Here is a 56,304-nt window from a genome sequence, read left to right as displayed (position 1 = left end):
CTGTCGGTCAGCTACTTTGCCCTGGTGCGGTTCCAGGATGCTGAATTGCTGGCAGACGGAGTGGAGGGCATTGCCTGGTATCCCGCCGACCAAATTCCCTCTTTAGCCTTTGACCACGAAGAGATTTGCCGCTATGCCCGCCGTCGCCTCTGCGCCAAGTTGGAGTACAGCCCGATTGCCTTTGACATTTTGCCCGCCACCTTCACGCTAGGGGAGGTCTATCAGCTCTACGGCACCGTTTTGGGCGAGGGGTTCTCCGACTACTCCAATTTTCGCGCCCGCCTACTGAAACTGGGTATCTTGCAAGATACCGGCCAGAAAAGTTCCCAAGGCACAGGCAGACCGGCAACCCTCTACCGTTTTGATGCGGCTGCTTTCGAGAAAATCCGTCATAAGCCAATGGTATTTGTCTAAGGGATCCCAGCTCACCAATGCTAATCCGGCCAGTCCAGCCAGATCGTTAACGTTCTCCCCACGGCTAAAGCCGGGGGATTTTTTCCATCGCTCCACGCTCCTCGCGCTTCGTTGCAATGGGCTACACGAGGGCCTATATCCTCGTGGGGGACGCCATCTCCTCAACTACTGAGATGCCAAAACACCCCAGATACTTCTACTTCACCTTTAACGCTGCAGCCTTCCATAAGCGGGTGGAGCGAGTCTCCCGTCCTGTCATGAGACGGTGACTTATCCCCAGGCATGAATGCCGGGGCCTGCGACGCCGAGTTTTCGGTCAGCAGCAGCCAGAGAGCTGTGCTAAGATTAGAGACCATGATAGGTATTGTTTCAGGAGTTCTCCAAGCATGTCTGCAGCAATAGATATCGCTGATGCTACCTTTGAGGCAGAGGTGCTGCGCAGCGATATTCCGGTTTTGGTCGATTTTTGGGCACCTTGGTGTGGCCCCTGCCGGATGGTGGCTCCTGTGGTTCAGGAGATAGCTGAGCAGTATGTTGGCAAAGTTAAGGTTGTAAAAATCAACACCGACGAGAACCCTCAAACTGCCAGCCAGTACGGTATTCGCAGCATTCCCACCCTGATGTTGTTCAAGGGCGGCCAGAAAGTGGATGTGGTGGTTGGCGCCGTACCCAAGGCAACTCTAACCACGATTTTGGAAAAGCACTTCGACACACCTGCCGAAGCCTGAGGACAGCCCTGAGGCCAGGAGCCTGGATGTTTCAGAATGTAACTTTTGGGTTCTGGATTAGAACCCAGCTGCCATTTTGTGCCGAGAACTGATTAAAGTAATCCCAGAGAACTTTAGGATCCCAGCTTGACCGATTCTGTTTCTTCCCTTCTGCGAGAGGTTTTTTCCAACGCTGAGACTCGCCTAAAGCAGTTGGAGCATCACCCCAACCGGACAGCCTGGCTGCGTATTTTGCAGTCGCTGCAGCGCATGGGATCCCTAGAGCTGAGCCGTTTGGATGCCAAGATCTTGGCGGCCACTCTTGAGGATCTGGAGCAGGGGTTTGCCGCCTTCCAAAACTACGCTCATCAACGCAAGATCACCGTTTTCGGGTCGGCACGGCTAGGGCCAGAAAGTCCCGAATATCGCCAGGCCCAGTTGTTCGCCCACTGCATCAGTCAACGGGGGTTCATGGTGATGACGGGGGGCGGCAGCGGCATCATGGAAGCCGGCAATCGAGGGGCAGGGCTGGAGAACTCTTTTGGGCTCAACATCCAGCTTCCCTTCGAGCAAATGGCCAATCCCGTCATTGCTGCCAGCGATCGGGTCATCAACTTCAAGTATTTCTTTTCCCGCAAGCTCTTTTTTGTTAAAGAAACTGACGCGCTGGTGCTTTTTCCCGGCGGTTTCGGCACTCAGGATGAAGCCTTTGAATGCCTAACCCTAATGCAAACCGGAAAAACCAAGCTCATGCCCTTGGTGCTGGTAGACAGAACAGGTGGCTGCTACTGGAAAGAATGGGACGAATACGTGCGGGAGCACCTGCTTGGTCGCGGCCTGATCAGCCCAGAGGATCTCTTTCTCTACACCCTAACCGACGATGTGGGAGATGCCTGTCAGCAGATTGTCGATTTTTATCGCGTCTTTCACAGCAATCGCTACGTGCGAGAGCTCCTGGTTTTGCGCTTGAACACCAAACTTTCACCGGAAGCCCTAGAGATTTTAAACGAAGAGTTTGCCGACATTCTCGATTCGGGCCGGATCGAGCAAACTGGGGCTTTGCCGGAGGAAGCCGAGGAAGATATTGCCCATCTGCCACGGCTGGTGATGCACTTCAACCAGCGCAACTTCGGACGGCTGTGGCAAATGGTGCGCCGGATCAACAAGCTTCACCTGGAACAGCCGGATCCTCTGCAAATGCGCCCTGAACAAAAGTAGATGTATCAGCGCTCTCAGAACCATCCAAGAACCAGCAGCCAATTGTTTTGGTGGTGCTCCCAATGGGCCGGTTGTTTGTCAAAATCTGCGGCATCACCCGTCAGGATCAGGCGGAGGCCATCGCCGCGCTGGGGGTGAGTGCCCTTGGGTTTATTGCGGTGCCCAATACACCCCGCTATTTGCCCCTCTCGGAAATGGCCCGTTGGGTGGGATCCCTGCCCGACCACGTGGAAAAAGTAGGGGTCTTTCTGGATCAGGATCCCCGCGCCATCGCCTCCTGGGTGGAAACGGTGGGCCTCACGGCTGTCCAGTTGCATGGCCAAGAATCCCCGCAGGATTGTCAGCAATTGGGGAAATGGCTTCCCGGGATCCGCCGCATCAAGGCCCTGCGCGTCCGCCAGCCGCAAGATCTGGAAGTAGCCCATCTCTACCGAGACTGTGTGGAGGTGCTGCTTTTGGATGCCTATCACCCCCAACAGGCGGGTGGAACGGGGCGAACTCTGAATTGGTCAGAACTTGCCCACCGCTCCCTGCCCTTGCCTTGGCTACTGGCTGGTGGGCTGAACCCGGACAATGTTCTGCAGGCGCTCAGCCACCTGCAGCCAAGCGGCATCGACCTCTCCAGTGGTGTGGAACGTCGGCCAGGCGATAAAGACATCGACAAAGTCCGGCACCTGCTGCAGCAGCTTGGCTCCCAAGGGTGGGAGATTGCTCCTACTCTGCCGCCGATAACGCCAAGCGCAACGGGATGATCATTTGGCTGGGTTCCTACTGCAGCGACTGAATATCCAACCCCGGCTCGAACATCAGCTCTTTCACTTCCCCAAATCGGCCCATCACTCCAAGCTCCCGGTCGTTGAAGGTCACCAGCACGCCGCCTGCATTGCCGGTACGCAACACGATTGACTGCTCCGCTTCCCAATTCAACTCGGCCCCTGGCTGTAAGGTGGCCTCAAAAACCGTTTGCCCATCGGCGATGACCCGCAACCAGGAAGGGCGCTCCACAACGCGAATATCCAGACGCACCGGCTTGCGCCCCGCCCCCCCTGAGTGAGCTTCCAAGACCTCGGGGAAGACGCCCTGAATGCGCGTCCATTGGTCGAGGGTGGGAAACAGTTGGCGGGCCGTGGGCTGAGCTGCCGACAGAGTGGGATCCGGGGAGTTGGCAGCAGGCGGTTGCTGGCCGGATCCCTCCCGACTGACCGTTGACAGGCTCACCAGCCAACGCCCAAAGGGATTGCCTGTGCCTTCCAAAAGAGCCGACAATCCCCCCACCGTCAGCACAATCAGCACCACATAAGCGGCCCAAAGGTGGAGAGGACGCAGGGCAAAGGCAGGTTGCTGGCCGACAACAGCAAGAGGAGCTGGCGCGCGGGGGGTTTTGGCCGATAAAAGCGGAGAGGCACGCCGAGAGAGGGTTTCGCCATCCAACCCCAAATAGTCGGCATAGCGCTTGAGAAACCCTTGCACATACACCGGTTCCGGTAACCGACTCAAGTCAGCTTCCTCCAGCGCCTGCAGATATTGGCAGCGAATGAAGGTATCGTTAGCTACTTCTGTCAACGTCAGTCCCCGTGCCTCCCGTGTTTGCCGCAACAGGGATCCCAGGGCTTCTAAAGAGTGTGCTGGCTCTTGCATCATTTGGCCACCTGCGGAAGAAAGGAGGCTATTGTGAGAGTTTGCACTCAGTTAGAGACTCTGACGAGCTAATCGCGTGAGCGGGCCGGAGGCCTTAGAGGGCGCTTCCCAAGCGAGGATGAGCTGCTATGCCCGGTGAGAGGGGCCAGCAAAGCTCGGATCTCATGCGGATCCAACTGGCGGAACTGGCCTGCTTTCAGGTTGCCCAAGCCCAGTGGGCCAATGGCTTCCCGATGTAAGCTGAGCACCGGATGCCCAAGACGCTCCGCCACCCGCCGAATTTGCCGGTTGCGTCCCTCAAACAACACCACCCTCAGCCAGGAGCAATTGGGATGCTCCCTTTGCCGGAAATCCGGGGCAGGACAAAACTCCACCTCCGCCGGCAGAGTGGTGTACCCCTCTAAGTCTACTCCGTCTCGCCAATGTTGCAGAGTGGCCTGACTCGGATGCCCTTGTACCTGTACCCGGTAGGTTTTGGGCAGATGATAGCGCGGATGGGTCAGCTTCAAGGTCAAGTCGCCATCATTGGTGAGCAGCAAAGCGCCACTGCTGTCCGCATCCAGCCGGCCCACCGGGTAGAGGCGGGTTTGCCGTTTCCAAGATGGGGGGAGCAGATCCAGCACCGTCTTGCGTCCCCAAGGATCTGCACAGGTTGACAAAACCCCCACTGGCTTGTGCAGGAGCAAAACATAGCGCGCCGGATCCTTGGCCAAAGGGATCACTTGCCCATTCACCTCGATGCAATCCCGCTCTGGGTCGGCTTTGGAGCCCAGCTCAGTGACCACCTTCCCATTGACCCGAACGCGCCCGGCCAGGATCCAGGCTTCCACCTGGCGACGCGAGGCCAATCCCTGCTGAGCCAAGAGCTTCTGTAGCCGTTGGGGTTCTGCCATGGGGATTTGAACAGCAAAAGCAGCAACCGAAGCTGGGGGTGCTAGGCGGCAGAGCCTGGGGCCTCCGGCCCGCTTACGTGAACGGGGTTGGAGAGCCGGTCGGACAAATCAGCAGAATTGGAGGGCAACAGCAGCATCTCCGACTGAGACTCTGAGTTTCCTCCTAGAGAATAGCTGAGGCCACAGTCGAACTCTTCTGCCAGCCGACAGACTTCCTTGAGATCTCCCACCGACCAAATGCTCCAACTGCTGCGAATTTGGTTATCCACCCACACTTCCACGCGGTTGCCTTCGATGTGAAGGATGCGCTTGGGCTGGGCTTCTGAAGGGCAGCCTGCAGGCTCGGCCAAGACCTCCGGCCCGCTTACGCGAAGGGAAGATTTTTGCCTCAAGGCCCCCAGAGCTGCCATGAGCTGCGGCAGAGCCAGCAAAAGGTGCTGAGTGGCCTGTTGGGGTTGCCCTTTCAAGCAGGAAACCAGAGCTTCGGCAACACTCTGGTTGAGGGCCTGCAGAGCTTGGAGTGGAGTAGCACCCCCTAAAGAGGGATCCGGTTGCAGTGGGCTTTGAACATCCATGAAAAGGCAGGAAAGGCATGGACAGCAACCTTACAGCCCTTTCGCAGGTTGACCACAACAACGCTGCTGCCCTTTGGAGCAGAGCGCTCTGGTTTGCGCAAGTGTGCCGCAGACATGGAGTCCTGTACGGATAGACGATCGGGGGAAGGGCTGTATAGCTCCCTTAAGCCTAACAAATCCAAAAACTTCAGGGCCCGCTTACGCGACACGAACGGTAAAAAATCTTTCTTTCATGTTGTCCGCATTGCTGCAAAGCAAAGGCCTCTCTATCTGGTCTGCTTAGCCATCGGTGCAATTATTCACCGCCCGATGGGTTTTCTTCGCCCTCGGCGGTGTTCTCTAGCGGTTCCTCAACCCCAGGCTGGGCCTTGGCCTCAAAGGTCGGTCTCAGTTGGTTGAGCAGGGCCAAAACGCGGGATCCCCGCTCCAAAGAGCGATCCTGCAAAAACACCACCGTTGGCACCCGTCGCAGGCTGAGGCGCTGGCCGATTTCCCGCCGCACAAAGGGTGTGGCCGCTGCTAGCCCTTCCATAGCTCGGTGTTGAGCTGTCTCATCCCCATAAATGCTGACGAAGATGCGGGCGTTTTGCAGGTCATTGGAAACCTCGACATCCACAATGCTGACCATCCCTGCCCCAACCCGGTCATCTTTGATCTCCGAGAGCAGGATTTGGCTGACCTCTCGTTTGATCAGCTCTGCTACCCGTGCCACCCGTCGCGCTGTCGCCATTTTTGGATACCTAGGCTAACATCATCCGCAAGCCTGCTCTGGCTGGTGTGGAGCTCAGCCCTTGCCGGCTCGATCCCAAGAACAGTAGCCAATGCTACGAGCATCTCTTCCTTCCACCTTTATCCTGAGTCCATGTCCATCTTGCCTTGAGTATGAATACCTAAAGCCATCGATGGATGGATGGAGACGTGATGATCAAGACGCCAGAGGCGCTGCGGCGCTCCATTGAGCAGTTTATGCTGAATGTGACGGAGCCGCTTGACCCGTTGCTTTCCCTGAAGCTGACTCAGCTGGTGGTGATGTTGGGGGATACAGCTTACGCGATGGGATACAGCGATGGCCAGCAAAAGCCAGAGGAGCGCTGCCGCTATTGTCCCAGTCGGGTGTTCGACAGTCTAGAGCTTTGATAGGGTTCTTCAAGGTTCTTTAGAATGTAGCTTCTGGCCGCCCCGGCTCCCAGCCTTGGGGGGAGTGAGTTGAAAGGGGCGGTGGCAACCGGCCAAGATGGGATCCCATTGCTTGGCAGCCTATGACTTCCCCCGTTTTGCTTTGGCATCGTCGCGATCTGCGGCTAGGGGACAACACAGCTCTTCATGAGGCAGCCCAGCGCAGCTCTCAGGTGGTGCCTGTCTTCATTTTCGACCCGCAGATGCTGAGACGGTCGGACATGGCCCCAGCTAGGGTGGCCTTTTTGCTTCAGGCTCTGCAAGAGCTCCAAGAGCGCTACGCCCAGATGGGGATCCCACTGATCTGGCGGCTGGGGGATCCCTCGGTGGAGTTGCGGTGCTTGGCCACAGACCTGGGAGCCAGGGCCGTGTTTTGGAATGCCGATGGGGAGCCGTTCGCCCTACAGCAAGAGAGTCGAGTGCAGGCCAGTTTGGCCGCAGCCGGGATCCAGTCCTTCTCCTACCAAGATATGCTGCTGCACGGGCCGGGGGAAGTGTTGACCCAGGCGGGGGAGCCCTATTCGGTCTTCACTCCCTTCTGGCGCAGGTGGGCGAGCTTGCCCAAGCGGGATCCCTACCCAACCCCCGAGGGTCTGCAGCCGGTGTCGGGACTAAAAGCGCAGCCTCTACCGACTTTGGCAGATTTGGGCTTTGTCTGCGACCAGCGGATCCCAGCAGCGGGGGAAGCAGCGGCTCAAGCCCTTTTGGAAGACTTTTGTCAGGGTTTGCGCATTTTGGACTACGAGCGAGCCCGCAACTTCCCGGCTGAGCCGGGCACTTCTCTACTGAGCCCCCACTTGTGCTGGGGAACGATCGGCATTCGCCAGGTGTGGCAAGCCACGCGGGAGGTGGAAGCCGAGGTGCGCAGCCAAGAGGCCGAAAGCAGCTTGCAAACTTGGCGGCAGGAGCTGTGCTGGCGAGAGTTTTACAAGCATGTCTTGGCCCACTGGCCCCACGTGGAAACCGGAGCCTATCGACGAGCCTTTGATGCACTGGAGTGGGACAATCGGCAGGACTGGTTTCAGGCTTGGTGTGCGGGGCAGACGGGATACCCCATTGTGGATGCGGCCATGCGCCAACTGAACGAAACCGGCTGGATGCACAACCGCTGCCGCATGATTGTAGCCAGCTTTTTAACCAAGGATCTGCTCATCGATTGGCGCTGGGGAGAACGCTACTTTATGCAAAAGCTGGTGGATGGGGATCTGGCGGCCAATAACGGCGGTTGGCAGTGGAGCGCCGGTGTGGGAACGGATCCCAAGCCCCTGCGCATTTTCAACCCGGCCAACCAAGCGGCCCGCTATGACCCGGAAGGAGAGTACATCCGCCGCTATCTGCCGGAGCTGGCAGGGCTGGATACGCCTGCTCTGCTGTGGGTGGGGGATGACCCCAAGGGATCCTGGGCTTTGCGGGAACGGCGAAGCTGTGGCTATCCGGATCCCATCGTGGATCACAAGGTGCAGCAGCAGGAGTTCAAACGGCGCTACCAGGCGGTGCAGCAGGCCTACTCTAGGTCTGTTCGAGACGGTCTCCCCCCTCCTTCCTAGTCCTCTGTGCCGCTGCCCCCTCTCTCGACGACGGCAGACAAAAGGCAAGACAGGTGCCATTTGAAATGACCACAAAGCAGGTCTGTGTAGTTGTAGTCAATTCAGTTGACAATGAGACGGTGTTAAAGGCAAGATGACGTGGGGGTAGACCTCAGGAGGAAGCTTCATGACCTATAGCTTAGACCTGAGAGAGAGAGTCGTAGGGTATGTCCAGGAAGGGGGCAGCCCCACTGCAGCTGCACAGATGTACAAAGTCAGTCGTGCAACGGTTTATCGCTGGCTGAACCGAGAAGACCTGAGGCCGACAAAAGTCAAGACTCGGAAGCGAAAGATAGACTTGGTCGCTCTGCAGCAAGACGTAGAACAGTACCCAGAAGCTCGACTGAAGGATAGAGCCCAGAGGTTTGGCGTCCATCCCAGCGCTATTTACTATGCTCTTAGGAAGATGAAAACAACGCGAAAAAAAAGAGTTAAGGCACCGAGAGCGGGATTGGCAAGAGAGAATCCAAGAGAGAATCAACGACTCTAGGGTCTTGAGGGAGTTGGTTCAGAAGTATGGAAGTGAGAGTTTAGCTTACAATGGGCTCTGCACCGCTGACGCGAATGATGAGAGAATGACGAGACAGGGTTTGGGGAGATACGCACCTGTTTTATGCTTGGCCAAAGAGAGGGGAGAAAGTTTATGGGAAGAGAGAGAGCCGAGTAGCCGGTAGGAAGAAGGAGAGAGGGGGTTTGATAGCCCCGACGCTTTTTCAAGTAGCTCGAATGCGGAAGAATTTGAGGGACACTAAATGCCGAGTTTGGAGAGGACATCTGTATTGACTCTGGGCAATGGGCCGATTCAAAGGCCTAGGGCCTGCTCGGCGAACGGAAGGGAAGGATAAAGGATTTGATGAAAGCGGCAGGGCAGGAGGTGGTTTTTTGCTGAGGCCCTCGCCAGACTTGAATGAGATTGAGGGTGACTTTAGTGCTCTCAAGAGGGCAAGGATGCATGCTGATAGAGGAACTTCTGTGGATGAAGTGATAAGGCCTGCGGTCCGCTGTTGCAGACGGAACTGTTGTACTGGCTAGCGTCTCATTGTTATTTGGATTGACTATGGCGGCTATTCCAGCAGCAGCGAGAGGAGGGCTAGGGATCTTCAGGGCAGTTGCAGCACCTGAACGGGCGAACCAGCAGGGATCTGGGTTGTTCCTACTGGCAGCACAGCCAAGGCATTACAGCCGGCCAGACTGATGAGATTGCCGGAATTGAGGTTGGCGGCGGGCTGAAATTGGATCCCCTCAGGCCTGACCTGCAGCCGTCCCCAGAGATAGTGTTCCCGCTGACCGTCGGCATGCAGATCCACCGGGCTGAAGGCGGAGAGGATCTGCCAGTAGGGGGGCAGGGATCCGCCCATTTTTCGCAGGGCCGGGTGCAAAAAGCGCCAGAAGGTCACCAGGGCAGAGGCAGGGTTGCCCGGCAGGCCAAAGTAGAGCTTGGGGGGGCCGTGGGGATTGGGAAAACGAGCCACCGTCAGGGGTTTGCCCGGCTTGATGGCCACGCTGCGGATGAAAATCTCGCCTCCCAACTCCTCCAGCACCTTTTCCACCAGGTCAAAATCCCCCACCGATACCCCTCCGGAAGAGATCACCCCATCGGCGGAGGCCAGGGCCTGCTGGACGACCTGCCGCAACACCTGGAGCCGATCCGGCACGATGCCCAACTGGATCGGGATCCCACCCGCTGCCTTGACCAGAGCCGCCAGGCCGTACTGGTTGGAATCCACGACCTGCCCCGGCCCCGGCACCTGCTGGATGGGCACTAGCTCATCCCCTGTCGAGAACAGGGCTACCCGGGGCTGACGAAACACCGGCACCATCGCCTGTCGGATGGCGGCCAAAACGGCTAGCTCCGCTCCGCCCAAAGCCTGCCCTGCCGGCAGGAGGGGATCCCCCTGGCGGGCAAAGTCTCCCTGAGGCCGGACAAATTGGCCCCGCTGCGGACGCTGCAAGAGGCGAACGGTTCCTGGCGAAGGTTGCTGCGTGTATTCCTGCATCACCACGGTGTCCGCACCGCTGGGCAAGAGGGAGCCGGTGTAGAGACGCACCGCTTGTCCAGGCTGGAGCTCTCGGGTGGGTGCCTTTCCGGCGGGGAGAGTCTCAATCACCTGCAGCTCACAAGGGATCCCCGCTTGCACATCTTCATGGCGCACGGCATAGCCATCCATACTGGAGGTGGGATGGGCCGGAAAATCCTGGGGGCTATACACAGTTTGGCTGAGAACGCGGCCTTGGGCGGATCCCAGCTCCACCCACTCTGGGCCCAGCGGCTGAACCGCCTGCAAAATCAGGGCTTCTGCTTCCGCCACCGGCAGCATCACGGCTTTTAAACTCCCTTCTCCAACACCTTTCTTCAGCATCCAGAAGTCGGTTCCGCCAAGGCCATTAAATTACAACTTAAACTGCGAACAGCAGCCATGAATTCCGACCTTGGCATGAGAGGTGTATGACCAGGATCCCACCAAGCTCCAGAGCTGGCAAGAAGTCGCAGCAAGTTGCCCATTGGGAGCTGCAGCTCTTTCGAATTCGGGATCCCGGTCTTGCTGGGGAGATGGGGATCCCGGCAGCGTTGCAGCCGGCCACAGGCTATCTGGCTGCTGTGACTGCGGAAGCTGGATACTGGTCGCGTAGCGGGCGTAGCCTTAGGACGACTGAGCCACCGGATAGCTCGAGTGCAGCAAGCGAGGTGTCTATGTTAAATGCCGCCGTCATCCTCACGATCTTCCTTGGCTTCTGGGGAGTCGTGGTTAAGCGCAACCTCATTATGAAGATCCTGTCTATGGATGTCATGAGCACCGGGGTCATCGCCTTCTTCGTGATCTGGGCAGCCCGGAGCGGTGTGTTCACCCCCATCTACAAACCCTGGCGCGAGCTGGACTATGCCGACCCGGTGCCTCAGGGGATCATCCTCACGGCCATCGTCATCGGCCTGTCGGTACAAGCCTTGATGTTGGTGGGGGTGATGAAGCTGTCCCGCAATCATCCCACCCTCGAAGTCGAGAGCATCGAACAGGCAGTCGCGTCAGGGGCGCAGAGCACTTCTACCGATGACTGAGCTGACGCTGGTGTGGGTGGCATTGCCCTTTCTGCTGGCCTTCACAACCTACTTGATGCCGGCCCTGACCCGTCCCAGCTTGGTGGGGATGGCCGCGCTGACGGTGGCCTATGCGGTGCAGCAGGGGGGCTTGCCCGGCACAACCGCCACGCCCTTGGAGCTGCAGCTTTTGGATCACTTCGGGGTGACGCTGCGGATCGATGCCAATGGAGCAGCGATGCTCTTGGCCCACGGCCTGGTCACGCTAGGAGTGGCCCTGTATTTGGATAGACGCTTTGCGGGCAGCCGCTTTCTGGCCATGCAGTTGCTGATCGTCCACGGTAGCGCCAATGCTGTCGTCATCAGTGCCGACCTGATCAGCGTCTACGTTTCCCTGGAGGTGCTCAGCATCGGCGTGTTTTTGCTGCTGACCTATGGGCGGCGGGCTGAGGGCCAACCCACAGTGGAAGAAAATGCTCCGCACCGCGATCGCCAGCTCTGGGTGGGGCTGCGCTACCTTTTCATGAGCAATGTGGCCATGCTCTTCTACCTGATGGGCGCAATCCTGGTCTATGTGCGCACGGGATCCCTGGCGATGAGCAGTTTAACTATGGCCGACCCCACGGCCTTGGCGCTGATTGCTGTGGGTCTTTTGGCCAAGGGGGCGATCTTCGTTGCCGGCCTGTGGCTGCCCCTCACCTACGTTACCGCGGATCCCGTTGTTGCGGCGGTGCTCAGCGGTTTTACGACCAAAGCAGGAGCCATGGCTTTGGTGCGCTGCAGCGAGGCTTCGCCGGTCTTGGCCCAGGGGTTGCCCTACTTGAGCGCTGGTTCAGCCGTTTTCGGGATCCTACTGGCCCTGATGGCGAGCACGCCCCAGCACCTTCTCGCCTGGAGCTCGGTATCGCAGATGGGATTTGTGATTGCTGCCCCTCAGTGGGCGGGTTTGTATGGCCTTGCCCATGGGTTGGCGAAGCCCCTGTTGTTTGTTGGAACGAGCGTGAGCCATCGCTGGCGGTGGCCCATGTTGCTCTTGGGGTCGGCTTCCCTGGCGGGAGTGCCCGGCAGCTTGGGGTATGCAGCCAAGGCCCTCAGCTTATCTGCTCTGGATCCCTGGCACGAGTGGCTGCTGGTGGGGGTTACCGTCGGCACCACTTGTTTAGGCGTGCGAGTGCTGCGGGCACCTGTTTCTCGAATGAAGGGGGCAACCACCTCTGCAACTCCTTGGCAAGATAAAGTGGCACTGGTGCTTTGGGGTGGGGGCTTGCTCTGGGGCTGGCTACCGGCGGCCTATGGCGCTGACAATCTTCTCAAAGCCCTGCTGAGCCTAGGCGTTGGGATCCCCCTAGGCTGGTTTTGGGAGCGGATCCCTTTGAAGGGAGGGTCGGTGAACGAAGGGCTGGAAGCAGTGGTGGGCGGCTTGAGCATAGTGTTGGTGCTGGTTTGGGCTCTGTTAGCTGTGGGGAACTATGGGACGCTACCCTGAGTTGGGTCTATTGGAGATCGGCCTGCGCCTCTTGATTTGGTTTCTGCTGACGGGCAATCTGAGCTGGGACAATGTGGCCATCGGGGTGGCGGCAACGTTGCTGCTGCCGCGCCAGGCTTCCGCACCGGTGCAATGGCGGGATTGGGGGCGAGTGCTCCAGGAAATTCTTCTCGCCATCCCAAGAGCCTACTGGGAAGCCTTCGAGATGATCCTCAAGCCCCACACTGTTGAGGAAGTTGTATACAAACAAACCCTGCCCAACCGTTCAGCAGGGCTGGTGTTTCTGGATATCTTTTTAATTACCTTCACGCCCAAAACCATCGTGCTCAATTGCAATGCCCAAGGCACTTATGAAGTCCATGTGCTCAAGCCGCGGGAGGACGTGTGAACCTACTGCTGTTTCTCCTGACCCTAACGCTGTGCTTGCCCCTGTATGCCGCTTGGCTGAAGGAAGATATTTGGCAGACGATGCTCGCCTTTGCCAGCTTGGCCACAAAGACGGCCATCCTGATTTTGGTGGTGTCGGTGGTGCGGGATGATTGGATGATCGGGATTGTGGGGGTTTTGATTTTGTCGGTGGGCAATGCGGCCTTAATGCTCTTGGCTCATGTACTGAAACGGCTGGAAATGCTTTAGAAAGGCCCTGGGGGTAGGTATGGAAGTCTGGGTGGAAGGTCTGAGCTATCTGTTGTTTGGGATTGGTGTGCTGTTTTGGTTGTGGGGAACGGCGCCGCTCCTTGGGGATCGCTCGATTTTATTTAAGCTGCACGGCCTTTCGGTGTCGGACACCCTGGGCTCTATGAGCATCATGCTGGGGCTGCTGTTGCGGATCCCACGGGAATGGCCCCTGTTGGTGTTGGCACTGATCTCCCTGGCTATTTGGAATACCATTCTGGGCTATGTGCTGGCGTTTTGCTCGCAGCGCAAGTCCCTGTAGGAGACCAGGATGGAAGAGACCCTGTTGCTGGTGATGGCGTTGCTTCTGCCCCTGACGGCGAGCCTGGTGGTGACCCAGACCAATCCCTATCACGCCCTGGTGATGCGAGGGATCCTGGGGACGATTGCCGCCCTGATCTATGCGCTGTTTGGGGCGGCGGATGTGGCCCTGACCGAGGCACTGGTGGGCACCATGCTTTCTATTACCCTCTACGCCATTGCGGTGCGCTCTTCGCTGAGCATGCGCCTGGGCGTTCTCGAAGGCAGCCCTGTGCTGGAGGCCAGTACCTCAGCAGCACGGCAGTTGTTACAGCAGATGCGCCAAGGGCTACAGCGGTACCACATGCGCTTGGAGTTGACCGCCTATGGGAGTTCAGAGGCGTTGGTGGCTGCTCTTCGCAGCCGGGAGGTACACACCATTGCCCTTGAGCCCGGTGGAGAAGCAGCAGAGTATCGCCTGGTTACACGCGTGCCCCGCCTGCAGGCCATTTTGGCGCAGCAAGCTCTGGCCGCTGAGGTGATGGCGACATGAAGTGGGTGTACGGGATAGCGGTGTTGCTGGCAGCCCTACAGCTCATCGTGGGCGAGGTGGGATCCGTGTCCCCCAATCCCACAGCGGGCGTGGCCTTAGTCGAGGCAGTGGAGATTCTGGCCAGCGAAAGCGGTGTGCCCAACACGGTGACGGGTCTCATTCTGCGCAACCGCCTCTACGATACGGTCTTTGAAGTGGTGGTGTTTTCCACGGCAATTTTGGGCGCCCAATATCTGCTGGCGGATGAGCAGCCGACGGCCAATGTAGCTCAATTTACCGATATTCCCTCGATTGTGTTGGCGCGAGTGGGAGCCACCATTTCGGCTTTGATCGCGGTGGAGCTGGCCATTCGAGGGCACCTGACGCCGGGCGGAGGCTTTGCTGCCGGGGTGGCGGGGGGGACGGCCATTGGCTTGGTGGCGATCACCGCCTCTTCCACCTGGATGGAGGCCATCTACAAACGGTGGCGGGCTGCGATGTGGGAGAAGCTGTCGGTGGTGACGTTTATCGGGGTGGCTGTGATGGCTCTGGCCGGCTGGGAATTGCCCAGAGGGGAGTTGGGAGCTCTGTTTAGCGGCGGCTGGATCCCGATTCTCAATATTCTGGTGGCGATCAAGGTGGCGCTGGGATCCTGGGCGGCAGTTTTGATCTTTATTCGCTACCGCGGCTTGTTATGAGGGTCTAAATGGGTTAATGAGAGGTACCCCTGTCCCGGCAAAATCACGGACATTGCGAGTAACCAGGGTAAGTCCGTAAACCAAGGCTGTAGCAGCCAGTTGTTTGTCAATCGCATTTTGAGAGTAAACTACCCGACACCCGCGCTACGCGCAGAGTGCGGGCTTTATCCCAATCCCTAGCGGCCCCAGAGGACAGCTAAGTTTCGGAATTTCAGGCGAGTTTACAGTCGCCCCAAGGAGAGAGATTACTTGAGCAGCGTTATAGTCAGCATCCCCTTCCCACCCACAATGTCCACACTTGAACGACTTGCCATTGCGGTAGGATTTACCCCGCTCAGGGTGGATGTGCAGGCATTTGTGGCAGATCTGACTGGTGTAGGCAGGCGGCACCAGCACCACAGGCACTCCAGCGATGGCAGCCTTGTAGGCTACAAACATCCTGAGCTGGTAGAACGCCCAGTTGTTAGTCCTGCGCCGCTCGGCCTTACTTCGAGACTTCTGATTCAAGCAATCTCTGATGCCTGTTAAGTCTTCAAAAGCCAGTGCCGCACCAATAGCCTGGGCATCCCTGACCAAGGTTTTGCTGATGTTATGGTTCAGCCATGTCTGGTAGCGCCGTTCTCTCCCAGAGAGCCTTCTCAGCAGCCTCCTAGAGCTGCGAGTGCGTTTGGATTGAACCTTGGCGCGTACACGGCTGAACCGGTCACGGACGGCCTGGATGTGCTCTCCACTCCAAGAGCGTCCGTTGCTAGCGGTGGCGATATCCCGCCTGCCCAAGTCAACTCCGATTACCTTTGGAGTTTTGCCAGTCGGGGGAGTATCCAGCTCAACAGCAATGTTGATGTAGTAGTCCCCTTGCTTGGTCTTAGACAGAGTAGCGCTGGTGGGCGTTTGCCCCCGCAGCAAAGCGATTTGATAACCGCCAATCTTGAGCTTGAGCCAAACCCGTCCGCTCATCAGGGTCACGCCCACGGCTTGGTCGGACTCTCGGTACCTAAAAGTACGCGCGTCCAAAGTCAGACTGGTGGGGCGGAACTTGTGGACTTGCTTCACCGCCTTGGCATTGCTAATCACCCGACGGAGCGCCTGACAGACGTGGTTGGCTTTCAGCCCCGTTGCTGCCCTTACCGGCCGATAGACCAAGTGATGCAGCTTGGCGGTGTTCCAGCAGTTCTTTTGTTTGGCGGTGTCGAGGATCTGGTTGCAAGCATTCGCAAAGCCCTGCAAAGTGCGGTCAATTTCTTGACGCAACTCTTGTGGGACTATCAGCTTGCAACGTACCGATATAGTCTGGCTCATGGGCTTATTGTAGTTTATCCAGGCTTTTGACCGGCAAACCTATATGGAGGCGGGCTTACCTCCCGACACCAAGCCTGCGGCTATGGTGCGGGTCTCCAGCCCGAAAATTTGGTGATCGGCATAGTCATCGACAACCGTTTGCAGCCACCTCTCCAGAAGGTTGGCTTGCAGATGATCGCCGCGATGGCGCATGAGTTCAACGCCTCGGCGGAGTTCGCCCAGCGTGATCACGCTGATGTAGATGCGGGCCTCTTGCTCAATGGCAATTTGAAGAAATTCTTGAACCCCGGAGTTGGCTTGACTGTGTTTGCGCAGCTCACTGATGACGTTAGTGTCAAGCAAATACGTCATGGGCAGTGTTATCTTGCACCCGCTCAAAGTCTGAATCGTTGCCAACGTTAGGTATCGATCTGAGCACTTCGGCAAAGGACTGTTTCGCAGGCTGGAGTAAGACTTGCTCTAGGATTTTGCGGTGTTCGGCCTCTGCACTAACGCCGTGACGACTAGCCCTTTGTTTGAGAGCTTTGACAATGGCTTCGTCAACATTGCGAACAATTAACGTGGCCATAGAGCGTTTCCTCGATCGGCAGATCCCTGGGCGGCTTTGCTGCGACGATAGCATTGATATCATCTAAAGTTCAAGTTTTCCCGTCTATTGATACTGATGAAGAAGCTGCCCTTTTGCGGGTTGCCCCAGAGAACTCCTGCCTGCCAGGGATCCAAGCTCTGCCTGCTGTGCATAGCCTTTGAAAGCGCAACACTCAAAAAAGAGGGATCCCGATGAGCAACTTGACCTGCAGGTGACCTCTACAATAGAAGGCTGACCCTGCCACCTCTGGGATCCCTATGCCGCGCCGCACCGATATCCACAAAATCTTGCTCATTGGAGCGGGGCCGATCGTCATTGGCCAAGCCTGTGAGTTCGACTACTCGGGCACCCAAGCCTGCAAAGCCCTGCGGGAAGAGGGCTATGAGGTCGTTTTGGTCAACTCTAACCCCGCCACCATCATGACGGATCCCAGTATGGCGGAGCGCACCTACATCGAGCCGGTGACGGCGGACTTTGTGGCCAAAATCATCGAGCGGGAACGCCCCGACGCTCTGCTGCCCACCATGGGCGGCCAGACGGCCCTCAACGTGGCGGTGCAACTGGCCCAGCAAGGGATCCTGGAGCAGTACGGGGTGGAGTTGATTGGGGCCAAGCGGGAGGCCATTGAAAAAGCCGAAGACCGGGATCTCTTCAAGCAAGCCATGCAGCGGATTGGCTTGGCCGTGCCCCGCTCTGGCCTGGCCCACACCCTGGAAGAAGCCAAGCAGATTGCCCAGGAGATCGGCTATCCCCTCATCATCCGCCCGGCCTATACCCTGGGGGGCACCGGTGGTGGGGTGGCTTACAACCAGGAGGAGTTTGAAGAGATCTGCGCTGCCGGCTTGGAGGCCAGCCCCGTTTCCCAAATCTTGGTGGAAGAATCGGTCATCGGCTGGAAGGAGTTTGAGCTGGAGGTGATGCGGGATCTGGCGGATAACGTGGTGATCATCTGCTCCATAGAAAACATCGACCCGATGGGGGTGCACACTGGCGACTCCATCACCGTGGCCCCGGCCCAAACCCTCACCGACAAGGAATACCAGCGGCTGCGGGACTATGCCATCGCCATCATGCGCGAAATTGGCGTAGAGACCGGGGGATCCAACGTGCAATTTGCCGTCAACCCTGCCAACGGCGAGGTGCGGGTGATCGAGATGAACCCGCGGGTCTCCCGCTCTTCTGCTTTGGCCAGCAAGGCCACCGGCTTTCCCATCGCCAAAATTGCCGCCAAACTGGCAGTGGGCTACACGCTGCCGGAGATCCCCAACGACATCACCCGCAAAACTCCGGCCAGCTTCGAGCCCACCATCGACTATGTGGTCACCAAGATCCCTCGCTTTGCTTTTGAAAAATTCCCCGGCGCAGAGCCGGTTCTCACCACCCAGATGAAATCGGTGGGGGAGGCGATGGCCATTGGCCGCACTTTTCAAGAATCCATCCAGAAGGCATTGCGTTCCCTGGAAATCGACCGTCCCGGCTTTGGCAGCGATAGGCCGGAGGTTTTCCCCAAGCCAGAGGAAGTGCGGGCCAACCTGCGCACCCCCAACCCCTTCCGCCTGCTCACCATCCGCACCGCTCTGCTCATGGGCTTTTCTGCCCAGGAGATTGCCCAACTCACCCACATCGATCCCTGGTTTATCGACAAGCTACAGGAGTTGGTGGAGGTGGAGCAAGCCCTCAAGGGGCGGGAGCTGGGATCCCTGAGTGCTGACGACTTGAGACACCTCAAGCAAATGGGCTTCAGCGACCGACAAATTGCCCACCTCACTGGATCCACGGAACATCAGGTGCGGGCCTGCCGCAAAAGCCTGGGGGTGATCCCCACCTACAAAACTGTGGATACCTGCGCTGCCGAATTTGAGGCTGCTACCCCCTACCAGTACTCTACCTACGAGAGCGAGTCGGAGATTTTCCCGGCCCGCAAAGAGAAGGTGATGATCTTGGGAGGTGGCCCCAACCGCATCGGCCAGGGGATCGAATTCGACTACTGCTGTTGTCATGCTGCCTTTGCCCTCAGCCGCCTGGGTTACGAAGCGATCATGGTCAACTCCAACCCGGAAACCGTTTCCACCGACTACGACACCGCCGATCGCCTCTATTTTGAGCCGCTCACCCATGAAGAGGTGATGAACTTGGTGGATGCTGAGCAGCCGGTGGGCCTGATCGTGCAATTTGGCGGCCAAACCCCGCTCAAGCTGGCGCAGGGGCTGGCGGCAGCCCAGGCTCCCATCTGGGGAACTTCCCCCGATTCCATCGACATTGCTGAGGATCGGGGGCGCTTCGAGCGCATCTTGCGGGAGTTGGATATTCGCCAGCCGGCCAACGGCATCGCCCGCAGCGTGGAAGAAAGCTTGGAAATTGCCCGCCGCATCGGCTATCCGGTGGTGGTGCGGCCCAGCTACGTCTTGGGGGGACGGGCTATGGAGATCGTCTATTCCGACCAAGACTTGCAGCGCTACATGCAACTGGCGGTGGCGGTGGATCCGGATCGTCCGGTGCTGGTGGATCAGTTTCTGGAAGAGGCGGTGGAGGTGGATGTGGATGCCATTGCCGACCGCACCGGCGCCGTAACCATCGGCGGCATTCTGGAGCACATCGAGCAGGCCGGGATCCACTCGGGCGATTCGGCCTGTGTATTGCCCAGCCGCACCCTCAGCCCCGAGGTGCTGCGGGTGATCCGCGAGTGGACGGTGAAGTTGGCCCAAGCCCTGAAGGTGGTGGGCCTGATCAACGTGCAATACGCCGTCCAAAAAGGTCAAGTCTATATCCTGGAGGCCAACCCGCGCGCCTCTCGCACCGTACCCTTCGTCAGCAAGGCCATCGGCCATCCGCTGGCAGACTACGCCGCTCAAGTGATGAGCGGCAAAACCCTAGCCGAGCTGGGCTTTACCCAGGAGGTGATCCCCTCCCACATTGCCGTCAAAGAAGCGGTTTTGCCCTTCCACAAGTTTCCCGGCACCGACACGCTGCTGGGGCCGGAGATGCGCTCCACCGGTGAGGTGATGGGCATTGACACGGACTTTGGCCGCGCTTACGCCAAAGCGCAACTGGCGGCGGGGCAGAATCTGCCTCTCCAGGGGACGGTGTTCATCAGCGTCAGCGACCGGGATAAACAGGCGGTCATCCCGGTAGCCCGCGAGTTTGTGGAGCTGGGCTTTCGCCTATTGGCCACCGAAGGAACCCAAAAGGTTTTGGCCGAGCACGGGATCCCGGTGGATAAAGTCCTCAAGCTGCACGAGGGGCGGCCCCACGTCATCGACGCCATCAAAAATCACCAGATTCAGCTCATTATCAACACTCCTTCCGGTGTCGAGGCGCAGCAAGATGGCCAAAAGATCCGCCGCACTGCCCTGGCTTACAAGATCCCTCTGGTGACCACCTTGGCAGGGGCCAAAGCCACCGCGGCTGCCATCCGTGCTTTGCAGTCGGGATCCCTGCAGGTGAAGTGCTTGCAGGATTTTTTCTCTGTCTAGGATTCTGGAGGAAAAAAAGCAGGTCCCGGACGGCACCTCTTTCCTAAACCTATCCTTAAGAAACGTCTGCTCAAGCTTGGCTGCCATCAACTGCCAGTGACCGACCTTCGCCGGGAAGCTCTCAAAGACCTCCAAGTTGCAACATATCGGTGCTGATTTGTATCGACAAATCCATTTTTTTCACAGTCCCGTTGCGAAAGTTAGGGATCCCTGTCGGCGTCCCTAAAACTGTCTAGCCTGAAAGAAGGAGACGCTTTTGGCGGTCGGCGCGGGAAGAGTTTTGCCCCGTTCAAGGAAGCCGACAAAGCAAAGAATGGTTTTGTCTCTTTAGGAGTTGGCCTATGAGTACTGTAGTTCGCCGCTCCTCGGCTGCGCGGCAGCTCTGGAGTTGGAATGGCTTTTGTCAATGGATAACCAGCACCGAAAACCGGCTGTACATCGGCTGGTTTGGCGTGTTGATGATCCCGACGCTGTTGGCGGCTGCCTTTTGTTTTGTAATCGCTTTTATTGCTGCTCCGCCGGTGGATGTGGATGGGATCCGCGAGCCGGTGATCGGCTCTTTGATAGGGGGGAACAATCTCATCTCGGCGGCGGTGGTGCCCACGTCGGCGGCCATCGGCTTGCACTTTTATCCCATTTGGGAAGCCGCCTCTTTGGATGAATGGCTCTACAACGGCGGCCCCTACCAACTGATCGTGCTCCATTTCCTGATCGGGGTGTGGTGCTACCTGGGCCGGCAGTGGGAGCTGAGCTATCGCTTGGGCATGCGTCCCTGGATTGCGGTGGCGTTTTCCGCTCCGGCGGCGGCGGCTACGGCAGTGCTCTTGGTCTACCCCATCGGCCAGGGCAGTTTCTCGGAAGGCTTGCCCCTGGGGATCGCCGGCACCTTCTACTTCATGCTGGCTTTCCAGGCGGAGCACAATATCCTCATGCACCCTGCTAGCTGGCTGGGGGTGGCCGGCGTCTTTGGCGGCGCTCTGCTGGCCTCCCTGCACGGCTCCCTGGTGATCTCCAGCCTAATCCGCGAGACCTCGGAAGAAGAGTCACAAAATGCCGGCTACCGCTTCGGGCAGGAGGAAGTCACCTACAACTTCCTGGCCGGGCACTACGCGTTCTTGGGGCGGCTGGGGTTCCCCGGCCTGGGCCTGAGAAACAGCCGTTCCGTCCACTTCTGGATGGCGGCCCTGCCCACAGTGGGGATTTGGGCGGCGGCAATAGGTATCGGCATAATGGCCTTTAACTTGAACGGCTTGAACTTCAACCAGTCCATCCTGGACAGCCAGGGCCGCTTCATCCCCACCTACGCCGATCTCCTCAACCGCGCCAATCTGGGGATCCAGGTGATGCACGCCCCCAACGCCCATCATTTTCCCTTGCTGCTGGCGGCTCAACCCTAAGGCAGGCTAGGGGCAGTCCAGCCGGAAAGCGCGGTGAATAGCTTGCAAGGCCGGGATCCCTCGATCCCGGCGCACTACACAGCTCACCTTGATCTCCGAGGTGGCGATCATCTCGATGTTGATTCCCGCTTCGGCCAGAGCTGCAAACAGACGGGCAGCGACGCCGGGATAGGTTTCCATCTCAGCGCCGACAATGCTGACCTTGGCAATGTCGTGATCCGCGTCAACGCCTGCCGCCTGGAGTTCTTCGGCCACCTGCCGGCAGACTGCCTCAGCAGCCATCGCTTGATCCTGAGGCACGGTAAAGGCAATGTCGGTACTGGGGATCCCGTTGTGGTAGCCCCGCTGGCTTTGGATGATGGTGTCCACGATGATCCCGGCAGCCGCCAAGCGCCCGAACAAATGGGCGGCAGTTCCCGGACGATCCGGCACTTTGCGAAGGCCCAGCCGCGATTGCTTCAAATCCAAGGCAACACCGCGTACCGGGTGGCTGTCTTGAGGGGCAGCCGGCATCTTTGCCCGATGCAAGTGGGGGATCACCTGGAACGACTCTCCCAGAGCCAAGGCGGCATCACCGGCCCGCTCCGCAGCCACCACACAGCTCACCTTGATCTCGGACATGGAGATCATCTGCAAATTGATCCCGGCCTCGGCCAGCACCTGGAACATTTGCGCCGCGATCCCAGGTCGGCCCATCATCCCCACCCCGGCAATGCTGACTTTGGCCACCGCCTCATCCACAATCACCGCTGCACACTGCAGCTCTTGGCCAATCCGCCGGGCAACGGCTGCAGCCTCGGCCACCTGCGACCGACTGACCGTAAAGGCAATGTCATTGGTGGGCTGGGGCACGGATCCCTGCGGCAAGGAGTCCGTCCCGCTGGCGTGAGCGGCTGTGAACTGGAGCGACTGCAAAATCAAATCCACATTCACCCCTGCCGCCGCGATCCCCTGAAAGAGCTGGGCGGCAATGCCAGGGCGATCCGGCACCCCCACCAACACCAACTTGGCCTGATCCCGATCCAGCTCCACCGTATCCACCGCCAGGCCCAGCTCGATACTGCTGTCGGCAGCACGAGGACGGGGGGGAGGAGAAAGAATGAGAGTGCCCTCGCATCCCGCCTGCAACGGCTCCAAGCTGGAGCGCACCCGCAGCTTCACACCGTAGTTGCGGGCAATTTCCACCGAGCGGGGATGCAGCACCTGGGCCCCCAAGCTGGCCAGCTCCAACATTTCATCACTGGTGATCTCCGGCAACAGCCTGGCCTCAGGCACCTTACGCGGATCCGTGGTGAAGATCCCCGGCACATCGGTGTAGATCTCACACAGCTCTGCTCCCAAAGCCACTGCCAAGGCCACCGCCGTGGTGTCGGATCCCCCCCGACCCAGGGTGGTGATCTCCAGCTCCGCCAGGCTAGTAATCCCCTGGAACCCGGCCACCACCACCACCTCTTCCCGCTCCAGGTGCTGCCACAGGCGGTCGGTGTGGATGTGCAAAATGCGGGCCCGGCTGTGATCCCGAGTGGTGACAATGCCCACCTGGGCTGCCGTCAGGGAAAGGGCAGGACACCCCAAGCGTTGCAGCGCCAAGGCCACCAGGGCAATGCTCACCTGCTCACCGGTGGAAAGGAGCATATCCCATTCCCGCAACTGGGCCGGTGTGGTCGGGGATCCCTGCAAGATCTGCTCCCCCAAGCCCACAAGGCGATCGGTTTCATCCCCCATCGCCGAGACCACCACCACCACCCGATGCCCTGCCTTCACCGTGTGGGCCACCCGTTGAGCCACGGCCTGGATACGCTCCACAGAGCCGACAGAGGTACCGCCGTACTTTTGAACAATTAAGCTGCGTTGCATGAGAGGAGAACGAGGTCAGGGGCGGTTTGGATCCTACCCCGGATCTAGGCCAAGCCCAGTCCATTTTGCAAAAACGGCGGTACCGGCAGCAGGATCAGCACCAGCAGCGTTAGCATCCCCAGCCCCAGCAGATCCCGGGCCTCGTCCAGTTCCGTCACATCGTTGAGGGCCGGCTCGTCAGCACTGGAAATCACAAACAGCAGCAGCGCCCAGAGCAACAGCCAAGGCTGCACCGTCAAAGCCAGCAGCAACACCAACCAGCGGGCTACCCGGCCCACATTCGCTCCCATCCGCTGTCCATACACTGCGTGGACAATGTGCCCTCCATCCAGTTGGCCCACCGGCATGAGGTTAAAGGCAATCACCACCAAGCCCAGCCAGCCGGCAAAGGCCAGCGGGTGCAGCTCGATCACCTGCCCCGGCTGCAACTGATCCCCCAGCACCATGCGGGCCAGAATTGCCAGCAGCACCGATAGGCGCGGGTCAATGCGATGAAAACTAATCGGGGTCGGCTGCCCCTCCGGCACCGTGGGAGGATCTGCAGGCGCTGAAAACACCAGCCCCAGCAACAGCATGCCCAAAGCAACAAGACTCCCTGCCAGCGGCCCAGCGGCGGCGATATCAAACAACACCTTGCGGTTGGGCACCGGCTCTTTCAACTGGATAAACGCCCCAAAAGTCCCTAGGACAAAAGGCACCGGGATGAAATAGGGCAGCGAGGTTTTGATGTGGTGGCGGCGGGCCACCCAGTAACGAGTCCACTCATGGGATCCCAAAATGGCAAGGATCCCGACCGCATAGGGCAATCCTTTCATCAGAGAGGGCAAATGCAGCAGCCGGTCAGGGCTAACCCCAGCCGCGTGGGCCCCAGCACTGAGGGTTGTCCAGAAGGTGAATAGCAACAGCCCCAAAGCCAGCAGCGGCAACTCTCGACTGTCCGCCAGGGAGCGCCGCGCCGCCGGGTTGGGCACCAAGGCAAAAAAGGGCTTACCGGCAAACCCCTCCTGCAGCACCACCAAAAAGCGTTTGCCGAAAGTGGTTTCCACGTTTTGCTGCACCCGCTCATAGGCTTCACTGGGATCCGCCCGCAAGTTGCCCCGGCAGATGATCGCCTGGGGGCGGTACTCCACATTTTGCAAATAAAAGACGTTCCAGGGGAAGCAATGGCTCAGCTTCTCCCGCGGCACTTCGGAGATGGGGGTGTGGGCAAGAGCCAGCGAGACCGGATCTGCGGCGCCGTCTTCCTCCTCTTCCTCTGGCTCAGGTTCCCCAGCCGGCGAGGGATCCGCTTCTGGAGAGGAGTTTTCCACCTCTGGCCGAGGGCCTCCGGTTGAGGGCCGAATACCCCCTCGTCTCACCAAGGTCATGCTGGTAAAGTAGGAGGTGAGAAACAGCAGCAACATCAGCAAGGGAGGCAATTCGTACTGAAACACCTGACGCCCCAGCACCCAAACCAAAGGGGGCAGCATCATCACCAGCCACAGGATCCGCCACGGCACCTTCGAAAGGCGGGCCACACTTTTTTGCAGCAGCAGGTAGGTTGCAGAACCCACCAGCGCCAACAGGATCCAATCTGCCATGAGTTCAAAAAACGGAGGAGAACACCTGATACATTTACGCTGAACACTGCTGAACATCACTGTTCAACTATGCAGCGATAGCATTCTGTTTGTTTCCAACCAGAATGGCGGTATCCCGCAAAGCTTTGAGTAGAATACCCAAAGCGCAGTTTCCGTGTCGTCTTACTACCAATTTTCTGCTTTGCTTTGGCTACCATGTTGGCAGACTCGAAAGTAAACAGAAAGATCAACTGGTAGTAATCCGTACTGAACATATTATACATTATTTTCAGTATAGTTGAGCTTATTATTGACTAGAGTCATGCTCTACCAAGCTAGCGGCAAATCCAATCCCCTCGCTACAGCTTGCAGCCGGGATCCCTGAAGAGCCAATTGAGGCTTGGCCTGCCCATAGACCGCCACCATTCCGGGGCAAACTTTTCATTCGCGCGAGCGGTGCGGAGCACTTTACTTCTTGTCAGCAGTGGGGCGAAAAAGAGGGATCCCCTTGAGGCGTGCTTATGCTGCCGGCGTCCACTGTACGGCTAACCCAGCAGCCATTCTGGCAAAAAGGTATTCCCTGTCATGCCTCGCAGGGTGAAATAAACAAATAGAAGCAACAAAAGGGATCCTAGCGTAACCATAGCCGCCGCTGTTGGACTTTTGCGATACAGGCCGACAAAAGGCTGGAGGCCAGCCCAGATCCCCCCCAGCAAAACGGTAATAAAGTAAGTGGGATAACGGGAGACATTCTCCACAAACTGGTCTTCCAGTCTTCTGGGGGGCTGCGGTTGTGGCATAAGAGGCTGGGGCTCCAACTCCTTTTTTCTCAGTGTGCCATAGGTAGCTGTCAACCATCTGGAGGCTGGCCATCTTCAGGGAACTGGCGGCAACTCAAAAAGTGTAGTCATCTCAAACTAGATTGAGACACTCCCCAAACGCTCCGCGCCGCTGCCGCGACCCCCCAGCTCATCTCTCTGGGAGAGGGGGGTTGGAGAGCAAGGCAACGGAAATGTTTTATTCCTATTCATTCAAAATGACTATAAATCTCCTCCATTGGCGCTCTTTTGGCAGCCGAGCAACCTCGGCTCCCCAGCCGCTGTGGCACCAACCGACCGGTAAGCAGCCTCTCTGCCGCTTGGCTCACAGCCTCCGCGAGGGAGAAAGTCCATCGTCCCCTCATATCAAAAAGAACATCTACTTCACGAAGAGTGGTTGGAGCGAAGGGGAGACTGCGCAGATTCAGGAAACCGAGAACCTGATATGGTAGGCGTTATCCTGCCTGATCTGCTCTTTTGCTCAGTGCAGCCTCCCCTCTTCATAGACTGATGCGAGAATTGCCCTCTGATCCTTCCAATCGTGCCGGCGTACCCTTTGGGGATCAGACCCTGGCTCTGATGCGCGTCCAGGAGGCCCTGGATCAATTGGAGGCAGCCATTCTCAGTAGCCCTCGCCTGTTTTGGTCTCGCACCCTTATTGAAGAGGAAAAGATTCTGGAGCAGTTAGACTTTATCCGCCTGAACCTGCCAATAGCCCTAGAGGAAGCGGAAGAATTGCTGCGCCAGCGGGATCGGATCTTGGCGGAGGCCAATCGCTACGCCCAAGAAATTGTGGCCGCGGCCCAACGTAGGGCTGAGCAGCTCCTCAACGAATCGGCGATTCTGCGACAGGCCCAAGCTCAAGCGGAGCAGTTATTGCAACAAGCCTATCAACATAGTGAGGAGGTGCGGCGACAGACACTGCAGGAATCGGAGCGCCTGCAGCGGGAGGCCCACCGTTACGTGGATCAGGTGTTGCAAGACTTGGAGTTGCGGTTGGTGGAGTCCTTGCGGGTGATCCGCAACGGGCGGCAAAATCTGCAGACCTAACAGAGAAGAGCCAGACTGGGGCTTGAGCGCTGCCTTCAACCTGTGCCAGGAGCATTTTTATCCGGCGTTGTGCAAGTCTTTTGGAGCGGTGGGTTAGGGATCTCCTGAGCAGGCGAGGGACGGCTCCCCTCGCTAGACTTGAGCAGAAGACGTTCCCCAGCGGCCCTTGACATCCTCTCTGCCCATCATCCTTGGCGTATCAGGCGCTTCAGGGATGCTCTATGCTGTGCGCGCTCTGCATGTTCTGCTCAGCCTGGACTACCGCGTCGAAGTGGTGGCCTCCAAAGCGGCCTATCAGGTGTGGCAGGGAGAACAAGGGGTGCTGCTGCCGACAGACCCCCGCAAGCAGGCCCACTTTTGGCGACAGCAAGCCGAGAGCAGCGGTGGATCCCTAGTTTGTCATCGCTGGCAGGATGTGGGGGCAACCATTGCCAGTGGCTCCTATCGCACGCAGGGGATGTTGGTGATCCCGTGCAGCATGGGTACAGTTGCCAAGTTGGCTGCCGGCTTGAGCTCGGATCTGCTGGAGCGGGCTGCTGATGTGCAGCTCAAGGAGGGACGACGCTTGGTGGTGGTGCCGCGGGAAACCCCCTTTAGCCTGATCCACCTGCGCAACTTGACCACTCTGGCAGAAGCGGGGGCGCGCATTGTTCCGGCCATTCCGGCTTGGTACCACCAGCCGCGTACCATCCTAGATTTGGTGGATTTTGTGGTGGTGAAGGCGTTGGATCAGTTCGGTATTGATGGCGATCTCATTCGCCGCTGGCAGGGGATGCGCCAGCATCAGATCCTCAAGCTGCCCCCTGATCTCTGAGCGGGATCCCTTTTCCCGGCGGCAGGCTGGGATTTGGCTTGGGGGTGTTCCAAGCTGGGGGGGGCCCTGTGCCGATAGCCCTCACTTGTGGCACCTTGCCGGGAATAGCTCAGATCACTTGCTGAGCTAGCCGACTCGGGGATCCCGCTGAAGGGGGGTGGGCAAGTCAGGGCAGGTCTCCAGACTGGCCGCCCATTCCCCGATGAGGGTGTTGACCCAGTGAGGCAGCTCGTCGTGGGCGCAGTGGCCTACTCCCGGCAGCTTCACCAAGGTGAGGGCAGGTTGCCAGCGCTTAAATTGGTCTGCCAAAAAACTGGGCACTGCCGGATCTTCTCGGCCCCAAAGTAGCAAGATAGGCATTTTTAGGGTGGGCAGCAGGCGTTTGGGGCTGTCGAAGCGGCGGCAGAGAATGGCCCTCAGACCGTCCAAAAACACGTGGGCTGCCCCCGGCTCAAAGGCCGGTCTCTGGAAGATCTGCACCAGCTCGTCATCCACCTGCTCATCCCGCTTGTAGACATTCTTGATCCAAGCTCGTAGCACCTCGGTTTGTCGCAGCCAGTTGAAGAGGTGGGGATAAGTGAGGGGGCACCCCAGCAACGACAGAATCCCTTCGCAGAGGGCTCGCACCAGAGCATCCCAGGGAGGGGGTAATTCTTCGGGGTGAGGCCCATCGGCACAACTGATCAAGCACAAGCCTTTCACCATTTGGGGATAGCGGGCGGCGGCAATTACCCCCACCAAGCCCCCGATGGAATGGCCCACCAGGATGCTGGGCTGCTGAATGTGAGTTTGCCAAAACTCGTGTACCTGCTCCACCCACAGATCAACGCTGTAGGCAATCTCCGGCTTGGCACTCTTGCCAAATCCCAGCAGGTCGAGGGCATAGACGGAGCGCTGGGATCCCAGAGGGACGATGTTGTGGCGCCAATGGCCCACCGAAGCCCCAAATCCGTGGATTAAAAGGGCCGGAGCTGCCGTTAAGTTGACTACACCGGCAGGGGTTTGGGCACGACTGGGAGTGTAAGTGAAATGGATGGGCCAGCCCCGCCAATGCCAGGTTTGGGGGTAGCCGTAGCGAGGCAAAGCCGACAAGGGATCCCTGTCGCTACCCGTTGGGGAAGGGGAGGGCGCATCAACAGAGGAGAAACCGGGATTGCCGACGGAATTGGCGCCGACGGGAGCAGAAGGGGAAGGATGGGAGTCGAGTCCGTGCAAGGGAGAAGTGGGTGATAACAATAGGCTCATCTCCAATTTAGGCTAGACCAATCTTAGTGGTTTCCTCGGCTCATCATTTAATAGGACGTACTTTGCCACCGGTTCTTCTATATCTTCCAGGACATGCCAGCATGACTGTGTCCATAACCCCAGACCCAATGGATGAAGCCTTCGGGATAGACCCGATTACCGCTGCCAGCTTTCGCCAGATCGATCAGGAGATCGGCCCCCACCCCTGGCAAGGGATCCCTTATGAGGTGGTGCGCCGTGCCATTCATGCCACTGCCGACTTTGAGCTGCGGGATCGCTTTTTCTTCGGCCCCAACGCCGTTGAACACGCCCTGGCAGCCCTACGGCAAAAGCAGCCTGTCATTGTCGATGTCAGGATGGTGGCAGCTGGGATCCAGTCAGGTCTGAAAGCCCAAGGGATCCCCCTCTACTGTGCTTTGGACTGGGTGGAGGAGCCCCGTTGGCCCGGTCAAACCCGCGCCGCCAATGGGATGGTGAACTTGGCACGCCGCTATCCAGAAGCCCTGTTTGTCGTTGGCAATGCCCCCACCGCGTTGCTGGCTTTGGTGGAGGAGATTCGGGCACAGCGGGTCAAGCCGGCTTTGGTGATCGGAGTGCCGGTGGGATTTGTGGCGGTGGAAGAGGCCAAGCAGGCGTTGGCGCAAACGGATGTTCCCCAGATTCGGGTGGAGGGCCGCAAAGGCGGATCCCCAGTTGCTGCTGCCATTGTCAATGCCCTTCTCTTGGCAGCTCAACGGGATCCCATCCCCAACTGACTAGAATTGAAGGGATATCTTCAGACCTTTCCCATGACCCCAGAACAAGAGGAGTGGCTGATTCGCAACCTTCAGCAACAACAAGAACAAATCCAAGAAATGCGGGCCGAGCAGCAGCGGTCGGCTGAGCGCTTTGAGGCTCAGATGGTTGAGATGCGGCAGGCCTTTGCAGCCCAAATCTCCGAGATCCGGGCTGAGCAGCAGCGATCTGCCGAGCGCTTTGAGGCCCAGATGGCCGAAATGCGAGCCGAGCAGCAGCGGTCGGCTGAGCGCTTTGAGGCTCAGATGGTTGAGATGCGGCAGGGCTTTGCAGCCCAAATCTCCGAGATCCGGGCTGAACAGCAACGATCTGCCGAGCGCTTTGAGGCTCAGATGGCCGAAATGCGGGCCGAGCAGCAACGATCTGCCGAGCGCTTTGAGGCCCAGATGGCCGAAATGCGGGCCGAGCGGCAGGCTATGGAAGCCCAACTCCAGACCGAAATCCAGGAGATCAGGGCGTTGATCCAACAGAACCAGGAGCGGATTCGACAGAACGAAGAGCGGGGAGACGAGCTGGAGGTGGCCATACAGGAGTGCCGCCGAGATATGCAGGCTGGGTTTGCCGAACTGAGGGAAGCGCAAGCCATGATGATGGAGCAATTTCGGGAGCGCGATGGCCGCCTGATCGAGGCTCAACTCAGCTTTATTCGGGAGATGCGGGAAATGCAACGGGAAGTGGCGGAGCTGCGACTGGATTTTCTCAATCACATGCGCCAATACCACCCACCTGTCGAACGTTAAATGGCTACGGCAGCACCTGGGCGGTCACCTCAGCTTGCGGTCGTAGGGGTAGCGGGGGATGGCTCTGTGGCTTCCTGGGGGATCCCCCCCCTTTCCCAAGCCAGGGTTTTGGCAGGAGCCCCTCATCTGCTCCGGCACTTTACCGATCATCCGGCCCGCAAGATCCCGCTCACCGGGCCGGTGGAAAGTTGGATCCCGCTTTTGCAGCAGGAGATGGCTCAGGGATCCCTAGTTTTGTTGGCCAGCGGGGATCCGCTTTTTTTCGGGATCGGGCGGCTGTTGACGGAGTATTTCCCAGCGGAGCGGTTGGCCTTCTATCCGCAGGTGAGCTCGGTGCAGCTGGCCCTGAACCGCCTGCAGATCCCCTGGCAAGAGGCGACCATCCTCAGCCTGCACGGGCGGGGAGTGGAGCGGTTGGAAGCCGTTCTCAAGCAGGGATCCCCTGTGATCGTGGTGCTCACCGATCCGGAGCATACACCGACCGTCTTGGCCCAGTTCATTGCCGACCTGCGGCTGCCGGTGCGTTACCAAGCCTGGGTCTGTAGTCAACTGGGATCCCCTCAAGAACAGGTCGTGCCCCTCCAAGAAGGGGAAGACGCCGTTTTCCCCAGCCCCAACGTTGTGGTGCTGCGACGAGTAGAGCCGGAGCCAGATCCCCATCGCTGGCCTTTGGTCGGGATCCCGGACGACCAGTTCTACACCTTTCCCGACCAGCCCGGCTTGATCACCAAGCAGCCCATCCGCCTGCTCACCTTAGGATCCCTGCAGCTCCCCCAGGAGGGCGTGGTGTGGGACATCGGTGCCGGCACCGGCTCGGTGGCCATCGAAATAGCCCGTCTTTCCCCCCAACTTCAGGTGTACGCCGTTGAGCGGAATGCCGCCGGCATCTGCCTGATTCGGCGCAACCGGCAACGCTTTGGACTGGAGAACCTGCAGGTGATCCCGGGGGCAGCCCCCCAAGTGTTGGCCAACTTGCCCGACCCAGATCGGGTGGTGCTGGGCGGCGGCGGCAAAGGGATCCGCGACCTGCTGCCGGTGGTGGAAGCCCGCCTGCGGCCTGGAGGGATCTTGGTGGCCAACTTCGCTACCCTAGAAACCTGCAGCGAGGCCCTGCAATGGCTGCGTTCTCGGGGCTGGCAAGTTCGAGTGGATCACGTTCAGATCTCTCGCTCTGCCGTCCTGGCCGAGGGTACCCGCTTTGCCCCCCTGAACCCGGTTTACCTGCTGCAGGGGATCCCTTCAAATTGGAAAGCCCAGTAAGCCCCCCGTTGCTCTGCTTTCCCTTCTCCCTGTGGGGGAGGGAAAGTTATCCCTCGTCCTCCTCATCGGCGGTGAACCCCGGTCGGTACAGGTAGGCGGAGGAGGGACGGTTGGTTTTCTTAATTTGGTCTTTGATGGATTCCAGGTCGATGTAGCGATCCGCCAAGTTGATCAGTTGATCGCTGGTCATGGAACGCAGGCTAACCACCTCCACTCGCGCCCCTTGGTAGCTAACGGCATTGACCGCGTAGGCCAAGTCCCCATCACCGCTCACCAGCACAGCCGTCTCATACCAGCGCACCAGCGACAGCATATCCACGGCAATTTCCACATCCAGGTTGGCTCTCTTGGATCCATCGGGCAACTGGGTTAGCTCTTTGGTAACCACGCGGTAGCCATTGCGGCGCATCCAGAGCAAAAACCCCTGCTGCTTTTCGTTGTTGCGATCGACGCCGGTGTAGAAAAAAGAGCGCAAAAGGGGCGACCGACCACTCAGAGTCTTCAGCAGGCGGGTGTAGTCGATCTCAATGCCCAGTTGCAGAGCGGCATAGAACAGATTGGATCCGTCGATGAATATGGCCACACGCCCACGGTTGTCCTGCAAGGGATCCGCAGGCTGAAAGCCGGGATCAGGATCAAGACGCAGCATTCGGGTTTTCTTCTCCAAGTTTTGACAAAAGGGCAGAAAAAAGAGGTGTTAAATGGGTTTAATCGCCAATACAGCTCTTTCCGGCAGCACTGACTACAGCTAATGCAGACGCCTCTCTTGTGCGATAGGGATCTTACTGCTTCCCAGAGTGATCTGCAGAATTCCCATGAAGTCGGAAAAAGCCGTAAAAGGCTGCCCCAAGCCTTGGGACACATGATTCACCCTAGCGCAGGAGAGACGATCCCCGGAGAAGATTTCCAAAATCCTAAAGAAAAATACCTACGAAAGGAGAGGCTTTGGGGATGGAGTGCGGGGATGGGCCGGTACCTTACCGCTTTTCGAGCCCCTTGCACAGAGGGGTGCTGTGCAGCCGCTACAAGCGGTTTTTGGCCGATGTGGAGCTGGAAAACGGGCAACAGATCATCGCCCATTGCCCCAACACAGGGCCGATGAGTGGGGTCTGTCAGGTGGGGGCACCTGTGTACCTCTCCCATCACCCAGAGCCGAAACGGAAACTGGCCTACACCTGGGAGATGATCCAGGTGGATGGAGTATGGGTGGGGATCAACACCAGCTTGCCCAATCGCCTGGTGGACTGGGGGCTGGAGCGAGGGTGGTTTCCTCAATTGGCAGGGTTTTCCCGCCGGCAACGGGAGGTGACCTGCGGCAAGAGCAAAATCGACTTTCTGCTGACAGGAGACGCTGGCTCGGCCTATCTGGAGGTGAAGAACACCACCTGGGCCAAGGGATCCCGTGCGCTGTTTCCCGATACGGTGACCACTCGCGGCCAAAAACACTTGGAAGATCTGATCCAGATCCGCCAACAGGGTCAGCGTGCCCTGCTGCTGTACTGGATCAATCGCGCCGATTGCACCGAGTTTGCCCCCGGCGAAGAACGGGATCCCCGCTATGCCCGTCTGTTTCGTGAGGCCCTGCAGGTCGGGGTAGAGATGTTGCCCTATCGGGTCGAGGTTTCGCCGACAGGGATCCGCCCCTTGGGTTTGGCCAAAATCGTTGTCTAAGCACCCCAAAAGAAGGGGCAAGCTCTCTGGAAACGGCTGGGGATCGCCTATAATTCTGTTTTCTCCAGATTCTTCCATTTTCCAGGCATTTGAGGACCATGAGCGAACCTTCCTCCCGTCCTCATCACATTGTTCTCACCTCCCATCCCTCCCCTTATGGGACGCAAGCCCAGCCGATTCGCTGGGGATCCTTGGATCCACTGCGGCGGGGGCCGGTGGTGGGTAGCCTAACCAATCTTGCCCATCGCAATGTCATCGGCACCCATGCGGGAGCCTACGCTGTTTACCGGGCATTGGCTGTGGCCAGTGGCTCTCTGCAGGCGGATCACCGCGCCGATTTAACCCATACTGCCCCGGTGGTGTCGATTGGCCCTCACCCAAGCTGGGGAGATCCAGACCGGATTGTGTCCTTGGATCCCTGGGGAGCGGTTGTGGGAGAAGTCTTTGCCCCCCTCTATGCCCAGGGCTACGATATTCGCCCTACTATTGCCATTACTCAGGCCCACATCCACATGCCAGAACTGCAGGAGGCGGTCAACAAAGGGCGGTTGCGGGTGGATGGCCGGATCCTCAAAGACAACGGCAGCCTGGTGGTCACCAAAGCCGCAATCGAGCCGGTCTGGTACCTGCCGGGGATCGCCAAACGATTGCAGGTGAGCGAAAGCCTGCTGCGCCGCACCCTCTTCGAGCAGACGGGAGGCATGTTTCCAGAATTGGTGACTCGCCCAGACCTATCGGTGTTTTTGCCGCCCATCGGTGGCCAGACGGTGTACATCATCGGGCAGGTGGCTGCCATCACCGACCCGGCCTTGCCCCTGGCGGTGCGGGTTCACGACGAATGCAATGGTTCCGATGTGTTTGGCTCGGATATTTGCACCTGCCGCCCCTATCTGGTGCATGGCATTGAAGAATGCGTTAAGACGGCCCAAGCCGGTGGAGTCGGGGTGATCGTGTACCTGCGCAAAGAAGGCCGCGCCTTGGGAGAGGTGACCAAGTTTTTGGTCTACAACGCCCGCAAGCGCCAGGAAGGAGGGGATCGGGCTGATGCCTACTTCGCCCGTACCGAGTGTGTGGCAGGGGTGCAAGACATCCGCTTCCAGGAGCTGATGCCGGATGTGCTCCATTGGCTGGGCATAACCCGAATCGATCGCCTGATTTCCATGAGCGACCTCAAGTATCGAGCCATCACCAACTCCGGCATTGAGGTTCTGCAGCGGGTGCCCATCCCAGAAGAGCTGATCCCGGCGGATGCCCGTGTGGAGATCGAGGCCAAAAAAGCTGCCGGCTACTACACCGAGGGGGAGGTGCTGGATGCGGAGCGGCTGGCCCAAATCCGAGGAAGAGCCTTGGTGGAGTGAGCGGGATCCCTCATGCAAGTGGCTACCTGGAATGTCAACTCCATTCGCACCCGGCTGCCTCAGGTTTTGGCTTGGCTGGACAGCCAGGGATCCCTGGATGTGCTCTGCCTGCAGGAGACTAAGGTGGTGGATGAAGACTTTCCCCGGGCGGCCTTTCAGGAGCGGGGCTTTCATGTGGAGGTCTACGGGCAAAAGTCCTACAACGGTGTGGCTCTGATCAGCCGGGATCCCCCGGAAAAAGTAGAACGGGGGTTTGGTGCGCTGCTGCCTGCGGCGGCAGATTTGGACGAGCAAAAGCGGCTGATGAGCGCCATCTACCGCGGGATCCGTATTCTCAACCTTTATGTGCCCAACGGTTCTGAGGTGGGATCGGAAAAATACGCCTATAAATTGCGCTGGCTAGCCACGCTGAAGGATTACCTCGCCGTTGCCCTGAGCCAAGGGGATCCCATCTTGCTCTGCGGGGACTTCAACATTGCCCTGGAAGATCGGGATATTTATGATCCCCAAAAAGCGGGAGAAATCATGGCTTCCGAACCGGAGCGACAAGCCCTGCGGGAGATCCTGGCTTTAGGGTTTGAGGATGCGTTTCGCAAGTTCACCCCCGATCCCGGCCATTTTAGCTGGTGGGACTATCGCTCGGGGGGGTTTCAAAGGAATCGCGGCTGGCGCATTGATCATCATTATCTGTCTCGTGAGCTACAGGAGAAAGCCACCGCTTGCTGGATCGATGTTGAGCCACGGCGGGCCGAAAAACCCAGCGATCATGCCCCTGTCATTGTTGCCCTGGATATTTAAGCGCCTTGTTATAGTCATTTCAAGCTAGGTTGAGACACTCCCCAAACGCTCCCTGCCACTGCCTTCACCCCTTCTCTCAGAGGAAGAGGGGAGCCAGGCGGAAATGTTTCATTCCTGTTTAAATGACCATAACAGCTCATACCAACCAGCCATCCAATTAAAATGGAGCGGCCTCTTCGAGAATTTTCAGCAGGTGTTGCCGCTGTTCTGAGCTGAGGACCTGTCGCATTTCCAGAACTGCCTCAAAACGTTTGGCATTTACTTCTTGGCTTAGCTGTTGTACCCGCTGAAATTGAGCTGCCACTTCTGACTCAGGGGCATCGCCGACCAGCAACTCCCGCAATCGACCGCGGGCTGCCCTCAACTCCAAAATGCGCTCCAACAACTCTTCCTGTTTGCGGTGGCGGATCTGCTGCAATTGCCGCAACTGCTCGTCGGAGAGGTTCAGCTCCCGCAAATTGCGAGCAAAGGGGCGGCGCAAATCCATCATTCGCAGGGGGCGGGGTTGGCCCATCACCGGTTCACCCAGGGATCCCAGGTAGAGTGGCAAAATGGGGATCCAAATCCAAGCATTTCTCATGGCTCTTTGCAGGCTTTTTCTAAGAATCTGACCAAGAATCTGACCAAGGTCTCAGAAGTCTCAGCGGTGTAATGGTCAATGAAGGGGGATATTCGTGAGGCTGATGGATTTAGGATCCCTCTGGATCGCGTTCTATCCACCAAGTTTCGGTTTCTGTTCCCTCTGGGCTCAGCAAGCTTCCCCAAGTGCTCACCAAAAAACTTTCTAGGGCTTCGGTCTCCTGGGCCACCACCTGTACCTGCCAGCGCTGATAGCCAATCCAGCCCAGCAAAGCGCCCGCCAAAAGGGAGATGCCAACCCAACGCCAAGGGTGCTTGAGCCGGCCATGAAGTGGATGAGTCGCCACAACTTGAAGGATCTGCTCCTCCAGCCCAGAGGCCGCAGGGGGAGGGAGGGGGCGATATTGACGCAAAAAGTGGCGCAGCCGCTCGTCTGCTAGGGGGTTGGGGTGCTCACTCATGGGGTAATGCCCTCGTAAACTACCCGACCCTGACTGCTTCGCAGTACAGGGCGGGCTTTCGGTAGCCCTGCAGTTGGCAAGCCAACCACGGACCTCTAGGCTGGTTTACGGCAGCCCCCAAGAGCGCAATTACGTTTGCACCATTCAAGTCCGCATCCCCTTCCCATCCACAGTTTCCACACTTGAACGACTTACCACTGCGATAGGATTGCGCAGGGTCGGGATGGATGTGCAAACACCGGTGGCAGGTCTGCGACGTGTAGGCAGGCGGAACAAGAATCAGAGAAACCCCTGCAACCCTCGCCTTGTATTCCAGAAATTGACGTAGTTGGTAGAACGCCCAACTGTTGGCCCTGCGCCGCTCGGCTTTGCTGCGGGGTTGTTGATTGACTCTTTTCCGGATCCCTGTCAGGTCTTCCAGGACGATAGCGCTGTTGGTAGCTTTTGCCCTAGAGACAATAGCTTTGGAGATGCGATGATTGACCCACGCCTGAAAGCGCCTCTCCTTGCCAGACAGCCGTTGCAACAGTTGACGGCATCTGCGCCGCGAACTGCGGGTGCCCTTACTGGCTTTGCGTTGAAGTACCGCCCTCAACCGCGAGTGATGGTCTCGGACTTTGTTCAACTGCTGTCCATTCCAGTTATCTCCTTCCGATGTATGAGCAATATCCGTCCTTCCCAAATCCACGCCCAGCACTCTATCCGTGCCTTGCGGTGGGCACGGTTCCGTTTCCACACAGATTTGAATGGAGTAGAAACCGTCTTTGCGCTTGACCAGAGTGGCAGATTTGGGATTGGAGCCTGCCAACTGTTCTCTCTGGTAACGGCCAATCGCCAGCTCAAAGCGCTCTCGACCCCCAACCGTGGTCAGCGACACCGTCCAGTCTTTCTCGCGAAACGAAAAGATACGGGCATCGTAGGTCGCAAAGCCTCTCTTGAACGCTTTGACCGGACGGTTTTTCTGTTGGGCAACTTTACGGGCACCGGCCAGCCGTCTGCAGACCTGCTGAGCCAAGTTACTGGACAAGCCAAACCGAGCGCGAATCTGGTAATAGCAAAGGGACTGGAGTTTGACTGCGTTGACTACTTTTTCTGGTGTGTTTTGGTTGACCCAGTTCAACGCCTGCACAAAGGCATCCATTGTCGCATCCAACTTTGCGGCTTGCGACTGGGACACCTTGAGCTTGCAGGAGACGGTCAGGACTTGGGTCATGGTTCTATCATAACTTCCGCATTCCTCCCGACACTGACCCTACGGGTACAGTGCGGGGCTCCTGCGATTTCTAGCTGAAGTAGGTGTTGACGGATGGTGGCACGAGCGTGAAACAGCCGGGACTTCACCGTTCCCACCGGGATCCCTAAAATCTCGGCGATTTCTTTCTGGGGCAGATCTTCTAGGTCGTGCAGAATCAGAACCATTCTGTGTTCGGGGCTGAGCTGGGCCATGCTTTGCTGTAGAGCCTGTTGGTAGTACAGGTGCATCAGGTCGGGGCCAGGGTGAGCGGCATCCGATCTAAGAGCCGGGTTTTGGATTTGGGAGCGTTGCCGGGCGCAGCGCCGCCGCTGATCTGAGGCCACATTCCAACAGATGCGATACAGCCAAGTGGAAAACTGGGCCGAGCCGCGAAACCGAGGCAACCCTTTCCAGGCACGAATAAACACTTCCTGTACCAGGTCATCCAAAAGATCGGCTCCACACAAGGGATAAAGGATATTCCGTACCGACTGCTGGTATTTGCGGTAGAGTTGGCGAAAGCTCTGGCTGTCGCCGTTGAGGCAGCGCTGGATCAGCTCCCAATCGGATGTATCCTTTGCCGCCTGCACGAGAGGACGCTCCCTTGTTCTCAACCTTGCTTTGTCTGACTCCCAATGCCCCCAAAAGGTTCAAAGGATCCCTGTCTACGATGGCCCTCCACTTCCCGCCAAGCAAGATATGGTCGTTTAGGCTAGAGTGAGACACCTGGGCTATACGAGAAAAGCCTTATGGCCCCATGCATTATTGCTCCGCAGCGCTGACGCGACGACGCGACCAATGTTTTAGGTGTGGGTGCAGTGTCCTAGTTTGAGTCGAAATGACCATACCGGCATCTTCTGATTGCCGTTTTCCCTCAAAGGATACCCGCCGGCAGGTGTAGACAAGCCAATCCCTCTTGCCTGTTCGCACTTTCTCAATCCCAATTCTGTTGAATTCTATTGGCTCGTCGACCTACAATTCCAATAACACCAAAAAGAGGGAATGAAAAGCTGATCTTCATGCCTGCCTGGCCATGGCCAAAACAACTCAGATAACCGATAAACCCGATCTGTTTGGATTCCTCTATCATCACCCGACGCTCATCCTTGCCATTCTGTTGGGGCCACCTCTCATTTGGTTGCTGGTCTTTTACTTGGGGCCGCTGCTGGCGCTGCTGCTGCAAAGTTTTTATCATCTGGATCCCTTTACCGGCCTGATCCTGAGAAAGTTGACTTTGGCCACCTATCGGGAGCTGCTCACTCCTGCCAGCGTGGATATCTTTGTCCGCAGCTTGACTATGGCTTTGGCAGTGACCCTAGCTGCAATTGTGTTGGCTTTTCCTCTGGCTTATACCATGGTCAGACTGGCCTCTCCTCGCTGGAAGGACTTTTTGTACTTGTTGGTGCTCCTACCGCTTTGGTCTAGTTATTTGATTCGGGTTTATGCCTGGAAGTTGATCCTGGCCAAAGAAGGGATCCTTACCTATCTACTCACCCATGTGGGCCTACAGGGCTGGGTGGAAAAGATTTTGCAGTTGCCCGGGATCGGTGGGCCATCGCTGGCTGTATCCAACTTGGGTATTTTCTTGGTGTTTCTCTATGTTTGGCTGCCCTATATGATTCTGCCGATCCAGGCGGCTTTGGAGCGAGTGCCTGATAGCTTAATTGAGGCTTCTGCAGATTTGGGAGCTCAGGGTTGGCAAACGTTCCGCCATGTTACTCTTCCCCTCGCCTTGCCAGGGATCCTGGCCGGGTCGGTCTTCACCTTTTCCTTAACGCTAGGAGATTTTGTGGTGCCTTATTCTCTGGGCAATTCCAGCTATTTCATCGGGCAGGCAGTTCTCGCCTTTCAGGGCACCTCTGGCAACATTCCCTTGGCGGCAGCCTTCACGGTTGTGCCGATGGGGATCATGACCGTCTATCTGCTAGTGGCCAAGCGGCTGGGGGCTTTTGAATCGGTGAGCTGACCCGATCAAGGATTTTTCCAACACATGAGGAGCCAACTGAGCTAGGCTGGTAACTGTTAACGAATGTATCGGGCTGTCCCTATGGTGCTCTTTGGCTTTGGCAAACTTGGCAAGAAACTGTCCCTGCCCAAACCGGAAGAAGCCTTGCCGGGCCGGGCCGAGCCGATGGTGATCGTGAATCGGCATTTTGTCAATGGCCATCCGCTGCAGCCGCCTTTTCCCGAGGGCATGGAGCTGGCCATGTTCGGCATGGGCTGCTTCTGGGGGGCAGAGCGCAAGTTTTGGCAGGTGCCAGGGGTGTTCAGCACAGCGGTGGGCTACGCTGGCGGGTTTACCCCCAACCCCACCTATGAAGAGGTCTGTACTGGCCTGACTGGCCACAACGAAGTGGTGCGGGTGGTTTACGACCCGGCTCAGGTCAGCTATGCCCAACTGCTGAAGGTGTTTTGGGAAAATCACGACCCTACCCAGGGGATGCGCCAGGGCAATGACGTGGGCACCCAATACCGCTCCGGCATCTATGTGTATTCTCCGGCGCAGCGGGAGCTGGCGGAAAAAACCCGCGATCTCTATCAGCAGGCCCTGACCGCCCACGGCTACGGCCAGATCACCACTGAGATCTTAGACGCGCCTGAGTTTTACTACGCCGAAGACTACCACCAGCAATATCTGGCCAAGAATCCGCGCGGCTACTGCGGCCTGGGGGGCACTAAGGTTTGTCTGCCAGAGATCCTCACCGAGCCCGTCTGATCCACACCCTGACGGATTAAAAGATCCGGCGGGAATGGGATCCCCGCTCAAGGAACTCCCTAGCCACTAGGGTTACCACCGCCAGCAAGGAGAGCACCACCGCCGCCGCATAGGCTGAGCCGGTGGCATAACTGCGGTAGGCATCTTCCACGAACAGGGGCAAGGTCTGGGTGCGGCCAATGATGTTGCCGGAAACCACAGCCACAGCGCCGAACTCCCCCATGGCGCGGGCATTGGTCAAGATGACGCCGTACAGAAGGCCCCAGCGGATGTTGGGCAGGGTGATTCTCCAGAAGATCTGCCAGGGGGTCGCCCCCAGTGTTTTGGCGGCTTCTTCCTGGTCGGTGCCTGCCTCCTCCAACACCGGCAACACTTCCCGCGCCACAAAAGGAAGGGTGATGAAAGCCGTTGCCAACACAATGCCCGGAAATGCAAAGATAACCCGCAAGTTCCAGGATCCCAGCCAACCCTGACGCCCGAAGATGAGCACCAGCATTAGGCCAGCCACCACCGGGGAAATGGAAAAGGGCAAGTCGATCAGGCTCAGCAGCAGCGCCCGCCCCGGAAAACGCCGGTGGGCAATGGCCAAGGCGGCACAGAGGCCGAAAAAGGTATTGAGGGGCACAACGACCAGCGCCGTCAGCACCGTCAACCGCAGGGCACTGAGCAACTCCCGCTCCGTCAGGCGATGGAGAAAGGCTGGGATCCCTTCTCGAAACGCCTGATAGAAGATGTTCACCACCGGGATCCCGAGCAGCAGCGCGATGTAAAGCCCGACGATCCCGATCAACAGGCCCGACAGCCATGTTGAGGGCTTCGGTTTGACACCTGCTACCTCGTCAGGTTTCATGGCGACTTCCCCAGGCTTGCAGAAGGTTAATTACCACCAGCGACAGGAAAGAGATCCCCAACATCACCGTTCCGATCACGGTTGCCCCAGCATAGTCGTGTTGTTCCAGCCGCTGAATCACCAGCACCGCCGCAATCAAGTCCCGAAAGGGAATGCTGGAAGCGATGATCACCACAGAGCCGTATTCCCCCACGGCGCGGGAAAACCCCAGGGCCACCCCGGTGAGCACTGCCGGCAGAATCTGGGGCAGCACCACGCGCCGGAAGGTCTGAAAGCGGGAAGCCCCCAAACTCCAGGCTGCCTCTTCCACATCTTTCTCCAGCTCCTGCAACACCGGCTGCACCGTCCGCACCACAAAGGGAAAAGAAATAAACAGCATCGCCACCCCCACCCCCAAGCGGGTAAAGGAGATGCGGATCCCCAAGGGGGCCAAAAGGGATCCAATCCAGCCGTTGCTGCTGTAAACCGTTGCCAGGGTGAGGCCGGCCACGGCGGTGGGCAAAGCAAACGGCAGATCGATCAACCCCTCGAGAAGCTTTTTGCCGGGGAAGGCGTAGCGCACCAGCACCCAGGCAGTCAGGGTGCCCATCACGCCGTTGATCAGAGCCGCCAGCAACGCGGTTACAAAAGTAACTTCATAGGCGGAGAGGGCCACGGGATCCGTCGCGATCCGCCAAAACTCCGCCCAGCCCACGCTGGTGGACTTGGCAATCAAGGCAGCCAGCGGCAGAACCAACATCAAGAAGAGATAGCCCAGGGTCAGCCGCCACGGCCAAGACAGTTGAGACAAAGCTTGCAGCAACGTTTCTCAAGCTCCCACCGGCATTGCGGTCATCTCGGTTTTTTTGACGGGAAAGGCTTTCACCACCTTGGGGCGCACATAGACCTGCTGCCCCACCTGCAGGGGTTGGTTGGCATATTGCTCGCGGCTGAGATGGGCCCACAGGGATCCGCCGTCGCTCAGAACCAGCTCTGCCTGAATCTCCCGACCCAGGTGGATGATCTCCTTAACGCGGGCAGAAACACCACTGCTGCCGGGGTTGACCTCAATCTGCACATCGTGGGGGCGCAAAAAAAGCTGATGCGGGCCGGCCTGCACCTCGGGAAGCTGGCAAAAGAGTTGGGAGCGGGGAGAAAGCTCGTTGACCGGGCCGACAAAGCTCATCACAAAGGGTGTAGCTGGATGGTCATAGATTTCTGCCGGGGATCCCACCTGTTCGATCCGCCCCTGGTTCATCACCACGATCTGATCCGCCACCTCCATGGCTTCCTCTTGGTCGTGGGTTACAAATACCGTTGTCACATGCACCTCATCGTGCAGGCGCCGCAACCACTTGCGCAGCTCTTTGCGGACTTTGGCATCCAGGGCCCCAAAGGGCTCATCCAACAGCAACACCTGCGGCTCCACCGCCAAAGCGCGGGCTAGGGCCACCCGCTGCCGCTGCCCCCCAGAGAGTTGAGAGGGGTAGCGATCCCCGAACCCCGATAGCTGCACCAGCTCCAGCAGCTCATCCACCCGTGCCCGAATCTCGGCCCGTGAAGCCTTGCGGATCTCCAAGCCAAAGGCGATGTTCTGCCGCACCGTCATGTGCTTGAACAGGGCGTAGTGCTGAAAAACAAAACCAATGTTGCGCTCCTGGACGCTGGCATGGGTAGCATCCCGCCCGGTGAGGGAAATCCGCCCCGTATCCGGCTTTTCTAGGCCGGCAATCAGGCGCAGCAGGGTGGATTTGCCAGAACCCGATGGCCCCAAGAGGGCAACCAGGGATCCCGTGGGAATGGTGAGATCGGTGGGGTGAAGGGCCTGAAACTCGCCAAAACGCTTCGATACCCCTTCGATGGTGATACCCATAGGTTCTGCCTAGCTAGTGGTTTGCCTGAGAAGTTGCTGGATGGTTGCCGGCTGAGTCTTCTGGAGAGGGTGAGGGCAGTTAAACTCGCGGCTAATCTACGGTAAACCTGTCAACAAACCGTTGATACAGCTCCCAGGATAACTTGAACGGGGATCCAAAACAAGGGAGACTCCCTACAACTGAGCTTGGATGCGGTCAAACAAGGCCCCATCGGCAAAAAAGCGGCTTTGGACAACCTCCCAGCCTCCCAGGTCGGCGACGGTAACCCGCTTCTCAACAGGAGGGTACCGCCAGGCAAACTCTTGGGCCACCGTCGGCTCCACCGGGCGAAAGCCCACCTCGGCAAAGGCCCGCTGCGCTTCTGGGGTGAATAGGTAGTCCACAAAGGCTTCGGCCACGGCACGGGTACCTTTGCGATCCACATTGGCATCCACCACGGCTACGGGGTTGTCGATGGAAATGTTGGGATCCGGCACCACATAGAACAGGGATTGGCCGCGCAGGCTGGCCAAGATCACCTCATGTTCGTAGGTGAGCAGGGCATCCCCTTGCCCTTTTTGGAAAAAAACATCGGTGGCCTCTCGTGAGTCCCGCGGCAAAATGCGGACATTCTTGTAGACCTGGGTGGTGAAGGCCAGAGCCTGGGGTTCAGGGACAGCGCTCCAGAGGGCTAAAAAGTTCCAGCGGGCGCCCCCTGAGGTCTTGGGGTTGGCGGTAACCACCTGCAAGCCTGGCCGAGCCAGATCCGGCCAAGAGCGGATCCCCTGGGGGTTGCCCTCCCGCGTTACAATTACTGCCACCGAACGGGTAACGATCCCTTGGTTGGGGGTGCGGGCTTCCCATCCCGGCTGGATGAGACCCGCAGCCACGAGGCGCTCCACATCCAAAGCCAGGGCCAAGGCCACCACATCGGCATCCAGCCCGTCAATAACTGCCCGCGATTGCGTTGCCGAGCCGCCGTAGCTGCTTTCCACCCGCACCCGTTGCCCCGTTTTAGCCAGCCAGTGGGCCTCAAAGGCAGGAACGATTTTCCGGTAAGCGTCTCGAGTTACCGCAAAGGAGGCCAGGAGAATCGCTACTTCCTCTCTGGATCCCCCTGAGCCCATACCGCTGACACAACCACTGAGGCCAAGAAGAAGGCCAAAAATTAGGGATCCCATCCCCAGCCACCGCCCCATGCTCACCGGCAGCCTGCGGATCCCGGCCCCAACTCTCCCAGACCAGACCACCTCGATTGCTGAGGGGATCCCCCATTTGTTCGCAGGTGTCCCTTCAGTGTTCATAGCAATCCCCAAAAACTTCTCCTCCTCCTCAGAGGGAGTCCGCCCTCACCCCCAACCCCCCTCCCAAAAGGGGAGGGGACCAGCGCCAGGACTCTTCCCGTCTTATTCTACGGTAAGCCAGTCGGTAAACCGTTTTTAGTTCTCTGGGGATCTCTAGGGGGAGCAGGTGGCGAGGATTGGCGGATCGGAGATTAAAGCCAGAGCAGCCTTGAGGATCCCGGGATCCTCTGGAGAAGGGCGCAACTGAAACCCCAGCCGCTGACACAGGCGGCGCATGGCCTCGTTTTCGCAAAGAACCTCGCCGGTGAGGTGCTGGATCCCTTCGCAGCGGGCCACCTGAATGAGGCGGGTCAACAGCTCTGTGCCAATCCCTTGCCGTTGGTAGGGATCCGCCACCAGCATGGCAAACTCTGCTTCTTGGGGAAAGCCATGTTTTCTGGAGAGGCGGCTGATGCCGAGGATTAAGGACTTCGTCCCGCTGACGCGATTGGCCTCTGGCTCCTGTTTTTCTGCTACTAAGGCAATCTCGCGGTCGTAATCGTTAAAGCAAATGCGGGTGAGGCGCTCGTGGGCGATGCGGGCGCTGTATTTGATCGGGTGGAAGTAGCGCAGATAGACGCTGTAATCAGAGACGTGGCGGTGAAAATCGATCACCAGAGGCTCATCTTCGGGGCGGATGGGGCGGATGGTGATGCCGTCCCGGAAGGGCCAGATGTACTGGGTGGGGTAGGGGCGGATGGCCAAAGGCACCTGGGGATCCTGCTCGGTTCGCAAAATGACGCGGGCATCCAAAGCCAGCAGGCCCTCGCTGGAAGCCAGCAGCGGATTGATGTCGATCTCTTTAATCTCCCGCTGCTCGGCCACCAGTTGGCTAAAGCGCACCAAGAGCTGTTCCAGGGCCTCCAGATCGACAGCTGGGCGTCCGCGTACCCCCCTGAGGGCCTTGTAGATGAGGGTGTTTTCCATCAGGCGCCGCGCCAAGGTGGTGTTGAGGGGGGGAAGGCCAATGGAGCGATCCTGAAACACCTCCACCAGTTGTCCGCCACTGCCAAACAGCAACACCGGCCCAAACTGGGGATCCTGGCTGCTCCCCAGGATCAGCTCATAGCCATCCGTGTCCACCATCGGCTGCACCGTGACCCCCTGGAAGTGCTCCGGCCCCGCTTTCTCGCTGACGTTGCGGAGGATTTGCCCGAAGGCCCGGCGCACCGCCTCAGCATCGGGCAGGTTGAGCTGCACGCCGCCCACATCGGTTTTGTGGGTGAGGGTGTGGGAGTAGAGCTTCACCACCACCGGGTAGCCCATGGCCTCGGCAGCTTCCACCGCCGCTTCGGGACTCTCAGCCACCCGCGTCGGCACCACCGGGATCCCGTAGGCGGCCAGGATCTCTTTGGACTCCGCCTCGGTTAGAAGCGTTCGACCTTCCCGCCGAGCTTGGCTAAAGGTTTGCTGCACCTTGTCGCGCTCTACCGCTGTTGAAGGGGGCAGAGTGGGGGTCTCGTAGAGGGCCTTGAGGTTGTAGCTAAATCGCCACAAATAGCCGAACACCCGCGCCGCTTGATCCGGGTAGCGATAGGTGGGGATCCCGGCTTGGTTGAGGATGTGCTCGCCCGCATCCACGCCAGCTCCCCCCATCCAACTGGCCAGGATAGGCTGCCGGGATCCACTGCGCCGCCAGGTCTCCACCACTTTCTCGGCAGTGGCCGTGGGATCCGTCATGGCTTGGGGGGTGAGGATGACCAGGCAACCCTGGCTGCCGGGATCCCGCAACACCACTTCCAAAACTTGGGCAAAGCGCTCCGGATCGGCATCCCCCAAAATATCAATGGGATTGCCGTGGCTCCAGTGGGGGGGCAAGAGCTGGTTAAGCTGCTCCAGGGTTTGGGGAGAAAGCTCGGCCAGGGATCCCCCGGCGCGGATGAGGGCATCGGTGGCCAGCACCCCTGGCCCGCCGGCATTGGTGAGGATGGTCAGGTGAGGGCCCTGAGGACGGGGCTGTTTGGCCAGCACCTCCGCCAGGTCGAAGAGATCTTCAATGTGATCCACCCGCAGCACGCCGCAACGGCGGAAGGCCGCATCCAAAACCGCATCGCTGCCGGTGAGGGAGCCCGTGTGGGAAGCGGCTGCTTGGGCTGCCGCCTGGGTGCGCCCCGCCTTGATGACAATGATGGGCTTGCTCAGGGCCACCTCTCGGGCCGCGGACAGAAAAGAGCGGGCATCCCCGATGGATTCCATGTACAAGACAATGCTGTGGGTATGGGGATCCTCGCCCAAGTAGTCGATTAAGTCTCCCCAGCCCACATCCAGCATCGATCCCAGAGAGATAAAGGCGCTGAAGCCCACATTTTCCTGCAGGCTCCAGTCCAGGATCGAGGTGCACAGGGCCCCACTTTGGCTGATGAAGCCCACATTGCCGGGCCGGGCCATCTGGGCAGCAAAGGTGGCGTTTAAGCCCGTGTGGGGGTTTTGGATCCCCAGGCAGTTGGGGCCAATCAAGCGCAGCTTCCCAAGGACTCCGTCCCGCTGACGCGATTGGATAGTCTGCTGAATTTGCTTCTCCAGCTCCCAGCCAGCAGGGCCCGTTTCCTTGAAGCCTGCTGAAAGAACAATGGCGCCCTTGACCCCGGCTTCTACGCACTCCTGCACCACCTTGGGCACCCCCGCTGCCGGAATGGCGATAATGGCCAGATCCACCGGCTCCGGCAGAGCGGACAGCCGCTCGTAGGCCCGGATCCCCAACACCTGGTGCCGCTTGGGATTGACCGGGTAAACCGTGCCGCCAAAGGGGTGGCTAATGAGGTTCCACAACACCGTCCGCCCCACGCTGCCCTCCCGCTCCGTGGCCCCCACCACCGCCACCGAACGGGGCAGAAAAATGGGATTCAGGGGATGGGATCGGGCCCTCCAGATATCCACACTGGGATCCAGTCGTTGCCACATACCCTACTCCTTAGGCCAACACTGGTTCCGGCTGGTGGTAGAGGGCAGAATCCACCCGGCAGCCCCGATAGGCCAAAACGTACAGCTCCTTCATGTCTTGAATGAGGGGATAGCGGGGGTTGGCGCCGGTGCATTGGTCGTCAAAGGCTTGCTCCGCCATCGCCTCCAGACGGTCGTAAAACTCCCGCTCTTTCTCCCCCAGGGCCTCGCGAATGGTGGCCGGGATCTCCAGTTTCCGCTTGAGCTCTTCGATGGCCTCGATGAGGCGCATGACCTTTTCATCGTCATCCGCCCCGCCCAACTGCAGGTAATCGGCAATTTCAGCGTAGCGGTGTTTGGCGTTGGGATAGCGGTATTGGGGAAAAATGGCCTGCTTAAAGGGGGCGTCGGTGGCGTTGTAGCGGATGACGTGGGTAATCATCAGGGCATTGGCCAGGCCGTGGGGCAGATGGAAGGTGGATCCCAGCTTGTGGGCCAGGGAGTGGCACACCCCCAAAAAGGCGTTGGCAAAGGCCATGCCGGCAATGGTGGCGGCGTAGTGAACTTTTTCTCGGGCTTCTGGATCTGCAGCACCTTTTTCATAGGCCCGCGGCAGGTAGGTCATGAGCAGCTTGATGGCTTGTAATGCCAGCCCATCGGTAAAGTCGCTGGCCATCACCGACACATAGGCTTCCAGAGCATGGGTGAGGGCATCGATGCCGCCGTAAGCTGTTAGCTTCTTGGGCATCTTTAAGGTGAGATCCGGATCCACAATGGCCATGGTGGGGGTGAGGGCGTAGTCCGCCAGGGGGTATTTGATCCCCACCCGGTCATCGGTCACTACGGCAAAGGGCGTCACCTCGGATCCCGTGCCGGAAGTGGTGGGGATGCAGATGAGCTGAGCTTTTTGCCCCAGTGGCGGCAGCTCGTAAACCCGCTTGCGGATGTCCATAAAGCGCATCGCCAAGCCTTCAAACTCCACCTGGGGCTGCTCGTACATCAGCCACATCACCTTGGCCGCATCCATCGGGGATCCCCCACCGACCGCAATAATCACATCCGGTTGAAACTGGCGCAACTGCTCCAGACCGCGATTGACGTTGCTGAGGGTGGGATCCGGCTCTACATCGTGGTACACATCCCAGCTCACGCGAATCTCATCCAAAACCTGGGTGATGGGATGCAATATGCCCAACTCAAAGAGCGGCTTATCGGTCACCAAAAAGGCGCGTTTTTTGCCGGCCAATTCCCGCAGAGCAATAGGCAGACATCCGGGCTTGAAGTAAACCTTGGGCGGGATCCGAAACCAGAGCATGTTTTCCCGACGTTGGGTTACCGTTTTAATGTTGAGCAGGTGGCGCGGCCCCACATTCTCGGAGATCGAATTGCCTCCCCAAGTGCCACAGCCCAAAGTCAGAGAGGGATCTAGCTTGAAGTTGTAGAGATCCCCAATGGCCCCTTGTGAAGAGGGAGTGTTGATCAAGACTCGACCGGTTTGCAGGGCATTTTCAAAGTAGGCAATATCGTCCCGATTGGCGGGATCTGTATACAAAACAGAGGTGTGTCCCCGCCCGCCGAAATTGACCAGTTGGACAGCAACATCTACGGCGCTGTGGAAATCGTTGGCGCGGTAGAGGGCCAGAACAGGGGCCAATTTTTCGTAGGAGAAGGGCTCCTCCGGCCCCACCTTCTCCACTTCCCCAATCAGCAGTTTGGTGCCTTCGGGTACCTGGATACCGGCCAGGGCAGCGATGGTCTGCACCGACTGGCCCACAATGGCCGGATTGAGGCGACCGTCTTTGAGAAGGATGCGGCGCACGGCTTCGATTTGTTCCGGATCCAAAATGTAGGCCCCCCGATGGCCGAACTCGGCCTTGACCTGCTCGTAGATGGCATCCACCACCACCACTGCCTGTTCTGAGGCACAGATCATGCCGTTGTCGAAGGTCTTGCTCAACAAAATCGAGCTGACAGCCATGGGAATATCGGCACTGGCATCGATCACTGCCGGGGTATTGCCCGCTCCCACCCCCAAAGACGGGTGGCCCGAAGAGTAGGCCGCTTTAACCATGCCAGGCCCGCCGGTAGCCAAGATCAGCTTCACCTCAGGATGCTGCATCAAAGCCTGGGACAGCTCGATGGTGGGCTCATCGATCCAGCCAATGAGCCCCACGGGAGCACCCGCTGCCTCGGCGGCTTCCTTAACCACTTTGGCTGCGGCAATAGTACATTTTTTGGCGCGGGGATGAGGGGAAAAGATAATGCCGTTGCGGGTTTTGAGGGTGATCAGAGCCTTGAAAATTGTCGTCGAGGTAGGGTTGGTTACCGGCACAATACCTGCCAAAAGCCCTACTGGTTCAGCAATGCGCTCGTAGCCAAAGCTCTCATCCCGCTCGATAACCCCGCAGGTTTTCTCGTGTTTGTATTTGTTGTAAATGTATTCCGAGGCAAAGTGATTTTTGATCACCTTGTCCTCCACAATACCCATGCCGGTTTCCTGTACCGCCAGCTTGGCCAACGGGATCCGTTCGTTGTTGGCAGCCAGAGCGGCTCTGTGAAAAATCCGGTCTACCTGTTCTTGGGTGAAAGTTGCGTATTCAGCTTGGGCAGCCTTCACCTGCTGGATCAAGGTTTCCAGCTCGGCTAGATGGGTCACTGGCATCGGTGGATCCCTCCAAAACTCATCAAGACTTAGACGATAGGAACAATTGACAATCGGATAGTTGGAAATAGTCGAATAACCCGAATGGCAATCTAGGCGCCAACAGGAGCAGGAACTTGGATTTCGGTGGTCAGGGTGGGGGGATGGGTGAGCGTATTGTGAATGATGCAGGCATCAACTGCTTTTTCCAGCCCCTTTTGATGCCTTCCGTCCAGCGGGATCCCAGTTTTTACACGAATGTGAATGTTGTCTAGGCGAGCCGGATGCTCAACTTTCTCCGCCGTGACCACCACCTCTAGTCCACTGGGATCCAACTGCCGAGCTTCCAGATATTTGACGGCATAAAAACCAACACAGGCGCCCAGAGAAGCCAGAAACCATTCCGGCGGCGTCATTCCCTGATCTCGACCGTGATTGTCCAAAGGCTGGTCGCTGAGAATGCGGTGCCCTCGGCTTTCCGCTTGGAACTGAACACCATCGCGGTAGGTGACGCAAACTTCCATTGGGGATCCCTCCTCTTGGGGTATTCTTCAGTTCACATAGAGTCCGTAAAGTTAGCCTGGGGATCAACTTGGATTCCAGTCAGCTCAGGGCCAATCTGGAGACGGTGCAGAGATTAACTGTGAATCACTTCGGATCTAAGCGTGACCTGGCTATGCTGACCCAAGCCGCAACTGCAGAATTGTCAAATAGCCACCAGTCCTTGATCCCGAAAGATTTGTAAGGCGTGATTCACCTGTTCGGGTGTGGGTGGATCGACATCGGCAAGGGTGTAAGGCAATCCCAATTGCTGCCATTTGTATTCCCCCATCTTGTGAAAGGGCAAAACTTCCACTCGCTCCACGTTGGATAAGGTGGCCACAAACTCGGCCAGACCCTTAATGTTTTCCTCGGGATCCGTCAAGCCGGGAACCAGCACAAAACGAATCCAGGTAGGCTTGTGGATCTGGTCTAAATAGCGGGCCAGATTAAGAGTGGGTTCTAGCGAAACACCGGTGACCTTTCGATACAGCTCCGGCAGATAAGACTTGATATCCAGCAACACCAAATCTGTATGCTCCAACACAGGCTTGGCTGCTTCCAGTTGCCCATAGCCAGAAGTATCCAAAGCCGTGTGCAAGCCCAACTCATGACAGCGACGGAAGATCTCGGCCACGAAGTCAGGTTGCAGCAAAGGCTCTCCCCCGGTAACCGTAACTCCCCCCGCTCGCAAGTAATTCTTGTAACGTTGGATCTCGGCAATTAAAGACTCAACCGTAACAAGCTGTCCCGCCTCCGGATCCCGACAGTCAGGGTTGTGGCAATACAAACAGCGAAGTGGACAACCCTGTGTAAAAATTACGAAGCGGATTCCTGGCCCATCGACGGTGCCACAGGTTTCCACCGAGTGAATGCGCCCAGCAATTGGTGTCAGGGGGTTCATAACGGTATCCATACTTTTATCCTGGATGACTTTTGCAAAATATCAATCAATCTTGAGGTTTTCTTCCAGATTGCTAACTCAGGTTAAATAGAACACAGTTTCCATTTCTCTTTGGATTAGGTTGGGACTAGATTTTTTTAGATCCCTAGGGTCTTTTAGCTAGACCGCTGCTATCCTGGCTGGAAGGGAGAAAGGGGGATAAAAAGCCGAAAGGGCAGCTTGGGGATCCCACCCAGCTCAGACCGATGGGTCGTGTGGGCTAGGCACGGAGGTATCCACCGTGATGCCGTGCAGGCGGTGGGCCTTGGGATCGAAATCCTTCGGGAAATGGGTATAGGCATCGAAATCTGCGTGATCCAACAAGGCTCCTTCTAAGAGCGCCCCTCGGAAATTGCTGCCAAAGAGGAGACATCCCCGCAAATCGGCTCCCGATAGGTTAGCTCCGCTGAAGTCGGCAAAACTGAGATCGCACCCCCGCAAATTAGCCCCCGCCAAGTTGGCCCCACTGAAATCGGCATAGCTGAGATCGGCACCGGCCAAATGGATCCCCTGCAGCTCAGCCCCCTGCAAATCGATCTCCCGAAAATCGCGCCGTCCTGAGGCATACTGGCTGACCAGATCCGCAGCGCTACAAACAGTCATGATCATCGGGCCTCCTCGGTTATCGATGGGGGATCCCTTCCATCGACCCCGGTATGGGCGGACTTCAGGGATCCCCAGGCTGGTCTTTTAGCAGTGTTGATGGAACGTGCGGTTAATGACATCCAGTTGCTGCTCGCGGGTGAGCTTGATGAAGTTCACCGCATAGCCGGAAACCCGGATGGTGAGCTGTGGGTAGAGCTCCGGGTGCTCCATGGCATGCAGCAGGGTCTCGCGGTTGAGAACATTGACGTTGAGGTGGAAACCGCCATCCCGCATGTAGCCATCCAGCAGCCCCACTAGATTGGCAACCCGCTCCTCCGCTGTGCGACCTAGGGCCGCCGGCACAATCGAGAAGGTGTTGGAGATCCCATCCAGAGCGTCGTCGTAGGGCAGCTTGGCCACCGAAGCCAGCGACGCCACCGCCCCCTTGGTGTCCCGGCCGTGCATGGGGTTGGCCCCTGGGGCAAAGGGCTCGCCCGCTCGCCGCCCGTCGGGGGTGTTGCCGGTTTTCTTGCCGTAGACCACGTTGGAGGTGATGGTGAGGATGGACTGGGTGGGGATGGCATTGCGGTAGGTCTTGTGCTTGCGCAGCTCGGCCATGAAGGTCTGCACCAGTTGCACCGCAATGGAGTCAACTCGGTCGTCGTTGTTGCCGTATTTGGGGAAGTCGCCCTCCACCGCGTAATCCACCACTAGGCCCCGCTCATCCCGGATGGCCCGTACCCGCGCGTATTTGATGGCGGATAGGGAGTCGGCTGTTACCGACAGGCCGGCCAACCCAAAGGCCATGGTGCGCAGCACGTCCCGGTCGTGCAGGGCCATCTCCAGGCGCTCGTAGCAGTACTTGTCGTGCATGTAGTGGATGATGTTCATGGTGTTGACGTAGGTTTTGGCCAGCCAGGCCATCATCTGCGCCATGCGCGGCCACACCTCGTCGTAGTCCAGGACATCGGCGGTGATGGGGGCGAAAGCAGGAGCCACCTGCTCGCCGGAGATCTCATCCCGACCGCCGTTGATGGCATAGAGCAGGCACTTGGCCAAGTTCACCCGCGCTCCAAAAAACTGCATCTGCTTGCCGATGCGCATGGCCGACACACAGCAGGCGATGCCGTAGTCATCCCCCCAGTAGGGGCGCATCAAGTCGTCGTTTTCGTACTGGATGGAGCTGGTTTCAATGGAGACCTTGGCGCAGTAGCGCTTGAAGGCTTCCGGCAGCCGCTCCGACCAGAGCACGGTCAAGTTGGGCTCGGGCGCTGGGCCAAGGTTGTAGAGGGTATGCAGCATGCGGAAGCTGGTTTTGGTGACCAAAGGCCGCCCATCTAGGCCCATGCCGCCGATGCACTCGGTAACCCAGGTGGGATCCCCGCTGAATAGCTCGTTGTACTCGGGCGTGCGCAAAAACCTGACCATGCGCAGCTTCATAACAAAGTGGTCAATGAGCTCCTGGGCCTCTTCCTCGGTGAGGATCCCGGCCTGCAGATCCCGCTCGATGTAGATGTCCAGGAAGGTGGACACCCGCCCCAAGGACATGGCCGCCCCGTTTTGCTCCTTGACGGCTGCCAGGTAGGCCAGGTACAGCCATTGGATGGCTTCGCGGGCGTTGGCTGCCGGACGGCCCAGGTCAAACCCGTAGCGGGATCCCATCTCTTTCAGCTCTTGTAGGGCCTTAATCTGCTCGGAGAGCTCCTCCCGCAGGCGGATGGTCTCTTCGTCCATCGTGTCCAGGTCTAGACTGGCTTTTTGGGCCTGCTTGTCTTCGATGAGCCGATCCACCCCGTAGAGGGCCACCCGCCGGTAGTCCCCAATGATGCGACCCCGACCGTAGGCATCGGGCAGGCCGGTGATAATCCCGGAGCGGCGGCAGCGGCGCATCTCTTCGGTATAGGCGTCAAAAACGCCGTCGTTGTGGGTTTTGCGGTACTGGGTAAAAATTTCCTTGGTGCGGGGATCCAGCTCGTAGCCATAGGCTTTGAGGGAAGACTCCACCACGCGGATGCCGCCAAAGGGCATGATGGCCCGCTTCAGGGGTTTGTCCGTCTGCAGCCCCACAATTTGTTCCAGCTCTGGGTCGATATAGCCAGGGGCGTGGCTGGTGATGGTAGAGGGAACGGCAGTATCGGCATCTAAGATCCCTCGCTCTCGCTCCAGAGCCATCAAATCCTTGACCTTGGCCCACAGCCGCTGGGTGCGCTCGGTGGCTGCAGCTAAGAAGGTTTCATCACCGGTGTAGGGGGTGTAATTGCGCTGAATAAAGTCTCTGACGTCGATGGAGCGCTGCCAGGCTCCCGTTGCAAAATCGCTCAAAATTTTTTGACCGGCTGCGTTGGATCCTGTCCTTGGTTCCGCCTTCAATTCTGTAGGTGATGCTACAGAACGCTGCACACTGGCAACCATAACAATCCTCCCGGCTATTACGCCTGATAATCTATCGACAGGGCGAGGCAGCACCCCGGCCTTTGCCCCACGCAGGCTCCAAAAGAGAGCTAAAGAACCAATAGATCTCTGCAAGGCTTATAGGGATCCTACGAAGGGCTTTTAGCAACTCTTCTGTTTCTTTTTTAGGCGTTCTAAATACACCTCGCCTGATTTAATTTTAGTCCCTTGCGCTCTGAGGATATTTTCGGTTGCGTGATTTTTTAATCTTATTTTCATCCTATTTTTTAATGCTGTTTTAATATCTTCTTAACGTTGTTTTACGCTTTTCCATCGGCAAATGGCGGGCCTATGCTGAGGTAGGACGGCCCAGGTCGTCTGTTGCCGTGAGAACGTCAGGATACTCGGCCTTTGCCTTAGCAGTGCCTTGCTCTATGAACCAGTCCAATCGAATCGTCCAAGGGATCCATCACCTGCACTTCTATCTTTGGGATCTGCCCCGTTGGCAGGAACACTTTTGTCAGGTTTGGGGCTTCCGAATGGAAGGACAGCTCGGCAGTACCCTCTGTCTGCGTCAGGGATCCCTGCGCTTGCGCCTATCTCAGCCGGCTCACGCCGGGGATGAGGTGGATCGCCATTTGCAGCAACATTCGCCTGGGGTGGTGGATGTGGCCTTGGCGGTGGAGGAGCAAGAGCTGTTGGGCTTGGCAGAGCTTTTGCAGAGGCGAGGAGCCCAAGTGGAGTGGATCCCGGCAGAAGACGAAGGCTGCCCTGCTCTGTGCCTGCGCACTCCTTATGGACTCAGGCATTCTTTGATCCCCAGCTCAGGGATCCCCGATTCAGCCCCTGCTGAGGAGAACCTGTTTTCCCACTGGGATCACCTGGTATTGAACGTGGAGCAGGGATCCCTGCAGGCAGCGGCGGATTGGTATGGGCAGGTGCTGGGTTGGCGGTCTCTGTATCGCTATAGCATCCGCACCAACACCTCTGGCCTAGAAAGTGTGGTGGTGGGAGATCCTGAAGCCGGGATCCAGTTGGCCATCAACGAGCCCACCTGTGCCGCTTCCCAGATCCAGGAGTTTTTGGATGCCCATCATGGCCCTGGCCTGCAACATGCGGCGTTGCACAGCTCAGATGTCTTCGCCAGTGTGCGCCGGCTGCGACAGGGAGGCGTAAACTTTCTGCAGGTGCCACCGGAGTACTACACAAACCTGGCAAGGGAGCTGGCTTCTGGAGCAATACTCCGTTCTGGTGGGTTGCCCCCCGCCATCTCCTGGCACGACTTGGTGGAGCAGCAGCTCCTTTTGGATGCCACCTTGCCTGCTTCTGATTCCCCACACCCCCCCCTGTTGTTGCAAACCTTCACTCAGCCTCTGTTTGGTCGGCCCACGTTTTTTTTCGAGGTCATCCAACGATTGGGTGGAGCCACAGGCTTTGGCGAAGCCAACTTTCAAGCCCTGTTTGAAGCTCTAGAACGCCAACAGCGACAACGGCAGCAAGCCCTGGTCTGCTAACACCCTTGTTCTAGGGATCCAGTGGGAGCACCAGGGGAATGTCTCCAGTTAATCAACACGATTGATTGCCCCTGAGTTTCCAGCCGATATTCGGGTATGCGGAAGGCATTGACATCCTCCCCGGCCTGAAGGCCGGAGATTCCTACCACGCTACGCATGGATGGCTCCTTGCGCAGTCGTCTCGGCGGGTTCCTGCTTCC

The 56,304-nt window shown here is 58.3% G+C and carries 53 protein-coding genes and 4 pseudogenes (1 of these 57 only partly in view); 27 read left to right on the top strand and 30 right to left on the bottom strand.

Going from position 1 to position 56,304, the window contains the following annotated elements:
- The 4 genes from ACVWY9_RS08660 to ACVWY9_RS08645 form a co-directional block, all read left to right on the top strand.
- On the top strand, positions 1-414 hold the 3' portion of the coding sequence (locus ACVWY9_RS08660) for an NUDIX hydrolase (RefSeq protein WP_414351792.1). 330 nt of this gene lie to the left of the window's left edge; the window shows 414 of its 744 coding nt (coding positions 331-744); its start codon lies off the left edge, out of view; its stop codon occupies positions 412-414.
- 386 nt (positions 415-800) lie between these two features.
- Positions 801-1,142 carry a thioredoxin gene (trxA, locus tag ACVWY9_RS08655; protein WP_011431863.1) on the top strand — a complete coding sequence of 114 codons (342 nt, stop codon included), beginning with the start codon at positions 801-803 and terminating at the stop codon, positions 1,140-1,142.
- 126 nt (positions 1,143-1,268) lie between these two features.
- Positions 1,269-2,339: an LOG family protein gene (locus tag ACVWY9_RS08650; protein ID WP_457388085.1), complete on the top strand. Its 1,071-nt coding sequence runs from the start codon at positions 1,269-1,271 to the stop codon at positions 2,337-2,339.
- 62 nt (positions 2,340-2,401) lie between these two features.
- On the top strand, positions 2,402-3,091 hold the full coding sequence (locus tag ACVWY9_RS08645; protein WP_457388084.1) for a phosphoribosylanthranilate isomerase: 690 nt from the start codon (positions 2,402-2,404) through the stop codon (positions 3,089-3,091).
- Positions 3,092-3,107: 16 nt separating this feature from the next.
- Here ACVWY9_RS08645 and ACVWY9_RS08640 read toward each other — a convergent pair whose 3' ends face one another.
- The 5 genes and pseudogenes from ACVWY9_RS08640 to rbfA form a co-directional block, all read right to left on the bottom strand.
- A complete protein-coding gene (locus tag ACVWY9_RS08640) occupies positions 3,108-3,770 on the bottom strand; it encodes a DUF4115 domain-containing protein (RefSeq protein ID WP_414328967.1) in 663 nt (220 codons plus the stop codon).
- Positions 3,768-3,977, bottom strand: a pseudogene (locus ACVWY9_RS08635) (helix-turn-helix domain-containing protein); the annotation flags it as partial. The gene ACVWY9_RS08640 and the pseudogene ACVWY9_RS08635, both read right to left, overlap by 3 nt.
- 68 nt (positions 3,978-4,045) lie before the next feature.
- Positions 4,046-4,870, bottom strand: a complete 825-nt coding sequence (locus ACVWY9_RS08630) for a pseudouridine synthase (RefSeq protein ID WP_457388083.1) — start codon at positions 4,868-4,870, stop codon at positions 4,046-4,048.
- Positions 4,871-4,911: 41 nt separating this feature from the next.
- Entirely contained in the window at positions 4,912-5,445 is a 534-nt protein-coding gene (locus tag ACVWY9_RS08625; RefSeq protein ID WP_457388082.1) for a hypothetical protein, read from the bottom strand.
- Positions 5,446-5,740: 295 nt separating this feature from the next.
- Complete coding sequence (gene rbfA, locus ACVWY9_RS08620) at positions 5,741-6,175, bottom strand: 30S ribosome-binding factor RbfA (RefSeq protein ID WP_457388081.1); 435 nt, start codon at positions 6,173-6,175, stop codon at positions 5,741-5,743.
- Between the two features lie 191 nt (positions 6,176-6,366).
- On the opposite strand from rbfA, the gene ACVWY9_RS08615 reads away from it, so the two are divergent.
- From ACVWY9_RS08615 to ACVWY9_RS08605, 3 genes and pseudogenes are all read left to right on the top strand, one after another.
- Entirely contained in the window at positions 6,367-6,582 is a 216-nt protein-coding gene (locus ACVWY9_RS08615; protein WP_238376842.1) for a hypothetical protein, read from the top strand.
- Between the two features lie 122 nt (positions 6,583-6,704).
- The gene (locus tag ACVWY9_RS08610) at positions 6,705-8,168 is read left to right on the top strand and encodes a cryptochrome/photolyase family protein (protein ID WP_457388080.1); all 1,464 of its coding nucleotides are present in this window, start codon (positions 6,705-6,707) and stop codon (positions 8,166-8,168) included.
- 166 nt (positions 8,169-8,334) lie between these two features.
- Positions 8,335-9,239: pseudogene (locus ACVWY9_RS08605) on the top strand (IS630 transposase-related protein).
- A gap of 68 nt (positions 9,240-9,307) precedes the next feature.
- On the opposite strand, the gene ACVWY9_RS08600 reads toward ACVWY9_RS08605, so the two are convergent.
- On the bottom strand, positions 9,308-10,567 hold the full coding sequence (locus ACVWY9_RS08600) for a molybdopterin molybdotransferase MoeA (RefSeq protein WP_457388079.1): 1,260 nt from the start codon (positions 10,565-10,567) through the stop codon (positions 9,308-9,310).
- Positions 10,568-10,899: 332 nt separating this feature from the next.
- On the opposite strand from ACVWY9_RS08600, the gene ACVWY9_RS08595 reads away from it, so the two are divergent.
- From ACVWY9_RS08595 to ACVWY9_RS08565, 7 genes are read left to right on the top strand one after another with little or no spacing between them, the layout of a single operon-like run.
- Positions 10,900-11,262 carry a cation:proton antiporter subunit C gene (locus ACVWY9_RS08595; protein WP_414408265.1) on the top strand — a complete coding sequence of 121 codons (363 nt, stop codon included), beginning with the start codon at positions 10,900-10,902 and terminating at the stop codon, positions 11,260-11,262.
- Complete coding sequence (locus ACVWY9_RS08590) at positions 11,255-12,727, top strand: cation:proton antiporter (protein WP_457388078.1); 1,473 nt, start codon at positions 11,255-11,257, stop codon at positions 12,725-12,727. The genes ACVWY9_RS08595 and ACVWY9_RS08590 overlap by 8 nt, the downstream gene beginning before the upstream one ends.
- Positions 12,711-13,115: a Na+/H+ antiporter subunit E gene (locus ACVWY9_RS08585; protein ID WP_041436089.1), complete on the top strand. Its 405-nt coding sequence runs from the start codon at positions 12,711-12,713 to the stop codon at positions 13,113-13,115. The genes ACVWY9_RS08590 and ACVWY9_RS08585 overlap by 17 nt, the downstream gene beginning before the upstream one ends.
- Positions 13,112-13,363 (top strand): hypothetical protein, encoded by a 252-nt coding sequence (locus tag ACVWY9_RS08580; RefSeq protein WP_011431878.1) that lies wholly within the window; start codon positions 13,112-13,114, stop codon positions 13,361-13,363. The genes ACVWY9_RS08585 and ACVWY9_RS08580 overlap by 4 nt, the downstream gene beginning before the upstream one ends.
- Before the next feature lie 19 nt (positions 13,364-13,382).
- Positions 13,383-13,664: a monovalent cation/H(+) antiporter subunit G gene (locus ACVWY9_RS08575; protein WP_011431879.1), complete on the top strand. Its 282-nt coding sequence runs from the start codon at positions 13,383-13,385 to the stop codon at positions 13,662-13,664.
- Between the two features lie 9 nt (positions 13,665-13,673).
- Complete coding sequence (locus tag ACVWY9_RS08570) at positions 13,674-14,195, top strand: DUF4040 domain-containing protein (protein ID WP_457388077.1); 522 nt, start codon at positions 13,674-13,676, stop codon at positions 14,193-14,195.
- Positions 14,192-14,872, top strand: a complete 681-nt coding sequence (locus ACVWY9_RS08565; protein WP_457388076.1) for a Na(+)/H(+) antiporter subunit B — start codon at positions 14,192-14,194, stop codon at positions 14,870-14,872. Before ACVWY9_RS08570 ends, ACVWY9_RS08565 begins: the two co-directional genes overlap by 4 nt.
- Here the strand turns inward: ACVWY9_RS08565 and ACVWY9_RS08560 are convergent.
- The 4 genes and pseudogenes from ACVWY9_RS08560 to ACVWY9_RS08545 all read right to left on the bottom strand — a co-directional run.
- Positions 14,867-14,989 (bottom strand): annotated as a pseudogene (locus tag ACVWY9_RS08560) (VapC toxin family PIN domain ribonuclease); the annotation flags it as partial. The gene ACVWY9_RS08565 and the pseudogene ACVWY9_RS08560 sit on opposite strands and share 6 nt — an antisense overlap.
- A gap of 27 nt (positions 14,990-15,016) precedes the next feature.
- Positions 15,017-16,171, bottom strand: a complete 1,155-nt coding sequence (locus tag ACVWY9_RS08555; RefSeq protein ID WP_457388075.1) for an RNA-guided endonuclease InsQ/TnpB family protein — start codon at positions 16,169-16,171, stop codon at positions 15,017-15,019.
- 39 nt (positions 16,172-16,210) lie between these two features.
- Positions 16,211-16,522, bottom strand: a complete 312-nt coding sequence (locus ACVWY9_RS08550; protein WP_457388074.1) for a PIN domain-containing protein — start codon at positions 16,520-16,522, stop codon at positions 16,211-16,213.
- A complete protein-coding gene (locus tag ACVWY9_RS08545; RefSeq protein WP_071818136.1) occupies positions 16,506-16,739 on the bottom strand; it encodes a FitA-like ribbon-helix-helix domain-containing protein in 234 nt (77 codons plus the stop codon). Before ACVWY9_RS08545 ends, ACVWY9_RS08550 begins: the two co-directional genes overlap by 17 nt.
- 278 nt (positions 16,740-17,017) lie before the next feature.
- Here ACVWY9_RS08545 and carB point away from each other — a divergent pair, with 278 nt between their 5' ends.
- Both carB and psbA read left to right on the top strand, forming a co-directional pair.
- The gene (gene carB / locus ACVWY9_RS08540) at positions 17,018-20,233 is read left to right on the top strand and encodes a carbamoyl-phosphate synthase large subunit (RefSeq protein ID WP_457388073.1); all 3,216 of its coding nucleotides are present in this window, start codon (positions 17,018-17,020) and stop codon (positions 20,231-20,233) included.
- Between the two features lie 341 nt (positions 20,234-20,574).
- Entirely contained in the window at positions 20,575-21,630 is a 1,056-nt protein-coding gene (gene psbA / locus ACVWY9_RS08535; protein ID WP_457388072.1) for a photosystem II q(b) protein, read from the top strand.
- 6 nt (positions 21,631-21,636) lie between these two features.
- Here the strand turns inward: psbA and ACVWY9_RS08530 are convergent, their stop codons facing one another.
- From ACVWY9_RS08530 to ACVWY9_RS08515, 4 genes and pseudogenes are all read right to left on the bottom strand, one after another.
- Entirely contained in the window at positions 21,637-23,487 is a 1,851-nt protein-coding gene (locus ACVWY9_RS08530) for an aspartate kinase (protein ID WP_414375144.1), read from the bottom strand.
- A 44-nt stretch (positions 23,488-23,531) separates the two neighbouring features.
- On the bottom strand, positions 23,532-25,067 hold the full coding sequence (locus ACVWY9_RS08525; RefSeq protein WP_414375145.1) for a site-2 protease family protein: 1,536 nt from the start codon (positions 25,065-25,067) through the stop codon (positions 23,532-23,534).
- A gap of 67 nt (positions 25,068-25,134) precedes the next feature.
- Positions 25,135-25,318 (bottom strand): annotated as a pseudogene (locus ACVWY9_RS08520) (hypothetical protein); the annotation flags it as partial.
- 273 nt (positions 25,319-25,591) lie between these two features.
- Complete coding sequence (locus tag ACVWY9_RS08515) at positions 25,592-25,846, bottom strand: DUF751 family protein (RefSeq protein ID WP_457388071.1); 255 nt, start codon at positions 25,844-25,846, stop codon at positions 25,592-25,594.
- Between the two features lie 537 nt (positions 25,847-26,383).
- Here ACVWY9_RS08515 and ACVWY9_RS08510 point away from each other — a divergent pair.
- Together ACVWY9_RS08510 and ACVWY9_RS08505 are read left to right on the top strand one after the other, a co-directional pair.
- Positions 26,384-26,914 (top strand): hypothetical protein, encoded by a 531-nt coding sequence (locus ACVWY9_RS08510; protein WP_457388070.1) that lies wholly within the window; start codon positions 26,384-26,386, stop codon positions 26,912-26,914.
- 166 nt (positions 26,915-27,080) lie between these two features.
- Positions 27,081-27,728: a flavin prenyltransferase UbiX gene (locus tag ACVWY9_RS08505; RefSeq protein ID WP_011431889.1), complete on the top strand. Its 648-nt coding sequence runs from the start codon at positions 27,081-27,083 to the stop codon at positions 27,726-27,728.
- A gap of 126 nt (positions 27,729-27,854) precedes the next feature.
- Here ACVWY9_RS08505 and ACVWY9_RS08500 read toward each other — a convergent pair whose 3' ends face one another.
- Complete coding sequence (locus ACVWY9_RS08500) at positions 27,855-28,943, bottom strand: alpha/beta fold hydrolase (protein WP_457388069.1); 1,089 nt, start codon at positions 28,941-28,943, stop codon at positions 27,855-27,857.
- 131 nt (positions 28,944-29,074) lie between these two features.
- Between ACVWY9_RS08500 and ACVWY9_RS08495 the strand changes: the two genes are divergently transcribed.
- Genes ACVWY9_RS08495 through cbiE form a run of 3 tightly spaced genes read left to right on the top strand, consistent with a single transcriptional unit; the run spans position 29,075 to position 31,768 of the window.
- The gene (locus tag ACVWY9_RS08495) at positions 29,075-29,728 is read left to right on the top strand and encodes a cobalt-precorrin-8X methylmutase (protein WP_414329503.1); all 654 of its coding nucleotides are present in this window, start codon (positions 29,075-29,077) and stop codon (positions 29,726-29,728) included.
- A gap of 33 nt (positions 29,729-29,761) precedes the next feature.
- Positions 29,762-30,508: a hypothetical protein gene (locus ACVWY9_RS08490; RefSeq protein ID WP_457388068.1), complete on the top strand. Its 747-nt coding sequence runs from the start codon at positions 29,762-29,764 to the stop codon at positions 30,506-30,508.
- Entirely contained in the window at positions 30,509-31,768 is a 1,260-nt protein-coding gene (gene cbiE / locus ACVWY9_RS08485) for a precorrin-6y C5,15-methyltransferase (decarboxylating) subunit CbiE (RefSeq protein ID WP_457388067.1), read from the top strand.
- Positions 31,769-31,814: 46 nt separating this feature from the next.
- On the opposite strand, the gene ACVWY9_RS08480 is transcribed toward cbiE, so the two are convergent.
- Positions 31,815-32,417, bottom strand: a complete 603-nt coding sequence (locus ACVWY9_RS08480; RefSeq protein WP_414332504.1) for a LabA-like NYN domain-containing protein — start codon at positions 32,415-32,417, stop codon at positions 31,815-31,817.
- 302 nt (positions 32,418-32,719) lie between these two features.
- Between ACVWY9_RS08480 and sfsA the strand changes: the two genes are divergently transcribed.
- From sfsA to xth, 3 genes are all read left to right on the top strand, one after another.
- On the top strand, positions 32,720-33,439 hold the full coding sequence (gene sfsA / locus ACVWY9_RS08475) for a DNA/RNA nuclease SfsA (RefSeq protein ID WP_457388066.1): 720 nt from the start codon (positions 32,720-32,722) through the stop codon (positions 33,437-33,439).
- Between the two features lie 98 nt (positions 33,440-33,537).
- Positions 33,538-34,797, top strand: coding sequence for a GTP cyclohydrolase II (locus ACVWY9_RS08470; protein WP_457388065.1), 1,260 nt, complete (start codon positions 33,538-33,540; stop codon positions 34,795-34,797).
- 12 nt (positions 34,798-34,809) lie between these two features.
- Entirely contained in the window at positions 34,810-35,595 is a 786-nt protein-coding gene (xth, locus tag ACVWY9_RS08465; protein WP_414330217.1) for an exodeoxyribonuclease III, read from the top strand.
- A gap of 157 nt (positions 35,596-35,752) precedes the next feature.
- Here xth and ACVWY9_RS08460 read toward each other — a convergent pair whose 3' ends face one another.
- From ACVWY9_RS08460 to ACVWY9_RS08445, 4 genes are all read right to left on the bottom strand, one after another.
- Positions 35,753-36,175 carry a Spy/CpxP family protein refolding chaperone gene (locus tag ACVWY9_RS08460; RefSeq protein WP_414343944.1) on the bottom strand — a complete coding sequence of 141 codons (423 nt, stop codon included), beginning with the start codon at positions 36,173-36,175 and terminating at the stop codon, positions 35,753-35,755.
- A gap of 109 nt (positions 36,176-36,284) precedes the next feature.
- Positions 36,285-36,635 carry a hypothetical protein gene (locus ACVWY9_RS08455; RefSeq protein WP_414343942.1) on the bottom strand — a complete coding sequence of 117 codons (351 nt, stop codon included), beginning with the start codon at positions 36,633-36,635 and terminating at the stop codon, positions 36,285-36,287.
- A 19-nt stretch (positions 36,636-36,654) separates the two neighbouring features.
- Positions 36,655-37,848: an RNA-guided endonuclease InsQ/TnpB family protein gene (locus ACVWY9_RS08450; protein WP_457388064.1), complete on the bottom strand. Its 1,194-nt coding sequence runs from the start codon at positions 37,846-37,848 to the stop codon at positions 36,655-36,657.
- Positions 37,845-38,459 (bottom strand): sigma-70 family RNA polymerase sigma factor, encoded by a 615-nt coding sequence (locus tag ACVWY9_RS08445; protein WP_457388063.1) that lies wholly within the window; start codon positions 38,457-38,459, stop codon positions 37,845-37,847. The genes ACVWY9_RS08450 and ACVWY9_RS08445 overlap by 4 nt, the downstream gene beginning before the upstream one ends.
- A gap of 443 nt (positions 38,460-38,902) precedes the next feature.
- On the opposite strand from ACVWY9_RS08445, the gene ACVWY9_RS08440 reads away from it, so the two are divergent.
- Both ACVWY9_RS08440 and msrA read left to right on the top strand, forming a co-directional pair.
- On the top strand, positions 38,903-39,835 hold the full coding sequence (locus ACVWY9_RS08440; protein WP_414381006.1) for an ABC transporter permease: 933 nt from the start codon (positions 38,903-38,905) through the stop codon (positions 39,833-39,835).
- 81 nt (positions 39,836-39,916) lie between these two features.
- Positions 39,917-40,585 (top strand): peptide-methionine (S)-S-oxide reductase MsrA, encoded by a 669-nt coding sequence (gene msrA / locus ACVWY9_RS08435; RefSeq protein WP_414330118.1) that lies wholly within the window; start codon positions 39,917-39,919, stop codon positions 40,583-40,585.
- Between the two features lie 16 nt (positions 40,586-40,601).
- On the opposite strand, the gene cysW is transcribed toward msrA, so the two are convergent.
- The 10 genes from cysW to pflB form a co-directional block, all read right to left on the bottom strand.
- Positions 40,602-41,435: a sulfate ABC transporter permease subunit CysW gene (gene cysW / locus ACVWY9_RS08430; protein WP_414350068.1), complete on the bottom strand. Its 834-nt coding sequence runs from the start codon at positions 41,433-41,435 to the stop codon at positions 40,602-40,604.
- A complete protein-coding gene (gene cysT / locus ACVWY9_RS08425) occupies positions 41,425-42,237 on the bottom strand; it encodes a sulfate ABC transporter permease subunit CysT (RefSeq protein WP_457388062.1) in 813 nt (270 codons plus the stop codon). Before cysT ends, cysW begins: the two co-directional genes overlap by 11 nt.
- A gap of 6 nt (positions 42,238-42,243) precedes the next feature.
- Positions 42,244-43,287 (bottom strand): sulfate/molybdate ABC transporter ATP-binding protein, encoded by a 1,044-nt coding sequence (locus ACVWY9_RS08420; RefSeq protein ID WP_457388061.1) that lies wholly within the window; start codon positions 43,285-43,287, stop codon positions 42,244-42,246.
- A 174-nt stretch (positions 43,288-43,461) separates the two neighbouring features.
- Positions 43,462-44,466 (bottom strand): sulfate ABC transporter substrate-binding protein, encoded by a 1,005-nt coding sequence (locus tag ACVWY9_RS08415; protein WP_457388107.1) that lies wholly within the window; start codon positions 44,464-44,466, stop codon positions 43,462-43,464.
- Positions 44,467-44,724: 258 nt separating this feature from the next.
- Positions 44,725-47,511: a bifunctional acetate--CoA ligase family protein/GNAT family N-acetyltransferase gene (locus tag ACVWY9_RS08410; RefSeq protein ID WP_457388060.1), complete on the bottom strand. Its 2,787-nt coding sequence runs from the start codon at positions 47,509-47,511 to the stop codon at positions 44,725-44,727.
- A 10-nt stretch (positions 47,512-47,521) separates the two neighbouring features.
- Positions 47,522-50,152, bottom strand: a complete 2,631-nt coding sequence (gene adhE, locus ACVWY9_RS08405) for a bifunctional acetaldehyde-CoA/alcohol dehydrogenase (protein WP_414424436.1) — start codon at positions 50,150-50,152, stop codon at positions 47,522-47,524.
- A gap of 92 nt (positions 50,153-50,244) precedes the next feature.
- Positions 50,245-50,655 carry an OsmC family protein gene (locus ACVWY9_RS08400; protein WP_414343934.1) on the bottom strand — a complete coding sequence of 137 codons (411 nt, stop codon included), beginning with the start codon at positions 50,653-50,655 and terminating at the stop codon, positions 50,245-50,247.
- A gap of 182 nt (positions 50,656-50,837) precedes the next feature.
- A complete protein-coding gene (pflA, locus tag ACVWY9_RS08395) occupies positions 50,838-51,587 on the bottom strand; it encodes a pyruvate formate-lyase-activating protein (RefSeq protein ID WP_414402581.1) in 750 nt (249 codons plus the stop codon).
- 225 nt (positions 51,588-51,812) lie between these two features.
- A complete protein-coding gene (locus ACVWY9_RS08390) occupies positions 51,813-52,223 on the bottom strand; it encodes a pentapeptide repeat-containing protein (RefSeq protein WP_457388059.1) in 411 nt (136 codons plus the stop codon).
- Between the two features lie 81 nt (positions 52,224-52,304).
- Positions 52,305-54,611 (bottom strand): formate C-acetyltransferase, encoded by a 2,307-nt coding sequence (pflB, locus tag ACVWY9_RS08385; protein WP_457388058.1) that lies wholly within the window; start codon positions 54,609-54,611, stop codon positions 52,305-52,307.
- Positions 54,612-55,024: 413 nt separating this feature from the next.
- On the opposite strand from pflB, the gene ACVWY9_RS08380 reads away from it, so the two are divergent.
- Positions 55,025-56,104 (top strand): VOC family protein, encoded by a 1,080-nt coding sequence (locus ACVWY9_RS08380; protein WP_457388057.1) that lies wholly within the window; start codon positions 55,025-55,027, stop codon positions 56,102-56,104.
- The last annotated feature ends 200 nt before the right edge of the window (positions 56,105-56,304 follow it).

It is taken from the genome of Thermostichus sp. OS-CIW-31 (genome assembly GCF_054060305.1).
Note: the sequence above shows the minus strand (reverse complement) of the source record. Positions and strands in the feature narration are given on the sequence as shown.

Bases quoted from the DNA above. Each gene is read 5' to 3' on its own strand.
- ACVWY9_RS08380 (WP_457388057.1), top strand. From the start codon at position 55,025: ATGAACCAGTCCAATCGAATCGTCCAAGGGATCCATCACCTGCACTTC.
- ACVWY9_RS08610 (WP_457388080.1), top strand. From the start codon at position 6,705: ATGACTTCCCCCGTTTTGCTTTGGCATCGTCGCGATCTGCGGCTAGGG.
- ACVWY9_RS08575 (WP_011431879.1), top strand. From the start codon at position 13,383: ATGGAAGTCTGGGTGGAAGGTCTGAGCTATCTGTTGTTTGGGATTGGT.
- ACVWY9_RS08455 (WP_414343942.1), bottom strand. From the start codon at position 36,635: ATGAGTGAGCACCCCAACCCCCTAGCAGACGAGCGGCTGCGCCACTTT.
- msrA (WP_414330118.1), top strand. From the start codon at position 39,917: ATGGTGCTCTTTGGCTTTGGCAAACTTGGCAAGAAACTGTCCCTGCCC.
- ACVWY9_RS08570 (WP_457388077.1), top strand. From the start codon at position 13,674: ATGGAAGAGACCCTGTTGCTGGTGATGGCGTTGCTTCTGCCCCTGACG.
- ACVWY9_RS08615 (WP_238376842.1), top strand. From the start codon at position 6,367: ATGATCAAGACGCCAGAGGCGCTGCGGCGCTCCATTGAGCAGTTTATG.
- ACVWY9_RS08515 (WP_457388071.1), bottom strand. From the start codon at position 25,846: ATGCCACAACCGCAGCCCCCCAGAAGACTGGAAGACCAGTTTGTGGAG.
- ACVWY9_RS08565 (WP_457388076.1), top strand. From the start codon at position 14,192: ATGAAGTGGGTGTACGGGATAGCGGTGTTGCTGGCAGCCCTACAGCTC.
- trxA (WP_011431863.1), top strand. From the start codon at position 801: ATGTCTGCAGCAATAGATATCGCTGATGCTACCTTTGAGGCAGAGGTG.
- ACVWY9_RS08590 (WP_457388078.1), top strand. From the start codon at position 11,255: ATGACTGAGCTGACGCTGGTGTGGGTGGCATTGCCCTTTCTGCTGGCC.
- ACVWY9_RS08450 (WP_457388064.1), bottom strand. From the start codon at position 37,848: ATGACCCAAGTCCTGACCGTCTCCTGCAAGCTCAAGGTGTCCCAGTCG.
- ACVWY9_RS08440 (WP_414381006.1), top strand. From the start codon at position 38,903: ATGGCCAAAACAACTCAGATAACCGATAAACCCGATCTGTTTGGATTC.
- ACVWY9_RS08490 (WP_457388068.1), top strand. From the start codon at position 29,762: ATGACCCCAGAACAAGAGGAGTGGCTGATTCGCAACCTTCAGCAACAA.
- ACVWY9_RS08625 (WP_457388082.1), bottom strand. From the start codon at position 5,445: ATGGATGTTCAAAGCCCACTGCAACCGGATCCCTCTTTAGGGGGTGCT.
- ACVWY9_RS08410 (WP_457388060.1), bottom strand. From the start codon at position 47,511: ATGTGGCAACGACTGGATCCCAGTGTGGATATCTGGAGGGCCCGATCC.
- ACVWY9_RS08595 (WP_414408265.1), top strand. From the start codon at position 10,900: ATGTTAAATGCCGCCGTCATCCTCACGATCTTCCTTGGCTTCTGGGGA.
- carB (WP_457388073.1), top strand. From the start codon at position 17,018: ATGCCGCGCCGCACCGATATCCACAAAATCTTGCTCATTGGAGCGGGG.
- pflA (WP_414402581.1), bottom strand. From the start codon at position 51,587: ATGGATACCGTTATGAACCCCCTGACACCAATTGCTGGGCGCATTCAC.
- ACVWY9_RS08390 (WP_457388059.1), bottom strand. From the start codon at position 52,223: ATGATCATGACTGTTTGTAGCGCTGCGGATCTGGTCAGCCAGTATGCC.
- ACVWY9_RS08480 (WP_414332504.1), bottom strand. From the start codon at position 32,417: ATGCTGCGTCTTGATCCTGATCCCGGCTTTCAGCCTGCGGATCCCTTG.
- rbfA (WP_457388081.1), bottom strand. From the start codon at position 6,175: ATGGCGACAGCGCGACGGGTGGCACGGGTAGCAGAGCTGATCAAACGA.
- cysW (WP_414350068.1), bottom strand. From the start codon at position 41,435: ATGAAACCTGACGAGGTAGCAGGTGTCAAACCGAAGCCCTCAACATGG.
- sfsA (WP_457388066.1), top strand. From the start codon at position 32,720: ATGGAGTGCGGGGATGGGCCGGTACCTTACCGCTTTTCGAGCCCCTTG.
- ACVWY9_RS08550 (WP_457388074.1), bottom strand. From the start codon at position 16,522: ATGACGTATTTGCTTGACACTAACGTCATCAGTGAGCTGCGCAAACAC.
- ACVWY9_RS08460 (WP_414343944.1), bottom strand. From the start codon at position 36,175: ATGAGAAATGCTTGGATTTGGATCCCCATTTTGCCACTCTACCTGGGA.
- ACVWY9_RS08415 (WP_457388107.1), bottom strand. From the start codon at position 44,466: ATGGGGCGGTGGCTGGGGATGGGATCCCTAATTTTTGGCCTTCTTCTT.
- pflB (WP_457388058.1), bottom strand. From the start codon at position 54,611: ATGGTTGCCAGTGTGCAGCGTTCTGTAGCATCACCTACAGAATTGAAG.
- cbiE (WP_457388067.1), top strand. From the start codon at position 30,509: ATGGCTACGGCAGCACCTGGGCGGTCACCTCAGCTTGCGGTCGTAGGG.
- ACVWY9_RS08645 (WP_457388084.1), top strand. From the start codon at position 2,402: ATGGGCCGGTTGTTTGTCAAAATCTGCGGCATCACCCGTCAGGATCAG.
- ACVWY9_RS08600 (WP_457388079.1), bottom strand. From the start codon at position 10,567: ATGCTGAAGAAAGGTGTTGGAGAAGGGAGTTTAAAAGCCGTGATGCTG.
- ACVWY9_RS08545 (WP_071818136.1), bottom strand. From the start codon at position 16,739: ATGGCCACGTTAATTGTTCGCAATGTTGACGAAGCCATTGTCAAAGCT.
- ACVWY9_RS08525 (WP_414375145.1), bottom strand. From the start codon at position 25,067: ATGGCAGATTGGATCCTGTTGGCGCTGGTGGGTTCTGCAACCTACCTG.
- ACVWY9_RS08630 (WP_457388083.1), bottom strand. From the start codon at position 4,870: ATGGCAGAACCCCAACGGCTACAGAAGCTCTTGGCTCAGCAGGGATTG.
- ACVWY9_RS08420 (WP_457388061.1), bottom strand. From the start codon at position 43,287: ATGGGTATCACCATCGAAGGGGTATCGAAGCGTTTTGGCGAGTTTCAG.
- ACVWY9_RS08530 (WP_414375144.1), bottom strand. From the start codon at position 23,487: ATGCAACGCAGCTTAATTGTTCAAAAGTACGGCGGTACCTCTGTCGGC.
- psbA (WP_457388072.1), top strand. From the start codon at position 20,575: ATGAGTACTGTAGTTCGCCGCTCCTCGGCTGCGCGGCAGCTCTGGAGT.
- ACVWY9_RS08555 (WP_457388075.1), bottom strand. From the start codon at position 16,171: ATGAGCCAGACTATATCGGTACGTTGCAAGCTGATAGTCCCACAAGAG.
- xth (WP_414330217.1), top strand. From the start codon at position 34,810: ATGCAAGTGGCTACCTGGAATGTCAACTCCATTCGCACCCGGCTGCCT.
- ACVWY9_RS08470 (WP_457388065.1), top strand. From the start codon at position 33,538: ATGAGCGAACCTTCCTCCCGTCCTCATCACATTGTTCTCACCTCCCAT.
- ACVWY9_RS08585 (WP_041436089.1), top strand. From the start codon at position 12,711: ATGGGACGCTACCCTGAGTTGGGTCTATTGGAGATCGGCCTGCGCCTC.
- ACVWY9_RS08495 (WP_414329503.1), top strand. From the start codon at position 29,075: ATGACTGTGTCCATAACCCCAGACCCAATGGATGAAGCCTTCGGGATA.
- ACVWY9_RS08400 (WP_414343934.1), bottom strand. From the start codon at position 50,655: ATGGAAGTTTGCGTCACCTACCGCGATGGTGTTCAGTTCCAAGCGGAA.
- adhE (WP_414424436.1), bottom strand. From the start codon at position 50,152: ATGCCAGTGACCCATCTAGCCGAGCTGGAAACCTTGATCCAGCAGGTG.